Origin of the sequence: Pseudomonas sp. JAI115, assembly GCF_014200835.1 — a bacterium.
Lineage (GTDB): Bacteria > Pseudomonadota > Gammaproteobacteria > Pseudomonadales > Pseudomonadaceae > Aquipseudomonas > Aquipseudomonas putida_A.
On the sequence record NZ_JACHCY010000009.1, the window covers coordinates 115,344 to 171,896 of the forward strand.

Annotated in this window: 54 protein-coding genes (2 of these 54 running past the window's edge); 24 read left to right on the forward strand and 30 right to left on the reverse strand. The window is 60.4% G+C overall.

Features of this window, described 5'->3' with window-relative positions:
* From HDC30_RS19900 to HDC30_RS19930, 7 genes are all read left to right on the forward strand, one after another.
* Positions 1-64 carry the 3' portion of an alpha/beta hydrolase gene (locus HDC30_RS19900; protein WP_003220572.1) on the forward strand. Its footprint begins 518 nt before the window's first position, so only the last 64 of its 582 coding nucleotides appear in the window; its start codon lies beyond the left edge, outside the window; it ends in the stop codon at positions 62-64.
* A gap of 56 nt (positions 65-120) precedes the next feature.
* Complete coding sequence (locus HDC30_RS19905) at positions 121-1,053, forward strand: sigma 54-interacting transcriptional regulator (RefSeq protein ID WP_115988465.1); 933 nt, start codon at positions 121-123, stop codon at positions 1,051-1,053.
* Positions 1,054-1,220: 167 nt separating this feature from the next.
* Positions 1,221-2,018, forward strand: coding sequence for a MetQ/NlpA family ABC transporter substrate-binding protein (locus HDC30_RS19910; RefSeq protein WP_027611172.1), 798 nt, complete (start codon positions 1,221-1,223; stop codon positions 2,016-2,018).
* 653 nt (positions 2,019-2,671) lie between these two features.
* Positions 2,672-3,337, forward strand: coding sequence for an amino acid ABC transporter permease (locus tag HDC30_RS19915; RefSeq protein ID WP_027611173.1), 666 nt, complete (start codon positions 2,672-2,674; stop codon positions 3,335-3,337).
* Positions 3,318-3,977 carry an amino acid ABC transporter permease gene (locus HDC30_RS19920; RefSeq protein ID WP_095137883.1) on the forward strand — a complete coding sequence of 220 codons (660 nt, stop codon included), beginning with the start codon at positions 3,318-3,320 and terminating at the stop codon, positions 3,975-3,977. Before HDC30_RS19915 ends, HDC30_RS19920 begins: the two co-directional genes overlap by 20 nt.
* Positions 3,974-4,756, forward strand: coding sequence for an amino acid ABC transporter ATP-binding protein (locus tag HDC30_RS19925; protein WP_183784539.1), 783 nt, complete (start codon positions 3,974-3,976; stop codon positions 4,754-4,756). Before HDC30_RS19920 ends, HDC30_RS19925 begins: the two co-directional genes overlap by 4 nt.
* Positions 4,753-5,634 carry a transporter substrate-binding domain-containing protein gene (locus HDC30_RS19930; RefSeq protein ID WP_183784541.1) on the forward strand — a complete coding sequence of 294 codons (882 nt, stop codon included), beginning with the start codon at positions 4,753-4,755 and terminating at the stop codon, positions 5,632-5,634. Before HDC30_RS19925 ends, HDC30_RS19930 begins: the two co-directional genes overlap by 4 nt.
* 120 nt (positions 5,635-5,754) lie before the next feature.
* Here HDC30_RS19930 and HDC30_RS19935 read toward each other — a convergent pair whose 3' ends face one another.
* Positions 5,755-6,951 carry an AAA family ATPase gene (locus tag HDC30_RS19935; protein ID WP_139053620.1) on the reverse strand — a complete coding sequence of 399 codons (1,197 nt, stop codon included), beginning with the start codon at positions 6,949-6,951 and terminating at the stop codon, positions 5,755-5,757.
* Positions 6,952-7,153: 202 nt separating this feature from the next.
* Here HDC30_RS19935 and HDC30_RS19940 point away from each other — a divergent pair, with 202 nt between their 5' ends.
* The 3 genes from HDC30_RS19940 to HDC30_RS19950 are packed head-to-tail and all read left to right on the forward strand — an operon-like array spanning position 7,154 to position 12,368.
* Entirely contained in the window at positions 7,154-8,257 is a 1,104-nt protein-coding gene (locus HDC30_RS19940) for an efflux RND transporter periplasmic adaptor subunit (RefSeq protein ID WP_027611178.1), read from the forward strand.
* Complete coding sequence (locus HDC30_RS19945; RefSeq protein ID WP_183784543.1) at positions 8,254-9,318, forward strand: efflux RND transporter periplasmic adaptor subunit; 1,065 nt, start codon at positions 8,254-8,256, stop codon at positions 9,316-9,318. Before HDC30_RS19940 ends, HDC30_RS19945 begins: the two co-directional genes overlap by 4 nt.
* Positions 9,315-12,368, forward strand: a complete 3,054-nt coding sequence (locus HDC30_RS19950; RefSeq protein WP_183784545.1) for an efflux RND transporter permease subunit — start codon at positions 9,315-9,317, stop codon at positions 12,366-12,368. The genes HDC30_RS19945 and HDC30_RS19950 overlap by 4 nt, the downstream gene beginning before the upstream one ends.
* Positions 12,369-12,470: 102 nt before the next feature.
* On the opposite strand, the gene HDC30_RS19955 is transcribed toward HDC30_RS19950, so the two are convergent.
* The 12 genes from HDC30_RS19955 to HDC30_RS20010 all read right to left on the reverse strand — a co-directional run bounded on the left by HDC30_RS19955 (position 12,471) and on the right by HDC30_RS20010 (position 24,953).
* Complete coding sequence (locus HDC30_RS19955) at positions 12,471-13,100, reverse strand: bifunctional 2-polyprenyl-6-hydroxyphenol methylase/3-demethylubiquinol 3-O-methyltransferase UbiG (protein WP_183784547.1); 630 nt, start codon at positions 13,098-13,100, stop codon at positions 12,471-12,473.
* Between the two features lie 172 nt (positions 13,101-13,272).
* The gene (locus tag HDC30_RS19960; RefSeq protein ID WP_027611182.1) at positions 13,273-13,917 is read right to left on the reverse strand and encodes a methionine ABC transporter permease; all 645 of its coding nucleotides are present in this window, start codon (positions 13,915-13,917) and stop codon (positions 13,273-13,275) included.
* Complete coding sequence (locus tag HDC30_RS19965; RefSeq protein ID WP_183784549.1) at positions 13,907-15,028, reverse strand: methionine ABC transporter ATP-binding protein; 1,122 nt, start codon at positions 15,026-15,028, stop codon at positions 13,907-13,909. The genes HDC30_RS19960 and HDC30_RS19965 overlap by 11 nt, the downstream gene beginning before the upstream one ends.
* Positions 15,029-15,030: 2 nt before the next feature.
* Complete coding sequence (locus HDC30_RS19970; protein WP_183784551.1) at positions 15,031-15,840, reverse strand: MetQ/NlpA family ABC transporter substrate-binding protein; 810 nt, start codon at positions 15,838-15,840, stop codon at positions 15,031-15,033.
* 119 nt (positions 15,841-15,959) lie between these two features.
* The gene (locus tag HDC30_RS19975) at positions 15,960-17,318 is read right to left on the reverse strand and encodes an LLM class flavin-dependent oxidoreductase (RefSeq protein ID WP_150369407.1); all 1,359 of its coding nucleotides are present in this window, start codon (positions 17,316-17,318) and stop codon (positions 15,960-15,962) included.
* On the reverse strand, positions 17,318-18,511 hold the full coding sequence (locus HDC30_RS19980; protein WP_183784553.1) for an SfnB family sulfur acquisition oxidoreductase: 1,194 nt from the start codon (positions 18,509-18,511) through the stop codon (positions 17,318-17,320). Before HDC30_RS19980 ends, HDC30_RS19975 begins: the two co-directional genes overlap by 1 nt.
* A 23-nt stretch (positions 18,512-18,534) precedes the next feature.
* Positions 18,535-19,776 carry an SfnB family sulfur acquisition oxidoreductase gene (locus HDC30_RS19985; protein ID WP_183784555.1) on the reverse strand — a complete coding sequence of 414 codons (1,242 nt, stop codon included), beginning with the start codon at positions 19,774-19,776 and terminating at the stop codon, positions 18,535-18,537.
* Between the two features lie 396 nt (positions 19,777-20,172).
* Positions 20,173-20,937 carry a hypothetical protein gene (locus HDC30_RS19990; protein ID WP_183784557.1) on the reverse strand — a complete coding sequence of 255 codons (765 nt, stop codon included), beginning with the start codon at positions 20,935-20,937 and terminating at the stop codon, positions 20,173-20,175.
* 465 nt (positions 20,938-21,402) lie between these two features.
* Positions 21,403-22,152 carry an L-cystine ABC transporter ATP-binding protein TcyN gene (tcyN, locus tag HDC30_RS19995; RefSeq protein ID WP_095137897.1) on the reverse strand — a complete coding sequence of 250 codons (750 nt, stop codon included), beginning with the start codon at positions 22,150-22,152 and terminating at the stop codon, positions 21,403-21,405.
* Between the two features lie 4 nt (positions 22,153-22,156).
* Complete coding sequence (gene tcyL / locus HDC30_RS20000; protein WP_003220607.1) at positions 22,157-22,822, reverse strand: cystine ABC transporter permease; 666 nt, start codon at positions 22,820-22,822, stop codon at positions 22,157-22,159.
* Positions 22,822-23,622, reverse strand: coding sequence for a cystine ABC transporter substrate-binding protein (gene tcyJ, locus HDC30_RS20005; protein ID WP_086794003.1), 801 nt, complete (start codon positions 23,620-23,622; stop codon positions 22,822-22,824). The genes tcyL and tcyJ overlap by 1 nt, the downstream gene beginning before the upstream one ends.
* Positions 23,623-23,954: 332 nt before the next feature.
* A complete protein-coding gene (locus HDC30_RS20010; RefSeq protein ID WP_183784559.1) occupies positions 23,955-24,953 on the reverse strand; it encodes a D-cysteine desulfhydrase in 999 nt (332 codons plus the stop codon).
* Between the two features lie 190 nt (positions 24,954-25,143).
* Here HDC30_RS20010 and epsC point away from each other — a divergent pair, with 190 nt between their 5' ends.
* Both epsC and betT read left to right on the forward strand, forming a co-directional pair.
* On the forward strand, positions 25,144-26,070 hold the full coding sequence (gene epsC / locus HDC30_RS20015; protein WP_095137901.1) for a serine O-acetyltransferase EpsC: 927 nt from the start codon (positions 25,144-25,146) through the stop codon (positions 26,068-26,070).
* Between the two features lie 402 nt (positions 26,071-26,472).
* Complete coding sequence (gene betT / locus HDC30_RS20020) at positions 26,473-28,434, forward strand: choline transporter BetT (RefSeq protein ID WP_166496387.1); 1,962 nt, start codon at positions 26,473-26,475, stop codon at positions 28,432-28,434.
* A 24-nt stretch (positions 28,435-28,458) separates the two neighbouring features.
* Here the strand turns inward: betT and HDC30_RS20025 are convergent, their stop codons facing one another.
* Positions 28,459-28,719 (reverse strand): hypothetical protein, encoded by a 261-nt coding sequence (locus HDC30_RS20025; protein WP_025110994.1) that lies wholly within the window; start codon positions 28,717-28,719, stop codon positions 28,459-28,461.
* Between the two features lie 395 nt (positions 28,720-29,114).
* On the opposite strand from HDC30_RS20025, the gene HDC30_RS20030 reads away from it, so the two are divergent.
* A complete protein-coding gene (locus HDC30_RS20030) occupies positions 29,115-29,297 on the forward strand; it encodes a type II toxin-antitoxin system HicA family toxin (protein WP_027611194.1) in 183 nt (60 codons plus the stop codon).
* A gap of 59 nt (positions 29,298-29,356) precedes the next feature.
* Positions 29,357-29,758: a type II toxin-antitoxin system HicB family antitoxin gene (locus HDC30_RS20035; RefSeq protein WP_003220616.1), complete on the forward strand. Its 402-nt coding sequence runs from the start codon at positions 29,357-29,359 to the stop codon at positions 29,756-29,758.
* 35 nt (positions 29,759-29,793) lie between these two features.
* Here HDC30_RS20035 and HDC30_RS20040 read toward each other — a convergent pair whose 3' ends face one another.
* Complete coding sequence (locus HDC30_RS20040) at positions 29,794-30,831, reverse strand: LacI family DNA-binding transcriptional regulator (protein WP_183784561.1); 1,038 nt, start codon at positions 30,829-30,831, stop codon at positions 29,794-29,796.
* 205 nt (positions 30,832-31,036) lie between these two features.
* On the opposite strand from HDC30_RS20040, the gene HDC30_RS20045 reads away from it, so the two are divergent.
* The 3 genes from HDC30_RS20045 to mgrA all read left to right on the forward strand — a co-directional run bounded on the left by HDC30_RS20045 (position 31,037) and on the right by mgrA (position 35,795).
* Positions 31,037-33,262: a TonB-dependent receptor gene (locus HDC30_RS20045; RefSeq protein ID WP_183784563.1), complete on the forward strand. Its 2,226-nt coding sequence runs from the start codon at positions 31,037-31,039 to the stop codon at positions 33,260-33,262.
* Between the two features lies 1 nt (position 33,263).
* Entirely contained in the window at positions 33,264-34,583 is a 1,320-nt protein-coding gene (locus tag HDC30_RS20050) for an LLM class flavin-dependent oxidoreductase (protein WP_183784565.1), read from the forward strand.
* 174 nt (positions 34,584-34,757) lie between these two features.
* Complete coding sequence (gene mgrA, locus HDC30_RS20055) at positions 34,758-35,795, forward strand: L-glyceraldehyde 3-phosphate reductase (RefSeq protein WP_115988448.1); 1,038 nt, start codon at positions 34,758-34,760, stop codon at positions 35,793-35,795.
* Positions 35,796-35,959: 164 nt separating this feature from the next.
* On the opposite strand, the gene tauD is transcribed toward mgrA, so the two are convergent.
* The 5 genes from tauD to gshA all read right to left on the reverse strand — a co-directional run bounded on the left by tauD (position 35,960) and on the right by gshA (position 41,475).
* Positions 35,960-36,802, reverse strand: coding sequence for a taurine dioxygenase (tauD, locus tag HDC30_RS20060; protein WP_115988447.1), 843 nt, complete (start codon positions 36,800-36,802; stop codon positions 35,960-35,962).
* Between the two features lie 141 nt (positions 36,803-36,943).
* Positions 36,944-37,777 (reverse strand): taurine ABC transporter permease TauC, encoded by an 834-nt coding sequence (gene tauC, locus HDC30_RS20065; RefSeq protein WP_183784567.1) that lies wholly within the window; start codon positions 37,775-37,777, stop codon positions 36,944-36,946.
* Positions 37,774-38,568 carry a taurine ABC transporter ATP-binding subunit gene (tauB, locus tag HDC30_RS20070; RefSeq protein ID WP_027611202.1) on the reverse strand — a complete coding sequence of 265 codons (795 nt, stop codon included), beginning with the start codon at positions 38,566-38,568 and terminating at the stop codon, positions 37,774-37,776. Before tauB ends, tauC begins: the two co-directional genes overlap by 4 nt.
* A gap of 16 nt (positions 38,569-38,584) precedes the next feature.
* Complete coding sequence (gene tauA, locus HDC30_RS20075; protein ID WP_098966681.1) at positions 38,585-39,562, reverse strand: taurine ABC transporter substrate-binding protein; 978 nt, start codon at positions 39,560-39,562, stop codon at positions 38,585-38,587.
* A 329-nt stretch (positions 39,563-39,891) separates the two neighbouring features.
* On the reverse strand, positions 39,892-41,475 hold the full coding sequence (gene gshA / locus HDC30_RS20080) for a glutamate--cysteine ligase (protein ID WP_183784569.1): 1,584 nt from the start codon (positions 41,473-41,475) through the stop codon (positions 39,892-39,894).
* 60 nt (positions 41,476-41,535) lie between these two features.
* Between gshA and HDC30_RS29215 the strand changes: the two genes are divergently transcribed.
* Positions 41,536-41,670, forward strand: coding sequence for a hypothetical protein (locus tag HDC30_RS29215; RefSeq protein ID WP_260319945.1), 135 nt, complete (start codon positions 41,536-41,538; stop codon positions 41,668-41,670).
* 75 nt (positions 41,671-41,745) lie between these two features.
* On the opposite strand, the gene HDC30_RS20085 is transcribed toward HDC30_RS29215, so the two are convergent.
* Both HDC30_RS20085 and HDC30_RS20090 read right to left on the reverse strand, forming a co-directional pair.
* A complete protein-coding gene (locus tag HDC30_RS20085) occupies positions 41,746-42,129 on the reverse strand; it encodes a PaaI family thioesterase (RefSeq protein WP_086793980.1) in 384 nt (127 codons plus the stop codon).
* A complete protein-coding gene (locus tag HDC30_RS20090; RefSeq protein ID WP_098966684.1) occupies positions 42,129-44,453 on the reverse strand; it encodes a Tex family protein in 2,325 nt (774 codons plus the stop codon). The genes HDC30_RS20085 and HDC30_RS20090 overlap by 1 nt, the downstream gene beginning before the upstream one ends.
* Positions 44,454-44,811: 358 nt before the next feature.
* On the opposite strand from HDC30_RS20090, the gene ompR reads away from it, so the two are divergent.
* Together ompR and HDC30_RS20100 are read left to right on the forward strand one after the other, a co-directional pair.
* Positions 44,812-45,552 (forward strand): two-component system response regulator OmpR, encoded by a 741-nt coding sequence (gene ompR, locus HDC30_RS20095; RefSeq protein WP_003220637.1) that lies wholly within the window; start codon positions 44,812-44,814, stop codon positions 45,550-45,552.
* 112 nt (positions 45,553-45,664) lie between these two features.
* On the forward strand, positions 45,665-46,978 hold the full coding sequence (locus HDC30_RS20100) for an ATP-binding protein (protein ID WP_027611205.1): 1,314 nt from the start codon (positions 45,665-45,667) through the stop codon (positions 46,976-46,978).
* 130 nt (positions 46,979-47,108) lie between these two features.
* Here the strand turns inward: HDC30_RS20100 and rimK are convergent, their stop codons facing one another.
* Positions 47,109-48,014, reverse strand: coding sequence for a 30S ribosomal protein S6--L-glutamate ligase (gene rimK / locus HDC30_RS20105; protein WP_007949201.1), 906 nt, complete (start codon positions 48,012-48,014; stop codon positions 47,109-47,111).
* A complete protein-coding gene (locus tag HDC30_RS20110; protein ID WP_007964698.1) occupies positions 48,011-48,472 on the reverse strand; it encodes an ATP-dependent zinc protease in 462 nt (153 codons plus the stop codon). Before HDC30_RS20110 ends, rimK begins: the two co-directional genes overlap by 4 nt.
* 234 nt (positions 48,473-48,706) lie before the next feature.
* Here HDC30_RS20110 and HDC30_RS20115 point away from each other — a divergent pair, with 234 nt between their 5' ends.
* Positions 48,707-49,111 (forward strand): RNA-binding S4 domain-containing protein, encoded by a 405-nt coding sequence (locus tag HDC30_RS20115; protein ID WP_003220645.1) that lies wholly within the window; start codon positions 48,707-48,709, stop codon positions 49,109-49,111.
* Between the two features lie 166 nt (positions 49,112-49,277).
* Here the strand turns inward: HDC30_RS20115 and HDC30_RS20120 are convergent, their stop codons facing one another.
* Positions 49,278-50,081, reverse strand: coding sequence for a phosphatase PAP2 family protein (locus HDC30_RS20120; RefSeq protein WP_183784571.1), 804 nt, complete (start codon positions 50,079-50,081; stop codon positions 49,278-49,280).
* A 104-nt stretch (positions 50,082-50,185) separates the two neighbouring features.
* On the opposite strand from HDC30_RS20120, the gene hslO reads away from it, so the two are divergent.
* Positions 50,186-51,088 (forward strand): Hsp33 family molecular chaperone HslO, encoded by a 903-nt coding sequence (hslO, locus tag HDC30_RS20125; protein ID WP_098966688.1) that lies wholly within the window; start codon positions 50,186-50,188, stop codon positions 51,086-51,088.
* Between the two features lie 181 nt (positions 51,089-51,269).
* A complete protein-coding gene (locus HDC30_RS20130) occupies positions 51,270-52,811 on the forward strand; it encodes a phosphoenolpyruvate carboxykinase (protein WP_027611209.1) in 1,542 nt (513 codons plus the stop codon).
* Positions 52,812-52,940: 129 nt separating this feature from the next.
* Here the strand turns inward: HDC30_RS20130 and HDC30_RS20135 are convergent, their stop codons facing one another.
* From HDC30_RS20135 to HDC30_RS20155, 5 genes are all read right to left on the reverse strand, one after another.
* The gene (locus HDC30_RS20135) at positions 52,941-53,540 is read right to left on the reverse strand and encodes a putative adenosine monophosphate-protein transferase Fic (RefSeq protein WP_115988443.1); all 600 of its coding nucleotides are present in this window, start codon (positions 53,538-53,540) and stop codon (positions 52,941-52,943) included.
* On the reverse strand, positions 53,540-53,710 hold the full coding sequence (locus HDC30_RS20140) for a YhfG family protein (RefSeq protein ID WP_096796727.1): 171 nt from the start codon (positions 53,708-53,710) through the stop codon (positions 53,540-53,542). The genes HDC30_RS20135 and HDC30_RS20140 overlap by 1 nt, the downstream gene beginning before the upstream one ends.
* 134 nt (positions 53,711-53,844) lie before the next feature.
* Positions 53,845-54,144 carry a hypothetical protein gene (locus tag HDC30_RS20145; RefSeq protein ID WP_097086905.1) on the reverse strand — a complete coding sequence of 100 codons (300 nt, stop codon included), beginning with the start codon at positions 54,142-54,144 and terminating at the stop codon, positions 53,845-53,847.
* A 342-nt stretch (positions 54,145-54,486) separates the two neighbouring features.
* Positions 54,487-55,629, reverse strand: a complete 1,143-nt coding sequence (locus HDC30_RS20150) for a hypothetical protein (protein ID WP_183784573.1) — start codon at positions 55,627-55,629, stop codon at positions 54,487-54,489.
* A gap of 92 nt (positions 55,630-55,721) precedes the next feature.
* Positions 55,722-55,997: a hypothetical protein gene (locus tag HDC30_RS20155; RefSeq protein ID WP_183784575.1), complete on the reverse strand. Its 276-nt coding sequence runs from the start codon at positions 55,995-55,997 to the stop codon at positions 55,722-55,724.
* A 302-nt stretch (positions 55,998-56,299) separates the two neighbouring features.
* Here HDC30_RS20155 and HDC30_RS20160 point away from each other — a divergent pair, with 302 nt between their 5' ends.
* Positions 56,300-56,553, forward strand: partial view of a polysaccharide deacetylase gene (locus HDC30_RS20160; protein WP_183784577.1) — the 5' portion only. It continues 250 nt past the right edge of the window; only the first 254 of its 504 coding nucleotides appear in the window; its start codon is at positions 56,300-56,302; its stop codon lies beyond the right edge, outside the window.

Sequence of the window (56,553 nt, forward strand, 5' to 3'; positions counted from 1 at the left end):
GGGTTTCGCTTATCTGTATCGCCTCCAAAACCGTATGGAACACCACGCCCGGCGTCGCGCTTGAACCTTTTTCTTTTCTGAACGCCCCCGTCTGCCGGCGGTTCTGGGCGGGAGTCTGCCATGAGTTTCGAAACGTTCGGTCAGCCGTTGCTGACCTTTCCCGATGCGGAAAAAAGTCCCCTGAGCATTCGCGCCAAGGCGCTGGTGTTCGTCGATCCCCGCTCCCGCCAGTTGCGCGAGCAGCTGGAGCACCTCGCGCCGCGTGCCATTTCGGTGTTGATTCGTGGCGAGACCGGCACCGGTAAAGAGCTGCTCGCGCGCCACATCCACCGTGCCAGTGATCGCAGCGGTCTGTTCGTCTCGGTCAATTGCGGCGCGATCAGTCCGACCTACGCCGATGCCGAACTGTTCGGCTATGCCGCCGGCAGTTACACCGGTTCGGCGAGCAGTCGCGCCGGCTGGTTCGGTTCGGCCAACGGCGGCACCTTGTATCTGGACGAAATCGGCGATCTGCCGTTGCCGATCCAGATCAAACTGCTCGCCGCCCTGGAAAACCACGAAGTCACCCGCGTCGGCGCACATCAGCCAAGCCCGGTGGATGTGCGGCTGGTGGCGGCAACCAGCATTGATCTGGCGCAAGCGGTGGACGCGGGGAAATTTCACGAACGGCTCTATCACTACCTCAGCGAAGGTCAGCTGGAATTGCCGGCCCTGCGTGAGCGAATCGGCGACATCCTGTCGCTGGCGGAGTATTTCCTCGGCATTTACAGCCAGCGCCTGGATCTGCCGGTGCCGTTGATCAGCGAAGCGGCGCAACACCTGTTGGAGCGCCACAGCTGGCCGGGCAACACCCGCGAGCTGGAAAACGTCATTCACTTTGCGCTGTTGGTCAGCACTGGCGACGAAATCCTGCCGGAGCACCTGAACCTGCCCGAGGTGTCTGGGCCGCAGCTTCAGATCGAACGACTGGTAGCACAAATCAATATTGGCGGTAGCGTTGACGAACGTAAGGCTTTGAAAGATCTGCTGATTGGTTTGAGCCAGCAGTTGTAGCCGTTCGGTTCTGTATGAACGAAATGGAATATCAAAGTGAATAAACGTTATTGTGCGGGAATAAAAAATCCCGGTATTGTCCGCTTCACGCCAGAGATAGCACTTCACCGGCACTCGTATTAATAGCCGTCGCCATTCGCGACCGTGATTCTCGATAAGGACACTGCATGAAAAAGGTTCTGTTGTTTACCGCATTGGCGGCTGCTCTGACTGCTTCCCTGGCCCAGGCCGGCGAGAAACTGGTGGTGGCGGCGACTCCGGTGCCGCACGCGGAAATTCTCGAGCTGATCAAACCGACCCTGGCCAAAGAAGGCGTGGATCTGGAAATCAAGGTCTTCACCGACTACGTGCAGCCGAACGTGCAGGTTGGCGAGAAGCGTCTGGATGCCAACTACTTCCAGACCAAGCCTTACCTGGACAGCTTCAACGCCGGCAAATACAAGGACGACAAGTCCAAGTACCTGGTGACCGTGCAAGGCGTCCACGTTGAACCCTTCGGTGGCTACTCGAGCAAGTACAAGAAACTGGCTGATCTGCCAGACGGCGCGACCATCGCCATCCCGAACGAAGGCAGCAACAGCGGCCGTGCGCTGATCCTGCTGCAGAAGGCTGGCCTGATCGAACTGAAAGATCCGAAAAACGCCCTGGCGACCCCGAAAGACATCGCCAAGAACCCGCACAACTTCAAGTTCAAGGAACTGGAATCGGCCCTGCTGCCACGCGTCCTGAAGGAAGTTGATCTGGACATGATCAACACCAACTACGCGCTGGAAGCCAAGTTGAACCCGACCAAGGATGCGCTGGTGATCGAAGGCGCTGATTCGCCTTACGTGAACTTCCTGGTAGCCCGTGAGGACAACAAGAACAGTGACGCCATCAAGAAACTCGCCGCTGCCCTGACCAGCCCGGAAGTCAAAGCGTTCATCGAGAAGAAGTACAACGGCGCGGTATTGCCGGCGTTCTGATCCGACGCGTGAACCACCCCTTCAAGGTATGAAAACGCCGATGGCCAGCGATGGTCATCGGCGTTTTTGTGCGTGCGTTGAAAAGCCCCTCACCCTAGCCCTCTCCCAAAGGCAGAGGGGACTGATTGGGGGATGCTGTAGAAGTACACCGACGTGAAAGTTTTCTGCCGAATCCATAATCGACTCGATCTTTCAGGTCGATGTTAATCGCCAGACACTGCGGTCGGCCCCCTCTCCCTCGGGGAGAGGGCTGGGGTGAGGGTGCTGTTGATCCTGACCTCAGGTTACCTGAGCCTTCAACGCCCGGCGCAACGCCACGAGCAATTTCACGATGTCCTGCGGATCCAGTCGCTGCGGCACTTTTACGTCCATGTTGTCTTCCTTGTAATGGTTTGGCCGGGGGAGTCTGGCCAAAAGCTGTTCGTCCTTGGAGGGCTTTCATGCAAAAAAGATCCTTCCTACAGCGCAAGGGAAAATAGCCTTCTTATTCCTTCCCGGCAAACCCACAGGATAGTTTTTTGCGTAATATCAATATGCTTTAACGGTATTTAAATTCTTGTTTTTATACCTATAAAGTCAGCGCCTGCCGGACAGTTACCCGCTGTCCATGGACTGCATGACCGTCGCTTACCTAGCGACGTCCAGGATGCTTCATGACTTTCGATTACGCATTTATCCTCAGTACCCTGCCGGCCTTTCTCAAGGCCGTGGGCGTGACGCTGCAAGTCGGGTTCATCGCCATCGGCACGTCGCTGCTGGTGGCGCTGCTCAACGCGACGATTCTGGTGTTTCGCACACCGTACCTGCAAAAACTGGTGGGCCTGTATGTGGAACTGGCGCGCAACACGCCGTTGCTGATTCAACTGTTCTTCGTCTACTTCGCCTTGCCGGCCATCGGCATCCAGGTTTCCGGATTTACCGCGGCAATCATCACCATGACTTTTCTCGGCGGCGCCTACCTCACCGAAGTGCTGCGCGCCGGCGTCGATGCGGTACCGCAGGCGCAACTGGAATCGGGGCGCTCCATCGGCCTGTCCCACGGCCAGTTGCTGCGCTACGTGATCCTGCCGCAGGCGGGGATTCTCAGCCTGCCGTCGCTGTTCGCCAATTTCATTTTCCTGCTCAAGGAAACCACCGTGGTCTCGGCGGTGGCGGTGCCGGAAATCCTCTACACCACCAAAAGCTACATCGCGCTCTACTACAAAACCTACGAAATGCTCGCCGTGCTGACGCTGATCTGCGTGCTGTTGTTCTTGCCGCTGTCGCTGTTGCTCAGCCGTCTGGAAAGGAGGCTCCAGCATGGCCAGTTCGGGTCTTGAGCTGCTCTGGGTGTCGTTGCCGCAACTGGCAAAAGGCGCCGGGCAAACCTTGTCGATTTCGTTCCTGAGCATCGCCATCAGCACCGTTGGCGGCGTGCTCTACGGCGTATTGCGCACGCTCAATGTGGCGTGGCTGAACGCGATCCTGCGGATCTATCTGGAACTGTTCCGGGCGATCCCGGTGCTGGTCTGGCTATACCTGCTGTTTTTCGGCCTGCCGATTTTCTTCGGCCTGAGCCTGCCGAGCTTCTGGTGCGCGGTGCTGGTGCTGTCGCTGTGGGGTGCCAGCGAGGTTGGCGAAGTAGCGCGCGGTGCGTTGCATTCTTTGCCGCGCGGGCAGCGTGAAGCAGGGTTGTCGATCGGTCTCAATGCGGCGCAACTCTATGGCTACGTGCTGCTGCCGCAGGCGCTGAAACGCATGACGCCGCCGACCATCAACGTCTACACGCGAATCATCAAGACCAGCTCGCTGGCGGTGCTGATTGGCGTGGTCGATGTGATCAAGGTCGGCCAGCAGATCATCGAGCGCACTTACGAATCGGTGCTGATCTACGGCGCGCTGTTTCTGTTTTTCTTTTTCATCTGCTACCCGCTCTCGGCCGCTTCGCGCGTGCTGGAGCGGCGCTGGACGCAAGCATGAGCGCATTGGTCGAGTTTCAGGGTTTCAACAAATTCTACGGCGAGCAGCAGGTGCTCAAGGGCATCGACCTGCAAGTGCGCAGCGGCGAAGTGATCGTCATCCTCGGCCCCAGCGGTTGTGGCAAAAGCACGCTGCTGCGTTGCCTCAATGGTCTGGAAGAAGCCCACAGCGGCAGCCTGAAGTTTGTCGGCCGCGAGCTGCTGGACAAGGCCACCGACTGGCGCGAAGTGCGTCAGCAGATCGGCATGGTGTTCCAGAGTTATCACCTGTTCCCGCACATGAGCGTGCTCGACAATTTGCTGCTCGGCCCGCTCAAGGTGCAAAAGCGCCAGCGCCGTGAAGCGCAGCAGCAAGCCGAAGCCTTGCTCGAACGGGTGGGCCTGGCGGACAAGCGCGATGCGTTTCCACGCCAGCTCTCCGGCGGCCAGCAGCAACGCATCGCCATCGTCCGCTCGTTGTGCATGAACCCGCGGGTCATGCTCTTTGATGAAGTCACTGCCGCGCTTGATCCAGAGATGGTCAAGGAAGTGCTGCAAGTGATTCAGGGCTTGGCCCGCGAGGGCATGACCCTGCTGATCGTCACCCACGAAATGGCCTTCGCCCGCGCGGTGGCCGACCGCATCGTGTTCATGGATGCCGGGCGCATCCTTGAGCAGAACCCGCCCGAGATTTTCTTTACGAACCCGCAAACCGCACGCGCGCAGCAGTTTCTGGAGAAGTTCTCCTTCGTTGCAACACTGCCTGAAACGAATCCGACAAAGGAACTGGAACCGCTATGAAAACTGCCAAGTCATCCCTGTTTTTACTGCCGCTGCTGGGGCTCGCGCTGCTCGCTGGCTGCAACAAATCCGAAGAACCGGCCAAGCCGAAAGTCGCCAGCGAAAGCACCGCGCCGGCCAGCTATCTGGACAAGATCAAGGCCCGCGACAAACTGATCGTCGGCGTATTCACCGACAAGCCACCGTTCGGCTTCGTCGATGAGGCCGGGCGCTACGTCGGCTTCGACACCGACATCGGTCGGCGCTTCGCCAAGGATCTGTTGGGCGATGAGAACAAGGTCGAGTTCGTGGCCGTGGAACCGGCGAGCCGCATTCCGTTCCTGCAGAGCGACAAGGTCGACCTGATCCTCGCCAACATGACCGTGACCCCGGAGCGCAAGGAGGCGGTGGAATTCACCAACCCGAACCTCAAGGTCGCGGTGCAGGCACTGGTACCGCAAGGCAGCGCGGTAAAAAATCTGGATGACCTGGCCACTCGCACCACCATCGTTACCACCGGTACCACCGCCGACATCTGGCTGACCAAGAATCATCCGGACTGGAAACTGCTGAAGTTCGAGAAAAATTCCGAGTCGTTGCAAGCCTTGGCCAACGGTCGCGGCGATGCCTACGCGCAGGACAATCTGGTGCTGTTCAGCTGGGCCAAGCAGAACCCGGGCTACCGCGTGCTGGACGAAAAACTCGGCGCCGAAGCACCGATTGCCCCGGCAGTGAAGAAGGGCAACGTCGAGCTGCGTGACTGGGTGAATACCGAGCTGGCCAAGTTGGGTGAGGAGAAATATCTGCTCAAGCTGTATGACCAATATGTGCGTAAAGAACTGAGCGATGACACCCAGCCTGAGAGTGTGATTGTCGAGGGTGGCAAGTGGCAGGGGTGATTGGCCGTTAAATCTGCGCTGACCTGAAGGTCCTCTTCGCGAGCAGGCTCGCTCCCACAGGGGTACGCATTCCAACTGTGGGAGCGAGCCTGCTCGCGAAAGCGCTCGCTCAGGTGCCGCTCAATCCGGCCAGTTCCACGCCGGCTCATCGAGCACCCGCTGGCCAACAATTCCGGTCTGCCCCAGCGTCTTCTCCAGCACGATGCAATTGCACTCCGAGTCTTGCTGCAACGCCGAAATCAACCGTCGCGCATGCGAAACCACCCACACCTGACAAGCCTGCGACGCGCGAATGATCAAGCGCGCCAGCGCCGGCAACAGATCCGGATGCAGACTGGTTTCCGGTTCGTTGAGCACCATCAATGACGGCGGGCGTGGCGTCAGCAGCGCGGCGATCAGCAACAGATAACGCAGGGTGCCGTCCGACAGCTCCGCCGCCGACAGTGGCCGCAGCAACCCCTCCTGAAAGAACTCGATGGCAAAGCGTCCGCCGGCCAGCGGTGCGATGTTCAGTCTTGCGCCGGGAAACGCGTCGCTGATCGCCGCCTGCAACGCCTCGGGGTCGCCGATTTCATTGATGGTCTGCAGGGCTGCGGCGAGGTCGCGACCGTCGTGGTGCAGCACCGGCGTGCGCGTACCCAGTTGCGGTTGGCGCACCGGGGCGTCGGCGTCGCTGCGAAAGTGATCGTAGAAGCGCCAGCGGCGAATGAACTCGCGCATCTGGAACACTTCCGGCGAACTGCGCAGGCTGCCGATCTGATCGAACAGACTGTCGAAATTCGGCGTGTGCTGTGCCAGCACGTCCCAGCTGCGGCCTTCGCGGGCGCGAATCATCGGGCCGTTGCGATCCACCAGCAGGCTGGCCGGGCGATAGAGCGGCCCGGCCCAGATGCATTCGCGCTTGATCTGCGGATCGAGACTGAAGCGCGAGGGGCTGGGATGAGTATCCCCCGGCAGCATGAAATGTCCGTTGGAGTCGGGCAATCCGAGGCTGATGGAGTAGCTGAAATCCTCGCCGGCAAACCCCAGGCGCAGACGTTTGACGCCCTGACGCACCGTCGGCTCGATCGCCACTTCGCCGTTGCGCATGCGCCGACTGATGGTTTCCGGCCCGGCCCAGAACGTCGAATCCAGCCCGCCCTCGCGGGCCAGCGCATTGACCACGCCGCCCTGGGCGGTCTCCGCCAGCAGGCGCAAGGCCCGATAGAGATTGGACTTGCCGCTGCCGTTGGGGCCGGTGATCAGGTTCAGCCGGCCCAGCGGAATCACCAGTTTGTTGATCGAGCGGTAATTGGCCACCGCGAGGGTCTTGAGCATGAAAATCCTTCTCTTGAGGCGACCATTGTAGGAGCTGCCGAAGGCTGCGATCTTTTGATCTTGCTTTTGTAAAGTCAAAAGATCGCAGCCTGCGGCAGCTCCTACAGGGGAAATATGGAGATCACGCAGGCGAACGTTGAACCCTGTTCTAAGCTCACAGTCGTATCGTCACTTGCACGTTCGTACACAGGAAGGAGTCTGCATGGCGAGTCCCGGATTGAAAACAGTTGTCGTGCTGAGCCTGCTCACGTTGCTGACCGCTTGCGGCAAGAAAGAAGCCCCGGCGGAGTACTTGCCACGGGTCTTCGTGCAAGAGGTCAAACCGGCGGACTATGCCGCTGCCGTGACCCTCACCGGTGATGTGCAGGCGCGGGTGCAGACCGAACTGTCGTTCCGGGTCGGTGGCAAGATCATTCAGCGCATGGTCGATGTCGGCGACCGGGTCAGCGCCAAACAGGTACTGGCCAAGCTCGATCCCAAGGATTTGCAGACCAACGTCGATTCCGCGCAAGCCCAGGTCATCGCCGAACAGGCGCGGGTCAAGCAGAGTGCGGCGGCGTTCGTGCGTCAGCAGAAGCTGCTGCCCAAGGGCTACACCAGCCAGAGCGAATTCGATTCCGCACAAGCCGCCTTGCGCAGCAGCCAGAGCGCCCTGAGCGCGGCGCAGGCGCAACTGGCCAATGCCAAGGATCAACTCAGTTACACCTCGCTGATCGCTGACGCCCCCGGCATCATCACTGAGCGCCAGGCTGAAGTCGGCCAGGTGGTCCAGGCCACCGCGCCGATTTTCAAACTGGCCCGCGATGGCGATCGTGACGCGGTGTTCAACGTTTATGAGTCGTTGCTGGCTGAGCGCCCGGCGGAGCGTTCGATTGTCGTCAGCCTGCTCGACAACCCCGCGATCAAGACCACCGGCACGGTGCGTGAAATCACCCCGGCGGTGTCGGCGCAGTCCGGCACGGTGCAAGTCAAGGTCACCCTCGACAGCCTGCCGCAGGGCATGCAGCTCGGCTCGGTGGTCAGCGCCACGGCCAAGGGCAGCGGCAAGTCGGCGGTGGAATTGCCGTGGTCGGCGCTGACCAAAAACATCAGCGATCCGGCGGTGTGGATGGTTGACGACAAGGGCGAAGCGCAGCTGCACAACGTCACCGTCAGCCGCTACCTGATCGGCAAGGTCATCATCAGCGACGGCCTCAAGGGCGGTGAGAAAGTGATTGTCGCGGGTGGGCAACTGCTGCACCCGGGCATGAAAGTCGAAATCGCCGAAAACACTTACGAAGGTCTGCAACCGGGAGCGCAGCCATGAAGCGTCTGGGGCTGTTGTCCATTGGTGTGCTGCTGGCCGCCTGCTCGAAAAGCGAGCCACCGCCGGAGCCGGTTCGGCCGGTATTGTCGATCAAGGTACAGGCGCTGAACGAGGAAACCCTCGGGCGTTTCGCCGGCAGCATTCAGGCGCGTTACGAGAGCAACACCGGGTTCCGCGTCGGCGGGCGCATTGCCAGTCGCAACGTCGATGTCGGCGCCGAGGTGCAAAAGGGTACGCTGCTGGCGACCCTCGATCCGTCCGATCAGCAGAACCAGTTGCGTTCGGCCCAAGGCGACCTGGCCAAGGTCCAGGCGCAACTGATCAACGCCCAGGCCAATGCCCGTCGGCAGCAGGCGCTGTTCGATCGCGGGGTTGGCGCGCAGGCGCAACTGGACATCGCCACCACCGACCTGAAAACCACTCAGGCCTCGCTCGATCAGGCGCGGGCGGCGGTCAACCAGAGCCAGGATCAACTCGCTTACACCGAATTGCGCGCCGACCACAAAGCTGTGGTCACCGCGTGGAATGCCGAGGCCGGTCAAGTGGTGACAGCAGGTCAGCAAGTGGTGACCCTGGCGCAACCGGACATCAAGGAAGCGGTGATCGATCTGCCGGACACGCTGGTCGATGAAATTCCTTCCGACGTGGTGTTTCTGGTGGCCGGGCAACTCGACCCGAGCATCAACACCACCGCAACCATTCGCGAAATCGAACCGCAGGCCCAAAGCGCCACGCGCACCCGCCGCGCGCGGCTGACCCTGGCCAACACGCCGGAGGGTTTCCGCCTCGGCACGGCGATCAGCGTGACCCTCAGTTCGGCGATCAAGCCGCGCATCGAATTGCCTGCCACCGCCCTGCAGGAAGCCGACGGCAAGACCCGCATCTGGGTGATCGACACCCAAAGCAAAACCGTCGCGCCCCGTGACGTCAGCGTGATCAGCCGTACCGACGGCACGGTGGTGCTGGCCGGCGGGGTCAAGTCCGGCGAGCAGGTGGTCACCGCAGGCGTTAACAGTCTCAAACCCGGACAAGCCGTGAAACTCGACGAGGACAGTCAATGAAAGGCTCTTTCAATCTCTCCGAATGGGCCCTCAAGCATCAGTCATTTGTCTGGTACCTGATGTTCGTCGCGCTGCTGATGGGGGTGTTTTCGTACTTTAATCTGGGGCGCGAAGAAGACCCCTCGTTCACCATCAAGACCATGGTCATCCAGACCAAATGGCCGGGCGCGACCCAGGAGGAAACCCTCAAGCAGGTCACCGACCGCATCGAGAAAAAACTCGAAGAGCTCGACTCCCTCGACTACGTGAAAAGCTATACGCGCCCGGGCGAATCAACGGTTTACGTGTACCTGCGCGACACCACCAGCGCCAAGGACATTCCAGAGATCTGGTATCAGGTGCGCAAGAAGATCGATGACATTCGCGGCCAGTTTCCCCAGGGCATTCAAGGCCCCGGGTTCAACGACGAGTTTGGCGATGTGTACGGCTCGGTCTACGCGTTTACCGCCGACGGCCTGACCATGCGCCAGTTGCGCGACTACGTGGAGCAGGCCCGCGCCGAGATCCGCAACGTCCCGGGGCTGGGCAAGATCGAAATGATCGGCCAGCAGGACGAAGTGATTTACCTGAACTTCTCCACCCGCAAACTCGCCGCGTTGGGCATCGACCAGCGTCAGGTGGTGCAGAGCCTGCAATCGCAGAACGCGGTGACCCCGGCGGGGGTGATCGAGGCCGGCCCGGAGCGCATTTCGGTGCGCACCTCGGGGCAGTTCGCTTCGGAGAAGGATCTGGCCGAGGTCAATCTCAAGCTCAATGACCGCTTCTATCGTCTGGCCGATGTCGCCGACATCAGTCGCGGTTACGTCGACCCGGCCACGCCGGAATTCCGTTTCGACGGCAAGCCGGCAATCGGTCTGGCGATTGCCATGCAGAAGGGCGGTAACGTCCAGGAATTCGGCAAGGCGCTGCACCAGCGGATCGACCAGATCACCGCTGATTTGCCGGTTGGCGTCGGCGTCCATACGGTGTCCGATCAGGCCGTGGTGGTGGAAGAGGCGGTCGGCGGTTTCACCAGTGCGCTGTTCGAAGCGGTGGTGATCGTGCTGGTGGTCAGCTTCATCAGCCTCGGCGTGCGCGCCGGGCTGGTGGTGGCGTGCTCGATTCCGCTGGTGCTGGCGATGGTCTTCGTGTTCATGGAATACAGCGGCATCACCATGCAGCGGATTTCCCTCGGTGCGCTGATCATCGCCCTCGGCCTGCTGGTGGACGACGCGATGATCACTGTGGAGATGATGGTTACACGCCTGGAAATGGGTGAGACCAAGGAACAGGCGGCGACGTTCGCCTACACCTCGACGGCATTCCCGATGCTCACCGGTACGCTGGTGACCGTCGCCGGTTTCGTGCCCATCGGCCTCAACGCCAGCTCCGCCGGCGAGTACACCTTCACCCTGTTTGCGGTGATCGCGGTGGCGATGCTGGTGTCGTGGGTGGTGGCGGTATTCTTTGCGCCGGTGATCGGCGTGCACATCCTCAGCACCAACGTGAAACCCCATGAAGCCGAGCCGGGCCGCATCGGTCGGGCGTTCAACGGTGGTTTGCTGTGGTGCATGCGCAACCGCTGGTGGGCGATCGGCATCACCGTGCTGCTGTTTGTGCTGGCGGTGTTCTGCATGCGCTTTGTGCAGAATCAGTTCTTCCCTTCGTCGGATCGCCCGGAAATTCTCGTCGACCTGAACCTGCCGCAAAACGCCTCGATCGACGAAACCCGCAAGGCCGTGGACAAGCTCGAAGCCACGCTCAAGGGCGATCCGGACATCGTGCGCTGGAGCACCTACATCGGTCAGGGTGCGATCCGTTTCTATCTGCCGCTCGACCAGCAATTGCAGAACCCGTACTACGCGCAACTGGTGATCGTCAGCAAGGATTTCGAGGCCCGTGAGGCGTTGAGCCAACGCCTGCGCGAGCGCTTGCACAAAGACTTCGTCGGCATCGGCAGTTACGTGCAGGCGCTGGAAATGGGCCCGCCGGTGGGACGTCCGATCCAGTACCGGGTCAGCGGCAAGGACATCGATCAGGTGCGCAAGCACGCCATCGATCTGGCGACCGAGCTGGACAAGAACGAACACATCGGCGAGATCATTTACGACTGGAACGAGCCGGGCAAAGTCCTGCGCATCGACATCGCCCAGGACAAGGCGCGTCAGCTCGGGCTGTCCTCGGAAGATGTGGCGAAGTTGATGAACAGCATCGTCAGCGGCTCGCCGTTGACCCAGGTCAACGACGACATTTACCTGATCAACGTGGTCGGCCGGGCGGTGAACTCGGAACGCGGCACGCCGGAAACCCTGCAGAACCTGCAGATCGTCACACCCAACGGCACGTCGATTCCGCTGCTGGCCTTCGCCACCGTGCGGTATGAGCTCGAGCAGCCGCTGGTGTGGCGTCGCGACCGTTTGCCGACCATCACCATCAAGGCTTCGGTGCGTGACGAGATCCAGCCGACCGACCTGGTGAAATTGCTCAAGCCGTCGATCGATGCCTTCGCGGAAAAACTGCCGGTCGGCTACAAGGTCGCCACCGGCGGTACGGTCGAGGAAAGCGGCAAGGCCCAAGGGCCGATCGCCAAGGTCTTGCCGTTGATGCTGTTCCTGATGGAGACCTTCCTGATGATCCAGCTGCACAGCGTGCAGAAGATGTTCCTGGTGGCCAGTGTCGCGCCGCTGGGGCTGATCGGCGTGGTGCTGGCGCTGGTGCCGACCGGTACGCCGATGGGCTTCGTGGCGATCCTCGGGATTCTGGCGCTGATCGGCATCATCATTCGCAACTCGGTGATTCTGGTGACGCAGATCGATGAGTTCGAGCGCAACGGCTCCGCGCCGTGGGATGCAGTGGTGGAAGCGACTGAGCACCGCCGCCGACCAATCCTGCTGACCGCGGCGGCGGCGAGCATGGGCATGATTCCGATTGCCCGGGAAGTGTTCTGGGGGCCGATGGCCTACGCGATGATTGGCGGGATCGTGGTGGCGACGTTGCTGACCCTGCTGTTTTTGCCGGCGCTGTATGTGGCCTGGTACAAGATTCGCGAGCCGCAGAAAGAGACCCGCTAAAGAGCGAGCGCTACGCACTCTATTCGCGAGCAAGCCCGCTCCCACAGGGGGTACGCATTCCAACTGTGGGAGCGGGCTTGCTCGCGAAGGCGTCAGAACTGACTACGCAGATTTACGCCAGACGCTGGCCAGCCAAGGCTGTTGCTCGCGCGGCAATCCCGCCGGCCGGTAGTAATGCTCAAGCTCGACAAACCCCGCTGCCGTGAGCAACCCGCGCCACGCTTCCAGATCGTGGTACGAACCATAGCGCGGCCCGTTCCAGCCCTCACGGTTATCCCCGCGAGGATTGGAACTGAACAACACCCCGCCCGGCTTCAGCGTGCCATGCAACTGCTTGAGCACTCTCGGCAATTCCTGCAACGGCACATGAAACAGCACCGCATTGGCGAAGATCCCGTCGAAGCGCTCGGCCGGCAGATCGAGTTTCAGAAAGTCCTGCTGCCAGACCTCGCAACCGCTGTCCTCGCGGGCCATGCGCGCAAATTCCGGCGTGCCATCGAGGCCGACCGCGACGTGGCCCATGCGGGTGAACGTCTGCAGGTCGCGTCCCGGACCGCAGCCGAAATCGAGAAGAGTGAACGGCGCCTGACCCTGGATGTGGCGAAGCAAGGCGTCGATGTTCTGACTGACATCGTGGTCGCGGGTGCCTTCGCGGAAGTCTTCGGCCACCGAGTTGTAGTGGCCGAGGGTGGTGGCGGTGATCTGTTCCAGATCGGAGGGCGTTTGCTTCATGGTCGAGGGCTGCGCGGGCAATGAGGATTTGCCGAATATACGCCATCAGGTCTAGGGCTGCTGCGCAGCCATTCGCGAGCAGGCTCGCTCCCACAGGGGAACGCATTCCAAATGTGGGAGCGAGCCTGCTCGCGAAAGCGGTTTCAAAAGCGTCGAATGAGCCCTGCTGAAATCAGCGCTTGTTCAGGCCCCGTGCCAGACGATCTCCACCCAACTGAATCACCGCCACCAACGCCACCAGCAACACAATCACCGTCAGCATGATCTGGCTGTCAAAGCGCTGATAACCGTAGCGGTAAGCGATGTCGCCGAGGCCGCCGGCACCAATCGCCCCGGCCATGGCTGACGAGTTGATCATCGTCACCAGCGTAATCGTGAACCCGCCAACAATCCCCGGCAGCGCTTCAGGCAACAGCACGTGCCAGACGATATGCCAGCGTCGGCAGCCCATGGCCTGTGCCGCCTCGATCAAGCCGTGATCGACCTCACGCAGACTCACTTCGGCAATCCGCGCAAAGAACGGCGTCGCGGCGATGGTCAGCGGCACCACCGCCGCCCACACACCGTACGTGGTGCCGACAATCAGCCGGGTGAACGGAATCAGCGCGACCATCAGAATCAGAAACGGGATCGAGCGGAACAGGTTGACGAACGCGCCCAGCGCCCGGTTGAGCAGCGGCGCCTGATAGATCCCGCCCTTGTCGCTGGTGACCAGAATCACCGCCATTGGGATCCCCACCAGCAACGCGATCAGCGACGACACGCCGACCATCAGGAAGGTGTCGATGAATCCCTGCAGCAAACGATCAAACCACATAACCCGATACCTCCACTCGTTGCGCCCACTGCCCGGCGCGCTCGCGCAATTGTTCGGCGCTCAGGGCCGAGCCGCTGACCGCCAGTAACAGTTGTCCCAGCGCATGCCCCTGAATCCGTTCGACGCCGCCCTGCAGCAACTTCACGCGTCCGCCGAGAGCGGCGAACAGCGCCGCCAGATCCGGCTCGTCGGCGGCGCCACCGGTGAACTGCAAACGCAATACCACCGCCGCGCCCGGGGAGGGCGGCTGGGCATGCAGACGGCTTTGCAGTTCTGCCGGCAAGGCGTGTTGCAGCGGCGCGAGCAAGGTCTGGCTGACCTCGTGCTGCGGATTGCCGAACACTTCCCAGACCGGGCCTTGCTCAACGATCCGCCCGTGTTCCAGGACCACCACGCGGTCGCAGATTTCGCGGATCACCGCCATTTCGTGAGTGATCAGCACAATGGTCAGGCCCAGGCGCTGATTGATCTCGCGCAGCAGGCCGAGGATCGACTGAGTGGTCTCGGGATCGAGCGCCGAAGTGGCTTCGTCGCACAGCAGAATGTCCGGGTCATGCACCAATGCGCGGGCGATGCCGACACGCTGTTTCTGCCCGCCGGAGAGCTGCGCCGGGTAAGCCTTGTGCTTGGCTTGCAGGCCGACCAGTTCGAGCAGTTCACGCACCTTCTGCTCGCGTTGCGCCTTCGGTACGCCCGCGACTTTCAGCGGCAGTTCGACGTTCTGCCACACGGTCTTGGCTGACATCAGGTTGAAGTGCTGGAAGATCATGCCGATCCTTCGGCGCAGGGCGACCAGCCGGTCTTCATCGAACTCGCCGATGTCGACCTGATCGATCAGCACCCGCCCCGCAGTCGGTTGTTCCAGACGATTGATCGTGCGGATCAGCGACGACTTGCCGGCGCCGCTGCGCCCGATGATGCCGAACACCTCGCCGCGCTGGATCGCCAGATCGATGCCTTGCAGGGCCGCGACCGGGCCTTGCCGACCCGCGTAGGTTTTACCCAGGCCGATGAAGCGCACATGGGCGCGATTCAGCTCGGGATGCAGTTCGGTTTTTTCAGCATTTTCTGGCTCTGGAATCTCCAGTCGCCGTTGGATCGCGGCCGTCATGTTCAGCTTTCCCAACCGGCCTGATACAGCTTGCCGTGAGCCTTATCCAGCGCGGCGCGAACGGCCGGCGAGTGCTGGTAGATGTCGACGAATTTGATCAGGCGCGGGTCGTTCTTGCTCTTGGGCTGGATGACGAACTGGATCACGTATTCCTTGTGGTCGAGACCGTCGAACAGCAGCGCCGAACCGGCGTCAAAAGTCTTCGCCAGACGGATGTAGGCCGGGTAGCCCTGCACCAGATCGGCGTCATCGTAGGCGCGCACCAGTTGCACGGCTTCGACTTGCAGGATCTTGATCTTCTTCGGGTTGGCGACGATGTCGTCTTCGGTGGCCTTGTAGCCGACCCCCGGTTTCAGGGTGATCAGGCCAGCCTTGGCCAGCAGTTGCAGACCGCGACCGCTGTTGATCGGGTCGTTGGCGATGGCGACGCTGGCGCCTTCCGGCAACTCGTCGAAGCTTTTGTATTTTTTCGAATAGAGGCCGACGTTGTTGATGATCCCCGGGGCGAACGGCACCAGGTCAAAACCGGAGGCAGCCTTGGCGTTTTCGAGGAACGGGATGTGCTGGAAGTAGTTCACGTCGATGTCGCCAGCGGCGAGGCTGACGTTCGGTGCGATCCAGTCGGTGAACTCCACCAGTTCGACTTTCAGGCCTTGTTTAGAGGCCTCTTCGGCGGCGGCTTCCAGTGGAATGGCGAAGGCGGCGGTGGTGCCGATTTTAAGGGGTGCATCGGCGGCGAACACCGCCGAGCTGAACAGGCCGAAGGCCAGGGCCAGTGCTTTGACTGGGTGGGACAGGAATTTCTGGGTCATGGTGGTTTTTCCAGTCAGTGCATAAGTTTGTGGTGTCTGGTCGGGCCTCTTCGCGAGCAGGCTCGCTCCCACAGGGGAAATGCATTTCAAATGTGGGAGCGAGCCTGCTCGCGAAGCTGTTAATGCCGGTACGAAGAGCCGGTGTGTTGCTGAGGCAAATGCGCCACCCCGTGAAACAGTTTTTCGCGCAAACTGCCGCTGTCATACGCAGTCTTGTACGACCCACGCCGTTGCAGCTCCGGAATCACCAGCTCAATGAAATCGACATAGCTTTCCGGGGTAACGATGCGCGTGAGGTTGAAGCCGTCCAGCCCGGTTTCGGCGATCCACGATTCCAGTTCATCCGCCACCTGCTCAGGCGAGCCGACCACGGTGATGTAGCGGCCACCGAGGGCGTGCTGCTCGAGCAATTTGCGTCGGGTCCAGTCGTTGTTCTGCAGGTTTTTGGTCGCGGACTGGATGGCATTGCTCTTGACGTACTGGATCGGTTCGTCGATTTCGTACTGGGAAAAGTCGATGCCGGTGGAGGCCGAGAAATGCGCGACGCCGGCCTCGGCGCTGGCATAACTCAGGTACTCGGCGTGCTTGGCCCACGCGGCCTCTTCGGTCGCGCCGACGATCACGTTGAGGCCCATGAACACCTTGATGTCCTCGGGATTGCGTCCGGCTTCGACGGCGCTGGCGCGGACCTTGTCCACCTGCACTTTGGTCGACGGTTTGTTCTGGCCGCTGATGAACACGCATTCGGCATGACGCCCGGCGAACAGCAAACCGCGGTCCGAACTGCCGGCCTGGAACAGCACCGGTGTGCGCTGCGGCGACGGCTCGCAGAGGTGATAACCCTCGACTTGATAGAACTCGCCGTGGTGCTCGACCTTGTGCACCTTCTCCGGCTGCGCGTAGATGCGCTGCTCACGGTCATTGAGCACCGCGCCGTTTTCCCAACTGCCCTCCCAGAGTTTGTAGAGCACTTCGAGGTACTCGTCGGCCTGATCGTAGCGACGGTCATGCTCGACCTGTTCGCGCAGGCCCATGGCCTTGGCGGCGCTGTCGAGGTAACCGGTGACGATGTTCCAGCCGACCCGACCACGGCTCAGATGATCGAGCGACGACATGCGGCGGGCGAACAGATAGGGCGGCTCGTAAGTGAGGTTGGCGGTGAGGCCGAAGCCGAGGTTTTTCGTCACGGCGGCCATCGCTGACACCAGCAGCAGCGGGTCGTTGACCGGCAACTGGATCGACTCTTTGAGCGTGACGTCCACCGAGTTCTGGTAGACGTCGTACACGCCGACGATGTCGGCGATGAACAGTCCGTCGAACAAACCGCGCTCCAGCAACTGCGCCAGCTCGGTCCAGTACTCGATGGTGTTGTAGCGCGTCGACGTGTCGCGCGGATGCGTCCACAGACCGTGGTTGATGTGGCCGATGCAGTTCATGTTGAACGCGTTGAGCAGGATCTTCTTTTTCGCGGCGCTCATCAGATGGTCCCTCGCAGCGGAGGCTTTTCATCGTTGAGGTAGTAATTGCCCACCGCGTGATACTTCCAGCGCACCGGGTCGTGCAGGGTGTGCACCCGGGCGTTGCGCCAGTGACGGTCGAGGCCGTGCTCGATCAGGGTCGCCTGACTGCCGGCCAGTTCAAACAGAGTGCTGCCGGCGGCCAAGGAGATTTCGGTGCTGATCGCCCGTGCTTCGGCGACGGCAATCGAGGCGGCAGCGACGGTTTCGGCATTGGTCTCGGCCTGGGCCTTGTCGAGGAATTCGCCAGAGCGCTCAAGCAGCGCTTCGGTGGCGTGCAGGCGAATACTCAAGTGGCCGAAGCTCTTCAGGGTCAGCGGGTCTTCGGTGGCCTTGTCGTTACCGGAGTCGATCCATGGCCGGGTCTTGCTGCGCACGAAGTGCAGCGCATCTTCATAAGCGGCGCGAGCGATGCCGGTGTCGATGGCGGCGTGAAGGATCTGCGCCAGCGGGCCGACCGTGGTCGGACGCTCGAAAGCGCTCTGAAACGGTATTACGTCCTCGGCGGCAACGTAGACGTCTTCGAACACCACGGATCCGCTGCCGGTGGTGCGCTGACCGAAACCACTCCAGTCGTCGATGACCGTCAGGCCTTGGCTGTCACGCGGGACGAAGGCCAGTTGCTGCACGCCATTTTCATCGACCACGGAGGTCGGGATACGCTGCGCGTAGATCGCGCCGGTCGCGTAAAACTTGCGCCCGTTGATGCGATAGCCGTCGCCGTCACGCTTGAGGCTGGTGACGCGGTCGTGGGCGGTTTTGGTACCCAGTTCCGCCAGGGCATTGCCGAAACGTTGACCGGCCAGCACCTCGGCGTACAGCCGCTGTTTCTGCTCGTGGCTGCCGTTAACGCGCAGCACTTCGAGGGCGTAGAAATGGTTCTGCGGAATCTGTCCGAGGGAGCCGTCGGCCTGAGCGATCAGGGCGATGACTTTGGCCAGGGTCACGTTGGACACGCCGGCGCCGCCGTATTCCTTGGGCACGCTGATGCCCCACAGGCCAGAGCGGGAAAACACGTCGAGCTCCGGCAGTGGCAGGCGGCGTTCACGGTCGCGCACGGCACTGTCGCGTTTGAAATCTTCGGCCAGGTCGCTGGCGACGATCAGGGCTTGCTCATCGCTGGTGATGACCGCGACGGGGTGAGAATAAGTCATATGCTTCTCCAGATGTCTGGTCGTTAAATCCAGGAATGGCGAGCCGGTAGAGTGCCGTTGAGGCGATAGGCGCCGACCGCGTGATACTTCCAGCGCACCGGGTCGTGCAGGGTGTGCACCCGGGCGTTGCGCCAGTGGCGGTCGAGGTTGAATTCGGCGAGGGTCGCGCGGCTGCCGGCCAGTTCGAAAAGCTTCTCGCTGGCGAGCAAGGAAATCTCGGTAGTCAGCACTTTCGCTTCGGCCACCGCAATTGAAGCGCGGGCGGCGGATTCGGCGGTCAGCGGCGCGGTGTGCACCTGATCCAGCATTTGCCCGGCCTTGCGCAGCAGTGCTTCAGCCGCGTGCAGTTCGATTTTCAGCTTGCCGATGTCGGCGATCACATAGAGGTCATCGCTGGCGCGCTCGACCTTCGCGTCGATCCAGGGCCGCGCGCGAGTTTTGACGAACTCGATGGCATCGTCGATGGCGCCACGGGCGATGCCGGCGTCGATGGCTGCCTGAATCAGCTGCGACACCGCGCCTTGAGTGTTGGGCTTCTCGTTGATCTTCCAGTTATCGACGACCAGGCTCGACTCGACGCGCACGTTGTTCAGCAGAATCGTGCCGCTGGCGGTGGTGCGCTGACCGAAGCCCGACCAGTCATCAACGATGCGCAGGCCCGGGGTGCCACGGCGGACGAAGGCCAGCACTTGTTTGCCGTCGTCATTGAGCGCCTTGACCGCCACCCAGTGCGCGAACAGCGCGCCGGTGGAATAAAACTTCTGGCCGTTGATCACGTAGTCATCGCCGTCGGCGGTGATGCGGGCTTTCAATTCCAGGGTATTTTTGGTTCCGCGCTCAGGACCCGCATTGCCGATGCGCCAGCCTTCCAGAACACTCTGGAACAGCTGTTTTTTCTGCGCTTCGGTGGCGCTGCCGAGTACCAGGTTGATGATGCCGAACTGGTTCTGCGGGATCTGTCCCAGCGCCGGGTCGGCTGCGGAAATGATCGCGAATACCTCGGCCAGGGTCACGAATGAAACTTGTGGGCCACCGTATTCGCGCGGGATGGCAATGCTGCCCAGTCCGCTGCGGGTGAACTGTTCGATTTCCGACCATGGCAGCTTGCGCTGGCGGTCGCGCTTGGCGGCCTGCGCGCGGGCGACTTGCGCCAGTTCGTGGGCAGCCTTGATGGCTTGGGCGTCGTTGCGCAAAACCTGCGCGGGCAACAACAGTGGGGCGATGTCCAGATCAGACTGGAGATTTGCGTCTGCCAGACTGGACATCAGTGCCGCTCCTTGGCTGCACGCAATGCCCTGGCGATCTGCACTGGGGTGATTGTGTTCCGGACCATACTACCTACCTCACATCTCATGAAAAACGCCGCAAAAGTGCGGCGAACGAAAGAATGTCCGGTGGTCCGGTTCATATACCCTAAGCGTGTATAAATATTAAATAAACTAACTTTTAGGAATATGTATAGAAGGGGCGGTGGTCGGGTTGGTTAACAGTCTCTCAGCCGTGGCAATACAACCTGTGGTGAGGGGATTCATCCCCGACAGGCAGCGCAGCGGCCTTTTCTGAGTCATAAAAAACGGGACTGCTTCACAGTCCATCGGGGGCGGCGCGCCGTTTCCCTGAATCCCCTCACTACAAAGCCCCACAAGTACAGGAATGCGGCGTCAATCCTTGGTCGATTCAGCGGCCTTCAGCGTTTGGCGCAGCGGCACCTTCAGATAAGGATTCACGCAACCGATCTTCAGCGTCCGTGGCGGTGCCCAGCGTGAGTTGTTGCCCACCCAGTCGATGACGCAGTAGGTCACGTCCAAGCGCAGATCCTCACCGCCCTCGACGATCACTGCCGGTGGCACCCAGACCTGAATCGGCAGGCCGACATCCGCTGCGGTGATCGGTGCCAGGTCCATACGCACGTCGCCCCAGCGCAAGGTGATGGCGTCGTCCTCGGCCATGTTCAGGTAGGGTTCGATGGTCAGCGGCACGCCGCGTTTGATCTGATTGGGGTTCACGCCCTGGCGGCGGATGGTGTCGGGCAGCGTGACGGGCGCCAGTTGCTGATTCTCGTCACCGCACAGCGGCGAAGGCTGGCCGCCAGGGCAGTCGAGCTTGACCTGAACCCGCGTTGCCGCCGACAGCGCCGGTCCCTGACCGATCTGCATCACTCGATAGTGAATCCGTGCGGTGCCACTGGCGATAAAGCTTTCCGGCACCCGCAGGCTGATCGAGGCGCCGACGTCTTCGCTGGTCAAGACTCGCGAGGCGACGTAGCAGTTGTTCCAGAACAGTTCGATCAGATCACCGGAGTCCATGCCGGGGTAGGGCAGGACATCGATCAGCAAATGCGCGGCAGCGGCCAGATTGATGGCGTTGTTGGATGCGGACGCCAGATTCGGCGCTGCCAGTTCGGGGGCGTGCGAAGTGCGGGTCATCGGGTTCTCTCCTTGAAGTCTTGCGGCGAAGTCCGTTTCTTGAAACAACAAAAGGCGTGATGAATCGGTAATACAACCGTGAACTTTGTTCGGGCTGAGTAAGCGTTGATTCAACTAATGGGTGCCGGTTGGCGACTAGATAAGAGCGTGCCGGAAAGAGTGTCAATAGAGTGCCTTAGTTAATCTGTGAATTACCGATTAATCAGAAGCGTCCTACGCTGATGAGGCATCCTGCCTAGCGGTGATGGCGAATGGAACTACGGTTTTTCGCGAGTTTCGCGATTTTTGTGCCGGTCGATTTAGATCATTTCACAGGCACGAAAGCGCGCCGCAGATTACTTGTATCTGTTGCAGAACATATATGTATTGTTTTGACAGGTTTAAGCTGGAGGGATTTGGAAGTTTTCAGGCGCGGTAAGTAAAACTTCCGTCCATGGAAGTTGATGACTCAAGAGAATAAGTATCTCAGGCGTGATTCAGGAACTTGCTGAGGAACTGTCTGGTGCGTTCTTCTTTCGGGTTGGCAAACAACGCCTTGGCTTCGCCTTGCTCGACGATCACGCCCTTGTCGAAAAACACCACACGGTTAGCCACGTCGCGGGCGAAACCCATTTCGTGGGTGACGATGACCATGGTGCGTTTTTCTTCAGCGAGACCGCGAATGGTCGCCAGTACTTCGCCCACCAGTTCCGGGTCGAGGGCCGAAGTCGGCTCGTCGAACAGGATCACTTCCGGCTCCATCGCCAGCGCCCGGGCAATCGCCACGCGCTGTTGCTGACCACCGGACAGACGACGCGGATACGCATCTTCCTTGCCGGCCAGACCGACCTTGGCCAGCAGCTTCATGCCCAGGGCAACGGCTTGCTCGCGCGGCATCTTCTTGACCACGATCGGCCCTTCGATGACGTTTTCCAGTGCGGTGCGGTGGGGGAACAGGTTGAAGTTCTGGAACACGAAACCCACGTGCTGGCGCAGATTGCGCACCAGACTCTGCTGCTGGCTCAGCGGGCGGCGGGTATCGATCTCGATATCGCCGACCTTGATCCGGCCGCTGGTGGGCTCCTCAAGGAAATTCAGGCAGCGCAGGAACGTGGTCTTGCCCGAACCGCTGGGGCCGATGATGGCCACGACCTCGCCTTCCTTCACCTCAAGGTCGATGCCTTTGAGCACCTCTTGACCCTTGAACTGCTTTGTCAGTTTTTCCACGACAATCATGGGGTCAGGACTCCTGGTCGTGCCGATTGGCCCGCTCTTCCAACTTGTTCTGCAGGTGCGACAGCACCGTGGCCAGAATCCAGTAGATCAGCGCGGCGGCAAGATACATGGTGAAGACTTCGAAAGTCCGGGCGGTAATCAGTTGCGCCTGGCGGAACAGTTCCGGCACCTGAATGGTGGCGGCCAGTGCCGTGTCCTTGACCAGCGAAATGAAGCTGTTACCCAGTGGCGGCAGGGCCGTGCGCATCGCTTGCGGCAGGATGGCCCGGCGCAGGGTCTGCGCACGGGTCATGCCGATGCTTGCGGCGGCTTCCCACTGGCCGCGCTCGATCGAACCGATCGCGGCCCGCAGGATTTCACAGGCGTAGGCAGCCATGTTCAGCGAGAAGCCGATCAGCGCCGCTGGCAGTGGATCCAGTTCCAGACCCAATTGCGGCAAGCCGTAATAGATCACGAACAGTTGCACCAGCAACGGCGTGCCGCGAAAGAACGACACGTAGATGCGGGCGATCCAGCTCACCAGTTTGAAGCGCGACAGGCGCATCAAGGCCAGGCCGAAGCCCAGCAGCAAGCCGAAGAACATGCCGCCCAGACTGAGGATGACCGTGTAATACGCGCCCTTGAGCAGAAAGGGCGCGGAGTCCAGTGCGAGTTGGAAAGCTTCTTCCATTATTTGGTGACGTCAGCGTTGAAGTATTTCTTCGACAGCTTCTCAAGGGTACCGTCGGCACGCAGTTCGTCGAGAGCCTTGTTCACCGCAGCCAGCAGCTCAGGCTCGCCTTTGCGCAGGGCGATACCGGATTCCTGACGGGAGAACGCTTCACCGGCAGCCACGGTTTTCGGGGCTTTCTTGGCGTATTCAAGTGCAGCCAGACGGTCGATCAGGATGGCGTCGGTGCGGCCGTTGTTCAGGTCGGCGAACTTGGTCGGATCATCGTCGTAGGTACGCACGTCAGCGCCCGGCACGTTGGCGCGGACCCACTGTTCGTAGTTGGTGCCCAGGCCGACACCGACTTTCTTGCCGGACAGGTCGGCGGCAGTCTTGATGTTCAACTTGGCTTCCTTGTCCTTCAGCACCAGCGCCTGAATCCCGGAAACGGTGTACGGCTCGGAGAAGTCATACTTCTTCTTGCGCTCGTCGGAGATGGTCACTTGATTGACCACGACGTCCAGACGTTTGGATTCCAGCGCAGCGAGGATACCGTCCCACTTGGTTGGCTGAATCTTGGCTTTGACGCCGAGTTTCTGCGCCAGGGCTTCGGAGAGTTCGACTTCGAAGCCGGACAGCTTGCCGTTCTCATCAACAAAGCTGAACGGTGGGTAAGTGCCTTCCAGGCCGACGTTGATAACGCCTTTGTCCTTGATCTGTTGCAGCTGCTCACCGGCGGTTGCCTGGCCGATCAGGCCGGCGCTCAGTGCAAGGCCCAGCGAACCTACCAGCAGAGTGCGACGTAGTGCGGAAAAATTCATGACAAGCCCCTGTGTTTTCTTATGGAAGACGCTTAAGGAAGGTTGGCGAATCCGGGAATTGAACGACTGCGTTATCGTGCCCTAAAGCAGCTTATGCGTCTTGCCCGAAATTCGCCTGCGGCGAGACTATAAGATGTCTGCTTTAGACTTGAAAATACTTAATGATCTTTCTGTTATTCCAATTTCGAATATATATGATCAATTGTGGCGAGGGGGTTTATCCCCGATGGGGCGCGAAGCGGCCCTCTCTTCTGACTTGAAGAGCAGGGGACTGCTGCGTAGTCCAACGGGGATAAATCCCCTCACCACAGAAATTCTTGCAGCTGGGAGGATCAGTTTGTCAGCGAATCCTTGTAGGCAAACAACGCCGGCGCCCCACCGGTATGCAGGAAGATGATCGGGCCCTCGTCGAAACGCTGGCGGCCGATCCCGTCGAGCAACCCGGCCATGGCCTTGCCGGTGTATACCGGGTCGAGCAGCACCGCGTCCTGACTGGCCAACAGTTTCACCGCCGCCAGTGTCCCGGCATTCGGTTCGCCGTAACGCGGGCCGAAGTATTCGTCCCACAACTCGACCTTGAAGTTCACTGGTAATTTCACGCCCAGCAGCTCCGCCGTGCGCTCGGCCAGACCCTGCACTTTCGGGCGTTGGTCTTCTTCACTGCGCGATACCGTTACGCCGATCACTGGCAATTTCGGCAGTGCTTCGCTCAAGGCCAATGCCAGACCGCTGTGGGTCCCGGCGCTGCCCGAGGCCAGCACCACGGCGGCGAAATTCAGGCCGGTGTCCTTGATCTGCTCCGCCAGTTCGAGACCGGCACGTACGTAGCCCAATGCACCGAGTGCATTCGACCCACCAATCGACACCAGATACGGTTTCTTGCCATTGCTGCGCAGGCGCACGGCGAGTGCGGCCAGTTGTTCGTCGGCATTGTCGAGGTTGTCCACCAGCTCGACCTTGGTGTCGAACAGATCGAGCAACAGGCGGTTGCCGTTGCCGGTGTAATTGCTGTCGTCGGTGCCTAGCGGATTCTCCAGCAGCGCCACGCAACCCAAGCCGAGTTTGGCCGCCAATGCGGCGGTCTGGCGTACGTGATTCGATTGCAAGGCGCCGGCGGTGATCAGCGTGTCGGCGCCCTGAGCGAGGGCATCGGCGGCGAGGTATTCGAGTTTGCGCAGCTTGTTGCCGCCCATGGCCAGCGGCGTCAGGTCATCGCGTTTGATGTACACATCGCGACCCAGCCAGGCGGACAGACGTTCAAGTTTTTCCAGCGGCGTGGGTTGGCCGAGCAGGTCGAGACGGTTAAAGCGATCCAGCTGTTGTTTGATCATGAGTCCGTACTGGCGGAGAAAGATGACAGGACTATAGGCACGCCGTTTTAGCGGGGCAACCGTGAATCGCTTATAGCCAAATGTGCTTAGTCCAGCACTATCGGTTCTTAATTCGCCCTCACGGGCATGCCGTAAAGTAGTCGCCGTTGACGCGGCCAGACCGTCCGGCCGCCCGTGAGGAGTCTTTACCGTGAGCGAGCGTTCCAGCCATTGGCAATTGCAGACCATCGTCAGCCAACTGCGTACCGCGCGGGATCAGTGGCGTACCCAGAATGGCCGGGCCAGCGGCGAGCAGGGTGGCCGCGAGTTACCGTCCCGCGCGGCGATGGCCGAGATTCTCGAAGCGCTGTGTGGTGCGTTGTTCCCAATGCGGCTGGGGCCGGTGGATCTGCGTGAGGAGAGTGAGGACTTCTATGTCGGTCACACCCTCGATACCTCATTGAATGCCTTGCTGGCGCAGGCGCGGCTGGAGTTGCGTTATGTCGCCCGGCACAGCGCTCAAGGCGATGCCGACGTCGAAGCTCAGGCGATCCGTATCATTCAGGATTTCGCCCTGGCCTTGCCGGGCCTGCGCAGCCTGCTCGATACCGACGTGCTGGCCGCCTATCACGGTGATCCGGCGGCGCGCAGCGTCGATGAAGTGTTGCTGTGCTATCCGGGAATTCTGGCGGTGATTCACCATCGTCTGGCGCACCATTTGTACCGCGCCGGGTTGCCGTTACTCGCGCGAATCAGCGCGGAGATTGCGCACTCGGCCACCGGCATCGATATCCATCCGGGCGCGCAGATCGGCCGCAGCTTTTTCATTGATCACGGTACCGGTGTGGTGATCGGCGAGACCGCGATCATCGGCGAGCGTGTGCGGATCTATCAGGCCGTGACTTTGGGCGCCAAGCGCTTCCCGGCGGATGAAGACGGGCAGTTGCAGAAGGGCCATCCACGCCATCCGATTGTCGAGGACGACGTGGTGATTTATGCCGGCGCGACGATTCTGGGACGGATCACTATCGGCCAGGGGTCGACCATCGGCGGTAATGTGTGGCTGACGCGCAGCGTGCCGGCGGGGAGCAACCTGACTCAGGCCAATCTGCAGCATGATGACGGGACGCAGAAGTAAGTTCCTGAATCTGCGTTGCCGCGTCAGGCCTCTTCGCGAGCAGGCTCGCTCCCACACTGGGATGCGTTTCAAATGTGGGAGCGAGCCTGCTCGCGAATGGTTTTTTGGGTCAGATCGAGATAATGGCATTCAGCCAATTCTCCATTGAACGAATCCCCTCAAACCCGCGTCATACCCCTCCTTGGGCTACTGTAGGAAAACTACCGCCTGGCCCTGCGATTAGTCCTTACCACCCTATCCATGTTTAACTTGAACGTTCATTCAAGTTAAACCGGTGGTTCGCTGCCCGCTCACAACAGGAGGCTTGCCTTTGCTGAGTCCGATCATTTCAGCCACGTTTCAACCCCTCGAGGTGCACGTTTCATGAGTGCATCGTCTACCCCCGCCAGCGGTCTGGTGCGCATGAATCCGCCGGTGTTCTACTTCGCCGCGACGGTGATTCTGCTGTTTGGTCTGGTTGTCATCGCCATGCCGGAGCAGGCCGGCGCCTGGTTGCTGGCTGCGCAAAACTGGGCGGCCAACACGGTCGGCTGGTACTACATGCTCGCGATGACCCTGTATCTGGTCTTCGTGGTGGTCACCGCGTTATCGGGCTACGGCAAGATAAAACTCGGTGCCGACCACGACGAACCCGAGTTCAGTTACCTGTCCTGGGCCGGCATGCTGTTCGCCGCCGGGATCAGCATCACGCTGTTTTTCTTTTGCGTATCCGAGCCACTGACGCACCTGGCCCAACCGCCGCAAGGCGAGGCCGGCACCGCCGATGCGGCGCGGCAGGCGATGCAGATTCTGTTTCTGCACTGGGGCCTGCACGGCTGGGGCGTGTTCGCCTTCGTCGGCATGGCGCTGGCCTATTTCGCCTACCGGCATAACCTGCCGCTGGCCTTGCGTTCGGCCCTGTACCCGCTGATCGGCAAGCGCATCAACGGCCCCATCGGCTACGCGGTGGACGGCTTCGGCATCATCGCCACGGTGTTCGGTCTGGGCGCCGACATGGGCTTCGGCGTATTGCACCTCAATTCCGGTCTGGACTACCTGTTCGGCATCGCTCACACCCAGTGGATTCAGGTCGGCCTGATCACGTTGATGATGGGTGCGGCGATCATCGTCGCCGTGTCGGGTGTGGACAAGGGTGTGCGGGTGATGTCCGACATCAACATGCTGCTGGCCTGTGCGCTGCTGCTGTTCGTGTTGTTCGCCGGACCCACCCAGCACCTGCTCAACACCTTGATCCAGAACCTCGGCGATTACCTCGGCGCGTTGCCGATGAAGAGTTTCGACCTCTATGCCTACGACAAACCGAGCGACTGGCTCGGTGGCTGGACCGTGTTCTACTGGGCCTGGTGGATCGCATGGTCGCCGTTCGTGGGCCTGTTCATCGCGCGGATTTCCCGTGGTCGGACCATCCGCGAATTCGTCTTCGGCGTACTGCTGATTCCGCTCGGTTTCACCCTGGCGTGGATGTCGATCTTCGGCAACAGTGCGATCGATCAGGTGCTCAATCACGGCATGTCGGCACTGGGCATGTCGGCCCTCGACAATCCGTCGATGAGCCTTTACCTGCTGCTGGAAACCTACCCGTGGAGCAAGACTGTCATCGCGGTGACGGTGTTCATCAGCTTCGTGTTTTTCGTCACTTCCGCCGACTCCGGCACCGTGGTGCTCTCGACCCTGTCGGCCAAGGGCGGCAACCCGGACGAAGACGGGCCGAAATGGCTGCGAGTGTTCTGGGGCGCGATGACCGCGTTGATCACCAGTGCGCTGCTGTTCTCCGGCAGCATCGATGCGCTGAAATCGGCGGTGGTGCTGACCTCGCTGCCGTTCTCGATGATTTTGCTGCTGATGATGTGGGGCCTGCACAAGGCGTTCTATCTGGAGTCGCAGAAGCAGATCGCGCAGTTGCATTCGCTGGCACCGGTCTCCGGTTCGCGGCGTGGCACGGGCGGCTGGCGCCAGCGCCTGAGTCAGGCGGTGCACTTCCCGTCACGCGACGAGGTGTACCGCTTCATGGACACCACGGTGCGCCCGGCGATTGAAGAAGTGACGGCGGTATTTGTCGAGAAGGGTCTGAACGTGGTCACCCAGCCGGACCCGGCGCACGACAACATCAGCCTGGAAATAGGCCACGGTGAGCAGCATCCGTTCATCTACCAGGTGCAGATGCGCGGCTACTTCACGCCGTCGTTCGCCCGTGGCGGCATGGGTTCCAAGCAACTCAACAACCGCCGCTACTACCGCGCTGAAGTGCACTTGAGCGAGGGCAGTCAGGACTACGATCTGGTCGGCTACACCAAGGAACAGATCATCAACGACATCCTCGACCAGTACGAACGCCACATGCAGTTCCTGCATCTGGTGCGTTGATCGGCAACTGAGCGCCGGGACGTTTCACGACTCGGCGCTCAGCACCATAAACAACACCATCGCCGCCATCGGCACCCCGAACACCGCACTGCCCACCGCGATCTCCGAACCCAGCGGCTGCCCGGCATGCACCACCCCCACCGCACCATTGATCACCGTCAACGCCAGCCACAGCGCGGCGAAGCTGTAGGCCAGAGTCTGCCGGCTGAAGCCAATGCGCTCGCCGATGTAGAGCATCAGGGCGAGCAGGACCAGGCCGAAGAAGATGATGATGGCGGTGTGCATAGGCGTGCCTGCGGGTCATGCGGTGCCTGATCGGACGCCTTCGCGGGTAAGCCCGCTCCCACAGTGATCTCGGTCATTCACAGATTCTGCGTACAACCAAGATCCTGTGGGAGCGGGCTTGCTCGCGAAAGGGCCACCTCGGTGTCATTTAGAGCATAGACAAGTCAGCCCACAACCATACGAGCCAACCCTTCTCGATCGACATATTTCGCGACTCATTCAAATGTATCTGGACGAGAAGGCCCTTTCTCGCTGGCCCGCGTCTGCCGTTGGTCGAACCAATAATCGGGTGTTTGTTCACTCAGCTAATATTTATCCGAGTGTGTATCGTGTGTATAAAGCGGTTGTCCACGCCCTAGAGTGACCAGCTCTTGCTGTCGAACAGGGCGAAGGAAATGCGTAGTCGGGAAATGATCAGGATGATCGAGGAGGATGGTTGGTATCTGGTTGCAGTGAAGGGTAGTCACCATCAGTACAAGCATCCGCGCAAGCCGGGTCGGGTGACGATCAAGCATCCGGATTCAGACCTTCCCAAAGGGACGATCAACAGCATTTTGAAACAGGCGGGGTTGAAATGAATCCCGTTATTGGAAGTGAAAGTCCTTTTATGGACACGTCAGAGGAAGGATTCACGTTTATGAAATTCCCGGTCGTTTTGCACAAGGATGCCGACTCGGACTACGGAGTGATTGTCCCGGATGTACCGGGGTGCTTCTCCGCAGGGAGCACGGTAGCCGAAGCTTTTGAAAACACTCAGGAGGCTCTGGCCCTGCACTATGAGGGGCTGGTGGCTGATGGTGCACCGTTGCCTCGAGTTCAGGATATTGATGCACATCTCGACAACCCGGATTACGCGGGTGGAATCTGGGGTGTTGTCGACTTTGATATCACGCCCTATTTCGGCAAGTCGGTACGCTTCAACGCCACGCTGCCCGAGCAACTGCTGGAGCGTATTGATCAAACAGTCCGGCGTGATCAACGCTACAGTTCCCGCTCCGGATTTCTGGCCGCAGCTGCGTTACGCGAATTGTCGGCATGACGAACAACCTGTAGGGGCTGCCGCAGGCATGTATGTCAGGTGCTCTCGCGCTCGATCACGTTGCACTGCAACAGATTCAGGCGCTGCACATCATCGCTCGGCAACACCCCAAGGCTTTCCAATACCCGCGTTGCCGCCAGTACGCCAATCTCCAGTGCCGGGGGTTTGATCGTGCTCAGGCTCGGCAACAGCATCTCGGCGAACGGGTAATCGCCGAAGCCGAGCACGGCGCAGTCTTCGGGGATCTTGATGCCGGCGCGTTGCCCGGCGAGCAAGCCGCCGGCGGCGAGGTTGTCGTTGGCGAAGATGATCGCGTCGGGGCGCGGGGAGGCGTTCATCAGCGCTTCCATCGCTTGCTTGCCGGCTTCGAACGGCGCGCGGTCGGCGTCCGGGGCGAACACCCACGGCTGCAGTCCGAACTCGCGCACGGTGGCAGCGTAACCGTCGCGACGTTCGAGGGCACTGAGGTCACCGGGGGCGCTGTTCTGTACGAAGGCGATGCGGCGATAGCCTTTGTCATACAGATAACGCGCAGCAGTCACGCCGACTTCATAGTGCGAAAAGCCGATCTGCATCGGCTCGCGATCCGGCTGGTAATCCCAGGTTTCGATCACCGGAATATCCGCTTCGGCGATCATCTTTTCCGTGCCCGAACTGTGAAAGTGGCTGGTCAGCACCAGCGCCGCCGGCGACCAGCCGAGAAACGCGCGCACGGCGTTTTCTTCCTGTTCGGTACTGAAGTAACTCGACGCCAGCAGCAGTTGATAACCGTGGCGGCTGAGGGTGTCGCTGAAGCCCTGAATGGTGTTGGCAAAGATCGGCCCGGAGATATTCGGAATTACCATGCCGACGATTTTTCCTCGCGCCGAGGCCAGGCCACCGGCCACCAGATTCGGCACATAACCCATCTCGGCCACTACCGTTGCAATGCGCTCGCGACGTTCCGGCGAGACGGTTTCCGGCTGATTGAAATAGCGCGACACGGTGATTGCCGAAACTCCCGCTTCGCGCGCCACCGCATTCAGGGTCACGCGTCCGGCGCCACGGCGTTTGCGGGTTTTTTCCTGGCTCAAGGCTCGATCCTTCTTAAAAACCAAAACGCATATAAAAGTAATTTTTCAGTATTGGACGCTCTATGTCGAGCTTGCCAATACTGGCGATGTTAGCGCTAACAATGCGCATTGTCTGCTACTCGCTCGAGCGAATGCCCAAGACACCGATTCAGGCGCTGTCGTCGCAGAACGGCAGCGATTCAGGGCCAATTTCGAGCGGGCAATCATGCACAACATTCCTGGGGCGACACACAAACTGGCGCAGTCGATTCGCGCCGCTGGCTGGATCTTTACCGGGCTGGCGGCGTTGCCGCTGCCCACGGCTTTCGCCGCCGACAGCAGCGAACAAGAGCCGACCCTCAAGTCCGTCACGGTCACCGCCACCCGCCGTGAAGAGTCGCTGCAGAAGGTGCCGGTGGCAGTGTCGGTGATCGACGGCGAACAACTGGAGCGCGACAACCGCAACGGCGTGGCGAGCATCGTCCAGCAAGTGCCGTCGCTGAATTTCCGTACCGGTGCGTCGAACAAGGACACCTCGTTGTTTGTGCGAGGCGTCGGCACGATTTCCACCTCGCCTGGCGTCGAGCCAACAGTGGCCACGGTGATCGATGGCGTGGTCTATGCGCGTCCCGGTCAATCGACCCTAGACCTGCTGGATCTGGAGCGCGTCGAAGTGCTGCGCGGCCCGCAGGGCACGCTGTTCGGCAAGAATGCCTCGGCCGGTGTGCTCAACATCACCAGCAAGGCGCCGACCAACGAGACCCACGGTTACATCGACCAGTCGTACTACAGCGGCAATGAAAGCCGCACCCGCTTCGGCATTGGCGGTAGCCTGATTCCGGATACGTTGAAGGGCTCGATCAGCACCCTGGTCAGCAGCTACGACGGCAACGTCGACAACAAATACAACGGCCAGGAGGTCAACGGCTATAACCATCGCGGCGTGCGCGGCAAGCTTGAATTCACCCCGAATGACGACGTCACCTTCACCCTGATCGCCGACTACATGCAGTCCCACGACGACGGCCCCAACGGTGTCGTCAGCAAGTCGCTGACCCCGGCCTTCGCCAACGCGCTGAGCCCGGTCTACGCCAGCGGCCACAACCGCGACATCAACACCGACACTCGCAGCCATGTCGAGGACACCAACAAAGGCCTGTCCGGCCAGCTCGACTGGCAACTGGGCGATTACACTTTGACCTCGATCACCGCGTGGCGCGGCTGGGACAACACCCAGTATCAGGACGGCGATCGGCTGAGCACGATCACTGCAGCGTTCCCCGGCACCGCCGACAAAGGCGATCTGGCCTTCGACCAGTACTCGCAAGAGCTGCGCCTGGCCTCGCCGAAAGGTGAGTTCCTTGAATACGTTGGCGGCCTGTTCTACATGCACGGCAAGGATGACGAGACTTATCAGCGCACCTCGACCACCACCACGCGCACCGACCGTGGCGTCGCCGATTACAGCACCACCAGCGACAGCTACGCCGCGTTCGGCGAAGCCACGCTGAACTTCACCTCGGACTTTCGTGGCATCGCTGGCCTGCGCTATACCCACGATGAGCTGGAATACGATCACCGCCGCGTCTCGACATCGGCGACCACAGTCAGCGGCATCCAGCCGGCCACCAGCAGTTCCGGCTCGGTGGACGAGGACGGCTGGTCCGGCCGGCTCGGCGTGCAGTACGACCTCAGTGATGCAGTCACCACGTATCTGACCTATTCGCGTGGCTACAAAGGCCCGGCGTACAACGTGTTCTTCAACATGCAGCCGCGTGACACCGAAGCGCTGAAACCGGAAACCTCCAATACCTGGGAGGCGGGGATCAAGGCCACCAGCTGGAACAACCGGCTGACCACCAACCTCGCGGTGTTCCACAGCGATTACGACAACTACCAGGCGAACTTTTTCGACACCGTCGCCGGGCAAGTGGTGACGCGTCTGATCAACGCCGGCAGCGTCAGCACTGAAGGCGTCGAACTCGATTACGCCTTGCAGGCGACCCAGCAACTCAAGTTCTCCGGGGCGCTGGCTTACACCCGCGCGCGTATCGATCAATTCAGCTGCCCGGCAGGTGCGGCGGCGTCGTGCAACGTCAATGGCAAGCCATTGCCGTTCAGCCCCGACTGGAAAAGCTACGTGCGCGCCGACTACAGCATCCCGCTGGACAACGGCCTCGATATCGAACTCGGCACCGACTACAGCTGGCAGAGCGAAGTGCAGTACGACATCAGCCAGAATGCCGACACCAAACAGGGTGCCTATGGCATCTGGAACGCCAGCGTCGCTCTCGCCGATTACAGCAACGGCTGGCGCGTGGCGCTGCTGGGCAAGAACCTCGCCGACAAGTCCTACTCACCGTTGCTGGCCAGCGGCGGCAGCTACATCTACCGCGCCGTGCCACGGGATGATGAACGCTACTTCGGTGTGCAATTGCGCAAGGATTTCTGAGATGAGCAGACAGTTGAAACTTGGCGCCTTTCTCATGGCCACCGGGCACCACGTCGCCGCGTGGCGGCACCCGCAGGTACCGGCGAATGCCGGTCTGGATTTCGCCCACTACAAGCGTCTGGCGCAGATTGCCGAGGCGGCGAAATTCGACACGCTGTTCGTCGCCGACAGCGTCGCCGCGCCGACCCAGGACATCGCCAGCCGCATGGCGCGCTCCGATCACTTCGAACCGCTGACCTTGCTCTCGGCCCTGAGCGCGGTGACCGAGCGCATCGGCCTGATCGCCACGGCGACCACCAGCTACAACGAGCCGTATCACGTGGCGCGCAAATTCGCTTCACTCGATCACCTGTCGGGCGGCCGCGCCGGGTGGAACCTGGTGACCTCGGACAACGCCGCCGAAGCGCTGAATTTCGGTCGCGACGAACACATCGGCCACGCCGAACGCTACAGCCGTGCCCGCGAGTTTCATCAGGTGGTCACCGGGCTTTGGGACAGTTGGGAGGACGATGCTTTTGTCCGCGACAAAGCCAGCGGCGCCTATTACGACCCTGCGAAGTTGCACGTGCTGGATCACGTCGGCGAGCATTTTCGGGTGAAAGGCCCGCTGAACGTGGCGCGCTCGCCGCAGGGACAACCGGTGATCGTGCAGGCCGGTTCATCGGAGACCGGGCGTGAACTGGCGGCACAGACCGCTGAGGTGGTGTTCACCGCGCAGACTTCACTGGCCGGCGCGCAGGCGTTCTACGCCGACCTCAAGGGGCGCCTGGCCAAGTACGGGCGCAGTGCCGACTCGCTGAAAATCATGCCCGGGGTGTTTGTCGTCGTCGGCCAGACAGAAGCCGAAGCGCAGGAAAAATGTGAAACGTTTCAGCAATTGGTCGAACCGGAGGTTGGCGTCGCCTTGCTTGGGCGTATGCTGGGCAACTTCGACTTGTCGAAGTACCCGCTGGACGGCCCGTTACCGGAGTTGCCGCTGACCGACAGCGGCCAGCAGAGCCGGCAGAGATTGCTGACTGAACTGGCGGGCCGGGAAAATCTGACCCTCGCCGAATTGGGCCGCAAGATTGCCGGCGGACGAGGGCATTACAGTCTGGTCGGCAAACCGGCGCAGATCGCCGATCGCTTGCAGGAGTGGTTCGAACAGGGCGCGGCGGATGGCTTCAACGTGCTGGTGCCGCACCTGCCGGGCGGGCTCGAAGACTTCGCTAATGGCGTGGTGCCGGAACTGCAGCGACGTGGGCTGTTCAGAACCGAGTATGAGGGCCGGACCTTGCGCGAAAACCTGGGGCTTGCCCGACCGCAAAACAGATTTGTGTAAACACCCTGTGGTGAGGGGATTTATCCCCGATGGGTGGCGAAAGCCACCCCCAAATCTGTATTCAAATTCGCGATTTTTTTTGGGACGGCTACGCCGTCCATCGGGGATAAATCCCCTCACCACAAAGTTGAAATTCACCCTCAATTTGCTGTTAATCAAACAAGAGAGGATTCGATGACTTACACCGCTGCCGAAAATCGCTACGACTCCATCCCTTACCGCCGCGTCGGCCGCAGCGGTCTGGTGCTGCCGGCGCTGTCGCTGGGCCTGTGGCACAACTTCGGCGACAGCACGCCGATCGACACCCAGCGCGCCCTGCTGCGCACCGCGTTCGACCTGGGCATCAACCACTTCGACCTGGCCAACAACTACGGCCCGCCGTATGGCAGCGCCGAGATCAACTTCGGTCGTTTGCTGCGTGAAGACTTCAAGCAGTACCGCGATGAACTGATTATCTCGAGCAAGGCCGGTTGGGACATGTGGCCCGGCCCGTACGGTCAGGGCGGCGGCTCGCGCAAATACGTGCTGGCTAGCCTCGACCAGAGCCTGCAGCGTCTCGGTCTGGACTATGTGGATATCTTCTACTCGCACCGCTTCGACCCGGACACCCCGCTGGAAGAAACCGCCAGCGCCCTCGCCACCGCCGTGCAACAGGGCAAGGCGCTGTACATCGGCATCTCGTCGTACTCCGGGGTGAAAACCCGCGAGATCGCCGCGCTGCTCAAGGAATGGAAAGTGCCGCTGCTGATTCATCAGCCGGCGTACAACCTGCTCAATCGCTGGGTCGAAAAAGACCTGCTCGACACCACCGAAGAACTCGGCACTGGCGTGATCGCCTTCACCCCGCTGGCGCAAGGTCTGCTGACCGACAAGTACCTCAACGGCGTGCCGGCGGATGCGCGGGTCAATCGTCCGGGTGGTGGTTCGCTGCAGGCTTCGCACTTGTCCGAGGCCAACATTGCCCACGTGCGCGCGTTGAACGAGATCGCCAAACGTCGCGGCCAGAGCCTGGCGCAACTTGCGCTGGCCTGGACCCTGCGTGATCCGCGAGTGACCTCAGCGCTGATCGGCGCGAGCCGGCCGGAGCAGATCATCGAGAACGTCGGGGCGTTGAAGAATCTGAGTTTCAGTGCTGAGGAACTGGCGGAGATCGACCGGTTTGCCCAGGAGGGCGGGATCAATCTGTGGGAGAAGCCGTCGACCGCTGAATAAGCGTTCCGCGCCGGATCACCCGGCGCCGGTACTGACGCCTTCGCGAGCAAGCCCGCTCCCACATTGGATCGATGGTGAACACTGGTTTCGTGTGCACCACAATCCCACTGTGGGAGCGGGCTTGCTCGCGAAGGGGCCTTTAAACACAACACCTAAATCAGGCTTTATTTAAAAAACGGCACATCCCCCAACACCGTTGCTCGCTGCATCACCCGCCGCGCCGGACGGTAATCATCCACCGCATAATGCTGGGTCACACGGTTGTCCCAAAACGCAATATCGTCCTGCTGCCAGCGCCAGCGAATGGTGAATTCCGGCCGCGTTGCATGAGCGAACAGGAATTTCAGAATCGCTTCGCTCTCGGTTTCCGACAGCTCGTTAATCTTCGAGGTAAAGCCTTCGTTGACGAACAACGAGCGCCGTCCACTGACCGGATGGGTGCGGATTACCGGGTGTGACAACGGTGGATTCTTGCGTCGCGCCTCTTCCCACTGGGCCAGTGCTTGCGGCGTATTGCCGTAGCGTTCCAACGGGAAAGAGCGGGTGAAATCGTGAGTCGCGGTCAGTCCTTCGAGCAGCTTTTTCATCGGTGCCGACAGTGCTTCATACGCGGCAATCCCGCTGGCCCACAGGGTGTCGCCGCCGAACTCTGGCAGCAGCTTGGCGCTGAGCACCGCCCCCATCGCCGGGGTCGGCAGGAAGGTCACGTCGGTGTGCCAGATCGCGTTGTCGCGCACGTCGGTGACGGCGGTGTCGAGGATCAGCACTTCGGGCTGCTCGGGCACGTTCGGGTAGATCGGGTGAATGTGCAGGTCGCCGAAGTACGCGGCGAAACGTGCCTGTTGCGAAGGCTCGATCGGCTGGTTGCGGAAGAACAGCACCTGATACTTGAGCAACGCCTGCTCGATGGCGTCGCGCTGTTCCAGGTTCAACGGCTGGCTGACGTCGACGCCGCTGATCTGCGCGCCGAGAGCCGAGCTTAATGGGGTGATGGTCAGGCTGCTCATGGTCTTTCTCTTCGAATTCGGGGTGTGATGCTTTTGTGGGAGCGAGCCTGCTCGCGAATGCTGAGTGTCAGGCGACAGTGCGGTGACTGATCCGACGCTTTCGCGAGCAGGCTCGCTCCCACAGGGGGCACATGAAATTTGTCAGTGGGTTTGGCCGTGCCACGGCACCAGTTTGCGCTGCAGGGCACGCAGGCCCATTTCCATGGCGAAGGCGATCAGGGCGATCACCAGAATCCCCAGCACCACCACATCGGTGACCAGAAATTGCGCAGCCGACTGCACCATGAACCCCAAACCGCTGGTGGCGGCGATCAGTTCGGCGGCGACCAGGGTCGACCAGCCAACGCCCAGACCAATGCGCACACCGGTGAGGATGTCCGGCAGGGCGCTGGGCAAAATCACATGGCGGATCAGTTGTGCGCGAGTGGCACCGAGCGACTGCGCAGCGCGCAATTTTGCCGGGTCTACAGTGCGCACACCGGTGGCTGTCGCGATGGCGATCGGCGCAAAAATCGCCAGGTAGATCAGCAGCACTTTCGACAACTCGCCGATGCCGCACCAGATCACGATCAGCGGCAGATAAGCCAATGGCGGAATCGGCCGGTAGAACTCGATCAACGGATCAAGCACACCACGGGCAATACGGTTGGCGCCGATGGCAATGCCCACCGGCACCGCGGTCAGAATCGCGAAACCGAGACCCAGACCGATGCGGCTCAGACTCGCGCCCAGGTGCTGCCACAGGGTCGAATCCATGTAACCGATGGTCGCCAGCAACCAGCCTTTTTGCAGCACGGCGGACGGTGGCGGCAGGAACAGCGGTTCGATCAAACCGCTGGCGGTCACCGTCCACCAGATCACCAGCAAGGCGAACAGGGTCAGCAGGCTGATCCACCGCGTACTGAGGCTGCGGCGCTGCGGAATCGCCACCGATGGGGTTTTCACTGCCGGGGCGGAAACGTCGTAACTGCTCATGCGCGCTCCTGCCGTTGTACGGCGCTGCGTTGCGAGAACACTTTGCTCAGCACGTGCTCGCGGGTTTCGATAAAACGCGGGTCGGATTTGATCGCCCGCGCCGACTCACCGGCAGCGTAGCGCTGACCGAAATCCAGCTGCAGACGCTCGACGATCTGCCCCGGATTCGGCGCCAGCAGAATCAGGTCAGTGGCGAGGAATACCGCTTCTTCGATGTCGTGGGTAATCAGGAACACCGGTTTTGCAGTGCGCTGCCAGACTTGCAGCAACAGCTCCTGCATCTGCTCGCGGGTGAATGCGTCGAGGGCGCCGAAAGGTTCGTCCATCAGCAGCACGCGCGGGTCGGCGGCGAGGGCGCGGGCCAGGCCGACGCGCTGTTTCTGGCCGCCGGAGAGTTGCCAGATGCGGCGATTTTCGAAACCGGAAAGGTCGACCAGCGCGAGCATTTCCCGGGCGATCTTTTCGCGTTTGTCCTTGGCGACACCGGCCAGTTCCAGACCGAAAGCCACGTTAGCCAACACATCCTGCCAGGGCAGCAAAGCGTCATCCTGGAACACCACGCCGCGCTCGGCGCTCGGGCCTTTGACCGGCACGCCGTCGAGGGTGATGCGCCCGGCGCTGGGTTCGACGAAGCCGGCAATCAGGTTCAACAGCGAAGTCTTGCCACTGCCGGACGGGCCGAGGGCGACCAGCAATTGCTGAGGCCCGAGGGTCAGGGAAATGTCCGCCAGCACCGGTTCCGGGCTGCCGGGATACTGTGCGCTGATGCGCTCCAGCTGTAGCAAGGCCATCGCAGTGAACTCCCGATCAGTTGGTGATGTATTTGGCGCTGACGTACGGCGCGTAGTCCGGCAGTACGGCTTCGACCTTGCCTTGCTCCTTGAGGAACGCGGCGGTGTCGGTGATGGCTTTGGTGGTCGGCGCGCCGAGTGTGATCACCTGATCAGCCGCCAGCGGGTAGACGTTGCCCTGCAGCAGCAATGGAATGTCGCTGGCCTTGGCACCGGAGAGCTTCACCAGCTTGTCGACGTGTGACTGGTCGGCGAGCCAGGCTTGTGGATCCTTGCGGTAATCGGCGTAGGCGTCGAGGGTGACCTTGGCGAACGCGGTGACGATTTCCGGGTGTTTCTCGGCGAAGTCTTTGCGCACGATCCAGGCATCGAAGGTCGGCGCGCCGAACTTGGCCAGTTCGCCGGAAGTGATCAGCACTTTACCGTTTTCCTTGGCCACGCCAAGTGCCGGATCCCACACGTAAGTGGCGTCGATATCACCGCGTTTCCACGCGGCGATGATCGCTGGCGGGGCGAGGTTGAGCACGGTGACTTTCGACGGGTCGATGTTCCAGTGCTTCAACGCCGCGAGCAGGCTGTAGTGACCGGTGGACACGAACGGCACGGCGATTTTCTTGCCGACCAGATCCTGCGGGGTCTTGATCCCGGAACCGTCGCGAGCGACCAGTGCTTCGGCGGCGCCGATTTGGGTGGCGATGAGGAAGGTTTCCACCGGAACCTTGCGGGTGATGGCGGCGGTCAACGGGCTGGAACCGAGGTAGCCAATCTGCACGTCACCGGAAGCGATGGCAGCGATGATGTCGGCGCCGTTGTCGAACTTGCGCCAGCTGATGTCGGCCTTGGTGGCTTTTTCGTAGGCGCCATCGGCCTGAGCGACTTTCGCCGGATCGACGGTGGTCTGGTAGGCGACGGTGAGGTCGGCGGCCTGCGCCAGAAAGCTCGCAGCAGCCAACGAGGCCACGGCCAGCAGGCGAAGCGGGAAATTCAGTTTCATGGGGAGTGCTCCAAATCAGGCGACCGACGATCGGCGTGAAAGGAGACTAAATGATCTAAGAATCTAAAAATAAATAACTTTTTAGACTTAGCTTATGAGCGGAAAAATCTAAGGCGTGAGGGATTGTGGATACTTCGGATCTTGTGTCAGACGTTAGGTCTTTGCCCCCTCACCCCAACCCTCTCCCCCAAGGGGGCGAGGGGGAAAGGGAGCCGATCTTTATACTTTTCAAGGCCTGAGTTCGGCTGGATATTTCAGGTCGGCGTCAATCTCAAGAGCACCTGAATCAGTCCCCTCTCCCTCCGGGAGAGGGTTAGGGTGAGGGGCTTTTAATTACTGATCGCCAGAATACTCGCCTGATACGACCCGACAAACACGTCGAAATCACCGACCTCGTTCTGCTCCAGCTCCGCCTGTTGCGCCAGCGAAGAACGCGCCAGCTCCTCAAACTTCGCCTGTTCATCAGCAGCCAACGGCTCGCTGCGGAAGAACTCGGCATGCGCCTGACTCTGGCGCAGGGAGAATTGCGCGAAGCTTTCCTTGTGCTCGGCCATGGTCGCCAGCACTTGGGCCGATGGGGTCAGGGACGAATCCTTGACCTTGGCCAGTTGCGCGTCGAGCGCCTTGCTGTGTGCGTCGCCGCCATGGCTCTGATCAAGCAATGCCGCCAGCGGTGCGATTTTTTCCAGCAGCTCGGCTGCCCAGACCTTCAGCTCGACCGCTTCGCCGTCACGCTGCAATTGCAGGCCCGGACGGCGACCTTCCTTGACCACGCTGAGGAAGTTCGAGGTGGCGTTGCCGCAACTGTTGTTGGTCAGCAACGGGCTGTCGTTCAGCGCGCAATACAGCAGGAACGCGTCGAGGAAGCGCGATTCGGTGACGTCGATGCCCATCGGCAGGAACGGGTTGATATCCAGGCAACGCACTTCGACGTACTGAATGCCCCGGGCCATCAGCGCCTGGATCGGCCGCTCGCCGGTGTAGGTCACGCGTTTCGGGCGGATGTTGGAGTAGTACTCGTTTTCGATCTGCAGGATGTTGGTGTTGAGCTGTACCCACTCGCCATCCTGGTGCGTGCCGACTTCCACGTACGGCGGGTATGGCGTGGCCACGGCCTTGCGCAGGCTGTCGGTGTAGCTCGCCAGATCGTTGTAGCACGGCGTCAGGCCGGCCTGGGCGTTGCTCTGGTAACCGAGGTCGCTCATGCGCAGGCTGGTGGCGTACGGCAGGTACAGGGTGTCCGGGTCCAGTTGTTCCAACTGGTGCGAACGACCGCGCAGGAAGCCTGCGTCCAGCGCCGGCGAAGCACCGAACAGGTACATCAGCAGCCAGCTGTAGCGGCGGAAGTTACGGATCAGCGCGATGTACGACGACGACTGAAAATCGCGGTCGGTGCCGACGAAACCCTCGGCTTCGCGCAGCAGCGGCCAGAGCTTTTCCGGCAGGGAAAAGTTGTAGTGAATCCCGGCGATGCACTGCATGGTCTTGCCGTACCGCAGGGCCAGGCCCTTGCGGTAAACGTACTTGAGCCGACCGATGTTGGAGGTGCCGTAATAGGCGATCGGGATGTCTTCCTCGGCCGGCAACGGGCACGGCATCGATGGACTCCACAGGTACTCGTTGCCGAGCTTGCTGTAGGCAAAGCGATGAATCTTGTCCAGGCTCGCCAGCGTATCGGCCGGATCGGGCAGGGCGGGGGTGATGAATTCCAGCAGCGACTCGGAATAGTCGGTGGTGATCTGTTCATTGGTCAGCGCGGAACCCAAGGCTTCCGGGTGCGGCGTTTGCGCCAGACGACCTTCACTGGTCACGCGCAGGCATTCACGTTCGATACCGTGGAGGCACTGTTCGAGCAGAGAGAGGTTGGCGCGCTCGCCGAGCAGAGCCAGGCGGCGGTTGAGAAGTTCGCTCAATTTGGATTCCTTCACGCGTCAGTCGCCCCAATATGGGGGTGGGCAGGACGGTCTACAAGGGTGAAGTTGAAACTGGCGTTTTCGCCTGGTTTTGTAGCGGCAGGCCATTTGCCGGTCAGTCAAGAACTGCACAATCCCTGTGAGAGCGAGCCTGCTCGCGAAGAGGGTATTGCAGCCAACATCACCGTCGACTGACACACCGTCTTCGCGAGCAGGCTCGCTCCCACAGGATTCGTTGCGCCGAAATTAACTCAAAATGATGAACAACATCTACAGGACAGCGAACGTGCCTTGCGCTTTTGCGACCAGTTTGTCGCCCTGCATCACGTCGGCCTCGACCACCAAAGTGCGGCGGCCTGGGTGGATCACCCGCGCCGTGCACAGCACCTCACCGTCGGATACGGCGCGGATATAGTTGATCTTGCACTCGATGGTCGCGCTCTGCTGATCGAAGCCGTGGGTGCTGGAACAGGCCAGCCCCATGGCGATATCGACCAGACTGAACAGCGCGCCACCGTGCAATTTGCCGCCGCGATTGCGCAGTTGCGGTTCCAGCACCAGGGCGACTTGCGCCACCCCGGTTTCCAGGCTATGCAGGCGGCAGCCCAACAGCTTGAAAAACGCGCTCTCGACGAGCCCGGCCGGAATCTCCATCAGCGTTTCTTCAACTGCTTGGCGTTGGCGAACAGCGAAGCCATGGCGTTGTTCACCGGTGCGGCTGTGGCCGTTTCCTTGCGTGGCGCGTTGTTCGACGACTGGCGCGGTGCCGAGCCCGGACGCGAGCCACGGGCACCGTCGATTTTCTCGCCCGGAGTGTCGCTCATGCGCATCGACAGGCCGACGCGTTTGCGCGGGATGTCGACTTCCATGACCTTCACTTTCACCACGTCACCGGCCTTCACCGCTTCGCGTGGGTCCTTGATGAACTTCTCCGACAACGCCGAGATGTGCACCAGACCGTCCTGATGCACGCCGATGTCGACGAACGCGCCGAACGCGGTCACGTTGGTGACGACGCCTTCGAGGATCATCCCCAGTTGCAGGTCTTTCAGGTCTTCGACGCCTTCCTGGAACTCGGCGGTCTTGAACTCCGGACGCGGGTCGCGACCCGGTTTTTCCAGTTCTTGCAGAATGTCGGTGACGGTGGGCAGACCGAAGGTCTCGTCGGTGAACTTCTTCGGGTCCAGACGCTTGAGGAACGCGGCGTCGCCGATCAGCGAGCGAATGTCGCGGTCGGTTTCGGCGGCGATGCGCTGTACCAGCGGATAGGCTTCCGGGTGAACGGCCGAGGAATCGAGCGGGTTGTCGCCGTTCATCACGCGCAGGAAGCCTGCGGCCTGTTCGAAGGTTTTCTCGCCCAGACGCGCGACTTTCTTCAGCGCTGCACGGGTCTTGAATGCGCCGTGCTCGTCACGGTGAGCGACGATGTTCTGCGCCAGGGTCGCGTTGAGACCGGAAATCCGCGCCAGCAAGGCCACCGAGGCGGTGTTCACATCGACGCCGACGGCGTTTACGCAGTCCTCGACCACCGCATCCAGACCACGCGCCAGTTTCAGCTGCGACACGTCGTGCTGGTACTGGCCGACACCGATGGATTTCGGATCGATCTTCACCAGTTCGGCCAGTGGATCCTGCAGACGACGGGCGATGGAAACGGCGCCACGGATCGACACGTCCAGATCCGGGAATTCCTTGGCCGCCAGTTCCGATGCCGAGTACACCGAGGCGCCGGCCTCGGACACCATGACCTTGGTCATCTTCATCGCTGGATACTTTTTGATCAGCTCGATTGCCAGTTTGTCGGTTTCGCGGCTGGCGGTGCCGTTGCCGATGGCGATCAGGTCAACCGAGTGCTTGGCGCACAGGGCGGCCAGAATCGCGATGGTCTGATCCCATTTGTTGTGCGGCACGTGCGGGTAAACCGTGGCGTGATCGAGCAGCTTGCCGGTGGAGTCGACCACCGCGACTTTGCAGCCGGTACGCAGGCCCGGGTCGAGGCCCAGAGTTGCACGCGGGCCGGCCGGCGCGGCCAGCAGCAGGTCGTGCAGGTTGTGGGCGAAGACGTTGATCGCCTCGGTTTCGGCGCCGTCGCGCAGCTCGCCGAGCAGGTCGGTTTCCAGGTGCGTGTAGAGCTTGACCTTCCAGGTCCAGCGCACCACTTCACCGAGCCATTTGTCGGCCGGGCGGTTCTGATTCTGGATGCCGAATTGCTGGCCGATCATGCCTTCGCAGGGGTGCATGGTGCCCGGCAGTTCGTCGCCGACTTTTAGCGCGGAGCTGAGGATGCCTTCGTTGCGGCCCCGGAAAATCGCGAGTGCGCGGTGCGACGGCATGCTTTTCAGCGGCTCGTCGTGTTCAAAGTAATCGCGGAACTTCGCGCCTTCTTCTTCCTTGCCGGCGATCACGCGGGCGCTGATGGTCGCTTCCTGCTTGAGGAAGTTGCGCAGCTTTTCCAGCAGGCTGGCGTCTTCGGCGAAACGCTCCATCAGGATGTACTTGGCGCCTTCCAGCGCAGCTTTCACGTCGGCTACGCCTTTCTCGGCGTCGACGAAGCGTGCGGCTTCGGTTTCTGGCGTCAGGCTCGGGTCGTTGAACAGGCCATCGGCCAACTCGCCGAGGCCGGCTTCCAGGGCAATCTGGCCCTTGGTGCGGCGCTTCTGCTTGTACGGCAGGTACAAGTCTTCGAGGCGGGTCTTGGTGTCGGCGAGCTTGATGTCGCGTTCGAGGGCAGGGGTGAGTTTGCCCTGCTCCTGGATGCTGGCGAGGATACTGATGCGCCGTTCGTCGAGTTCTCGCAGGTAGCGCAGACGCTCTTCCAGATGACGCAACTGGGTGTCATCGAGGCTGCCGGTGACTTCTTTCCGGTAACGGGCGATGAAGGGAACGGTAGAGCCTTCATCGAGTAGCGCGACGGCCGCTTCGACCTGTTGCGGGCGTACGCCGAGTTCCTCGGCGATGCGGCTGTTGATGCTGTCCATAAAACCACCTGACATATTGTGAAAGCAGGCTCGCAGGCACGGAAATAAAGGCCCGGAGTCTGGTTGAGCGGCTAGAAAATTGCCGCTGCCTGGGTCAAAAGGCACCCCATTGACCCGTGAAATCGAATAATTACTGCGCAGGCCCGGAAAATATCGCGGCCACCTGCGGTAACGATTCAGACGTTGCCTGGCACAAAACGCCGCGCATTATAACCAGCGTTCTGTCATTCGGGGGTGTAGCAGTCTGTAGGTAGAAACCCCGGTTTTCTGGCAGTGAAGGAAAAATCTGCTAACAATGCACACGGTGCGTATAACGGCAGCTACGCCATAATGCGCGCCGAGCTAAAAGGAGCATCCAATGAGCAGCACTGCAAACAATGCTGAAGGCGAAAAAATTCTAATTGTTGACGACGATCCGGGGCTGAGCAGCCTGCTGGAACGTTTCTTCGTCAGCAAGGGCTACCGTGCCCGTGCCGTACCGAACACCGAGCAAATGGACCGTCTGCTGTCGCGTGAAGTGTTCAATCTGGTCGTCCTCGACCTGATGCTGCCGGGCGAAGACGGCCTGACCGCATGCCGTCGCCTGCGGGCGGCGAACAATCAGATTCCGATCATCATGCTCACCGCCAAGGGCGATGAGATGAGCCGCATCAAGGGCCTGGAGCTGGGCGCCGATGACTACCTGGCCAAGCCGTTCAACCCGGACGAGCTGATGGCACGGGTCAAAGCGGTTCTGCGGCGTCAGGCCGCACCGGTGCCGGGCGCGCCGGGCAGCGAAGACGAAAACGTCACCTTCGGTGATTACGTGCTGTCGCTGGCGACCCGCGAGCTGAAACGTGGCGAAGAAGTGCACATGCTCACCACCGGTGAGTTTGCGGTACTCAAGGCGCTGGTAATGAACGCGCGTCAGCCGCTGACCCGCGACAAACTGATGAACCTGGCCCGTGGCCGCGAGTGGGATGCCCTGGAGCGTTCCATCGACGTGCAGATTTCCCGCCTGCGCCGGATGATCGAGCCGGATCCGTCGAAACCACGCTATATCCAGACGGTCTGGGGTGTGGGCTACGTGTTCGTACCGGACGGCGCCGCCACCAAGTGATCGGCGATTTGTAGGAGCGGGTCTGCGCATCGGGTTGATCGACCCTCTACGCAGACTCGCAATCCGCAATATGCGAGCATGGCTCGCTCCTGCAAGTGTGTAACGGTTATCGATGAAAACCCCCGTCTGGTTCCCCCAAAGTTTTTTCTCCCGCACCCTTTGGCTGGTGCTCATCGTCGTGCTGTTTTCCAAGGCGCTGACCCTGGTTTATCTGTTGATGAACGAGGACGTGCTGGTGGATCGCCAATACAGCCACGGCGTCGCCCTGACGCTGCGCGCCTATTGGGCGGCCGATGAAGAAAATCGCGCGAAGATCGCCGATGCCGCGACCCTGATCAGGGTGGTCGGCGCCGGAGTGCCGGAGGGCGAGCAGCACTGGCCGTACAGTGAAATCTATCAGCGGCAGATGCAGGCGGAGCTGGGCGCCGACACCGAAGTGCGTTTGCGCATGCACTCGCCGCCGGCGCTGTGGGTGCGTGCGCCAAGCCTCGGCGACGGTTGGCTGAAAGTGCCGCTGTACCCGCATCCGCTGCGCGGGCAGAAAATCTGGAACGTACTCGGCTGGTTCCTCGCCATCGGTTTGCTGTCCACCGCCTCTGCATGGATTTTCGTCAGTCAGCTCAACCAGCCGTTGAAACGTCTGGTATATGCCGCGCGGCAACTCGGTCAGGGTCGCAGCGTGCGCCTGCCGATCAGCGACACACCGAGCGAGATGACCGAGGTGTATCGCGCCTTCAACCAGATGGCCGAAGACGTCGAACAGGCCGGTCGCGAGCGTGAGCTGATGCTGGCGGGGGTCTCCCATGACTTGCGCACACCGTTGACCCGCTTGCGTCTGTCGCTGGAACTGATGGGCGATCGCAACGATTTGACCGACGACATGGTGCGCGACATCGAAGACATGGACGCGATTCTCGATCAGTTCCTCGCGTTCATTCGCGACGGTCGTGACGAGTCGGTGGAGGAAGTCGATCTGAGCGATCTGGTGCGTGAAGTGGCCGCGCCGTACAACCAGAGCGAAGAGAAAGTGCGTCTGCGTCTGGAACCGATCCAGCCGTTTCCGCTGCGCCGGGTGTCGATGAAACGCCTGCTGAACAACCTGATCGGCAACGCCCTGAACCATGCCGGCAGCGGCGTCGAGGTCGCGGCTTATGTGTCCGGTGATACCAGCGCGCCGTATGTGGTGCTGAGCGTGATGGACCGTGGCGCGGGGATCGATCCGTCGGAGCTTGAGGCGATCTTCAACCCGTTCACCCGTGGCGATCGTGCCCGGGGCGGGAAAGGTACCGGGCTGGGGTTGGCGATCGTGAAGCGGATTGCTTCGATGCATGGCGGCAATGTCGAGCTGCGCAACCGCTCCGGGGGCGGATTGGAAGCGCGGGTGCGATTGCCGTTGGGGTTGATGTTGCCGCGCGATGCGGTCTGACAGTCGGGATATTCAGCGGGGCTGATGGCCCCTTCGCGAGCAAGCCCGCTCCCACAGGGGAACGCATTCCAAAATGTGGGAGCGGGCTTGTTCGCGAAGGCGGCCTGTCAGCTGCCACATTTCAAACGGATCAGCCTTTGCCTTTGGTCCGGGTCATGTTCGGCCCGCCATTCTTCTCAAGGTGTTCGATGATGATCCCCGCCACGTTCTTGCCGGTGGTGGTCTCGATCCCTTCCAGGCCCGGCGACGAGTTCACCTCCATCACCAGCGGCCCGTGGTTCGAACGCAGGATATCCACACCCGCCACGGCCAGCCCCATGACCTTGGCCGCGCGCAACGCGGTCATGCGTTCTTCCGGGGTGATCTTGATCAGGCTGGCGCTGCCGCCTCGGTGCAGGTTGGAGCGGAATTCCCCAGGCTTGGCCTGACGCTTCATCGCTGCGATCACCTTGTCGCCGACCACGAAGCAGCGGATGTCGGCACCGCCGGCTTCCTTGATGTATTCCTGGACCATGATGTTCTGCTTCAGGCCCATGAACGCTTCGATCACCGACTCGGCAGCCGTGGCGGTTTCGCACAGCACCACGCCGATGCCCTGGGTGCCTTCCAGCACCTTGATTACCAGCGGCGCGCCGTTGACCATGTCGATCAGGTCGGGAATGTCATCCGGCGAGTGAGCGAAACCGGTGACCGGCAGGCCGATGCCACGACGCGACAGCAGTTGCAGCGAACGCAATTTGTCCCGCGAGCGGGCGATGGCCACCGATTCGTTGAGCGGAAACACCCCCATCATTTCGAACTGGCGCAACACGGCGCAACCGTAGAACGTCACCGACGCACCGATCCGCGGGATTACCGCATCGAAGCCTTCCAGCGGCTTGCCGCGATAGTGGATCTGCGGCTTGTGGCTGGCGATGTTCATGTAGGCGCGCAGGGTGTCGATCACCACCATTTCATGCCCGCGCTCGGTGCCGGCCTCGACCAGACGACGGGTGGAATACAGACGCGGGTTCCGCGACAGCACAGCGATCTTCATGCAACACCTGTGGAGGAGGTAGATACCGGGAACACCGGCTTGTCTTGTACATATTTGATGCCCGGATTGACCACCAGTTGGCCATCGATCAGGGCTTTGGAACCGAGCAACAGGCGATAGCGCATGGACTTGCGGCAGGCGAGGGTGAACTCGACTGCCCAGACCCGATCACCGAGGGCCAGGGTGGTGCTGATCACATAGCGCACCTGCGCCTGGCCGTTGGAGCTTTTAATGGTTTTGCGCGTCACCAGCGGCGCTTCGCAGCGCCGGTGACGTAACTGCACCACCGTGCCCAGGTGCGCGGTGAAACGCACCCACTTCTCGCCGTCGCGTTCGAACGGCTCGATGTCGGTGGCATGCAGGCTGGAGGTGCTGGCGCCGGTATCGATTTTCGCCCGCAGGCCGGCGACTCCCAGATCAGGGAGCGCCACCCACTCGCGCAGACCGACAACGGTCAAATGGTCAAATGTCTTCAAAGGTGCTCAACCGGCAGAAACCGCTCGGGCCGCGTGCGGCCGAATTCGCGGTATTCACGCAGAATAAGGGTTAAAAGGCGACAGATATCTACGGCCCGGATCGCCGACCCCTCAAGCAGGTGTCGGCTGGTGTGCATTGTAATCCGGGACGGGGTCATTCATGGCACGACAGAAACGGTAGTACAGTTCATCAATATTTCAGAATGAGGAAATTCCATGGCACAAAAAAGCGAAGAGGACGACAAGGTCCGTCTCGACAAGTGGTTGTGGGCGGCGCGCTTTTATAAAACCCGGGCCCTGGCCAAAGCGGCCATCGAGAGTGGCAAGGTGCATTGCCGAGGCGACCGCTGCAAGCCTGGCAAAGAGCCACGCATTGGCGATGAATTCGAGATTCGTACCGGCTTTGAAGAGCGCACGGTGAGGGTTGAAGCCTTGTCGATCGTGCGTCGCGGCGCGCCCGAAGCGCAGACGCTGTATACCGAGACCGAGGCGAGTATTGCCAAACGTGAAGCGGCTGCAGCGATGCGCAAGGCTGGGGCGTTAGGTGTGAGTACCGACGGCAAACCGAGCAAGAAGCAGCGGCGGGATCTGTTTAAATTTCGTGGCAGCAGCAACGAGTAGTGTGCGACGAACACACTTGTGGCGAGGGAGCTTGCTCCCGCTGGAGGCCGAAGGACTCCCTATCCAGTCGATCATGTATTTCAAAGTACAACCGAGTCGACTGGTTCAGTGCCTGCTACGCAGCCAAGCGGGAGCAAGCTCCCTCACCACAGGTGTGTGCAAACTGTCAGTTCGCGGCAGACACCACACTCATCCGCGAAACCAGCGGCAGCTTGCCCAGTAAAGCGAAAACCGGCGCAGTCACCTTCAGCCAGAAGTTGGCGGCGTGATAGGCAAACGGCGTGTAGTAACCCCAGCCCAACGCCCACACTGCCAGCAGCATGCCGCCGATGTAATCGTCCTGGCCCCAATGCGCGCCGGCTACCAGACGTGGCAGCATGAACAGCAACGCCAGGCCCCAGATCGTCAGGAACTGGCCGACTGAGCGACTGAACACGCCCATGAACAGCGCCCAGATCAGCAACACCGAAGCGTGGTCACCGGGGAAGCTCTGGCTCGAGCGATCCTTCAGCTCCCAGGCTTTTTCCAGATGCGGGAAATAGTCGCTCAGGTGCACCGCGCCTTCCAGCACCATCGATGGGCTGCTGTGCTGCCAGTCCATGTGGTCGGCGAATTTGGAAAACAGCGCGCGAATCACCACCATCAGCAGCAGAATCGAGAAAAAACCGAAGAAGGCGCGACGTACATCAATTGCCTTGAACACCCAGTCGCCCTTGATCAGCAGCGTCAGCAGAATCAGTCCGACGACAATGTCGAACGGACGCAGACTTGCAATTGCCCAGATGTGGAGCCATATGGGGTTGCTGGCCAGTGGTGCATTGAGTGAGCGGAACAGCCACTCGTCGAAAATCACACACAGCATCTGGCCCGTAGGCCATAACCAGAAAGCCAGTAGCGCTAATGGCACTACGTTGCACAGAACCAGCCGGCCGAGGTTCCACCTTGATTGGAACAAACCCGGATTGTTCATAAAATGCCTCCCGTGGCTGAACATTTCGCACCAAACGGGTGCGGAGAAGCGCGGGATTTTCATCTTTTGTAACCTTTTTGTCATCAATTCAGATACCCAGACCTATGACCGACCTACCGGATACCGACTACACCCAACGCTTCATCTTCGATGACAGCGACACTCGCGGCGAACTGGTGGCGCTGGAACGCAGCTACGCCGAAGTCCTCGCCAAGCACCCGTACCCGGAGCCGGTCGCGCAGTTGCTGGGCGAACTGATGGCGGCCGCTTCGTTGCTGGTGGGCACCCTGAAGTTCGACGGCTTGCTGATTTTGCAGGCACGCTCCGAAGGGCCGATTCCGCTGCTGATGATCGAATGCTCCAGCGAGCGCGAGATCCGTGGCCTGGCGCGTTATAACGCCGAGCAGATCGCCGCGGACGCGACCCTTGCCGACCTGATGCCGGGCGGTGACCTGACCCTGACCGTCGACCCGACGATCGGCCAGCGTTACCAGGGTATCGTCGACCTCGATGGTGAAACCCTGTCCGAGTGCTTCACCAATTATTTCGTCATGTCGCAACAGGTCGGCACCCGCTTCAAGCTGTTCGCCGACGGCCGCCGTGCTCGCGGAATGCTACTGCAGCAACTGCCGGCCGACCGCCTGAAAGACGAAGAAGAGCGCGCCGAAAGCTGGCAGCACATCACCGCCCTGGCCAGCACCCTGACCGCCGATGAATTGCTCAGCCTGGACAACGAAACTGTCCTGCATCGCCTCTACCACGAAGAGCAGGTGCGCCTGTTCGATGTACAGAACCTGCGCTTCCGTTGCAGCTGCTCGCGGGAACGCTCGGGCAATGCACTGGTCAGTCTGGGTCTGGAAGATGCGCAGGCACTGGTGGCTGAACGCGGTGGCGAAGTCGAGATCGATTGCCAGTTCTGCAACCAGCGTTACCTGTTCGATGCGGCCGATATTGCTCAATTGTTTGCTGGCGCAGGCGTCGACACGCCGTCAGATACCCGGCACTAAAACGGTTCAGCGCAGGTAAATTCACTGCGTAACGACGGAATTTCGCCGTTACGACGGGAGGACCCTACTCTTTTTGGGCTTTTCTGGCATAATCCGGCCCACTTTTTTCGCGGTAGTAGTGCACGACTTTCTACTACAAAACGTTTGGAGCACACTCGGCCACTGGCCGACGGGGAACCTCATGACGCAAGCCAATAACGCCGTGTACACCGATCTGAGTGTTGATGATCTGGTTAAAGAAGCCCTGCAACGCGGTGAGGGCGAGCTTGCCGATACCGGCGCTCTGGTAGTCCGCACCGGTCATCGCACCGGCCGTTCGCCAGTCGATCGTTTCATCGTTGAAGAGCCTTCCACCCAGGCCGCTATCGCCTGGGGCCCGATCAACCGTAAGTTCCCGGCCGACAAGTTCGACGCGCTGTGGGCTCGTGTCGAGGCGTTCAACAACGCGCAAGAGCACTTTGTTTCCCACGTGCATGTAGGTGCGGCTGAAGATCACTACCTGGCCGTGAAAATGACCACCCAGACTGCCTGGCAGAACCTGTTCGGTCGTTGCCTGTTCATCAACCCGGCCCAGTACAACCCGGCCGGTCGTGACGAGTGGCAAGTGCTCAACGTGGCCAACTTCGAGTGCGTGCCTGAGCGTGACGGCACCAACTCCGACGGTTGCGTGATCATCAACTTCGCGCAGAAGAAAGTGCTGATCGCCGGTATGCGTTACGCCGGTGAAATGAAGAAAGCCATGTTCTCCGTGCAGAACTTCCTGCTGCCGGCCGCTGACGTGCTGCCAATGCACTGCGCTGCCAACATCGGCGAAGAAGGCGACGTGACCCTGTTCTTCGGTCTGTCGGGCACCGGTAAAACCACCCTGTCCGCCGACGAGAGCCGTTACCTGATCGGTGACGACGAACACGGCTGGGGCGAAGGCGTTGTCTTCAACATCGAAGGCGGCTGCTATGCCAAGTGCATCGACCTGTCCGAGAAGAACGAGCCGGTCATCTGGAAAGCCATCAAGCACGGCGCAGTCCTGGAAAACGTGGTCATCGACGACGCCAAGCACGCTGACTACGCCGATGTCAGCCTGACCCAGAACAGCCGCGCGGCCTACCCGCTGGAGCACGTTGCCAAGCGTTCCGAGAAGAACCTGGGCGGCGAGCCAAACGCGGTGATCTTCCTGACCTGCGACCTGACCGGCGTGTTGCCGCCAGTGTCGATCCTCAACGAAGAACAAGCGGCCTATCACTTCCTGTCCGGCTACACCGCGTTGGTGGGCTCGACTGAAATGGGTTCGGGCAGCGGCATCAAGTCGACCTTCTCCACCTGCTTCGGCGCACCGTTCTTCCCGCGTCCGGCTGGCGAATACGCAGAACTGCTGATCAAGCGCATCCGCGGCTTCGGCTCCAAGGTCTACCTGGTCAACACCGGCTGGACCGGCGGCGGCTACGGCGTCGGCAAACGCTTCAACATCCCGACCACCCGTGCGGTGATCGCAGCGATCCAGAGCGGCGCGCTGATCGGTGCCGCCACCGAGCACCTGGACACCATCAACCTCGACGTGCCACTGGCCGTACCGGGCGTTGAAACCAACCTGCTCAACCCACGCAACACCTGGGCTGACAAGGCTGCCTACGACGAAGCGGCCAAGGCGCTGGCCGGTCTGTTCATCGAGAACTTCAAGAAGTTCGAAGTGAGCGACGCGATCAAGGCTGCGGGTCCCAAGTTGTAAAATTGGTTGCAGTAATGAGAAAGCCGCCTCTAGGGGCGGCTTTTTTGTGGGTGACGGTTTAGCTGTCGTTATCGGCTTGACTGCCATTATTCCCGCAGAATTTGGGGTAAACGGCCAGAATAATGCCACTTAAGGGAGGAGTGGCCCGCCAATACAGTTCTCGAAGATATCTTCAAGTCCACGATAGTCACATGCAACCGCATCAACATTTGCCGAAATCCAAGCGTCTTCCTTGATCAGCCACCAATCAACCGTAAAGCCCGCATTGATGATGATCTGCTCAAAAAGGATGCGCTGAGCACGCCCGTTACCTTCGCGAAAAGGATGAATGACATTCAAGTCGCCATAGGTTTCGGCGATAGCCACGACGAGCTCTTCTTTGTTCAGCCCCACGAACCATGCATTACGTTCCATGGCGCGAAATATTTTCTCTGCCTCTGGGAGAATTCTTTCTGCGGTGCAGAAAAAGGTATCCCCCTTCTGAATGTTGACTGTTCGCGGCTGCCCGGCCCAGTCGTAGACATCGCAAAACAGAGTTCTATGGATATGTTGAAAAAGGGTTAGATCATATGGAGGGGGAAGAAGACGAAATCGACTGATAGCGATCTCTGATAGTTCTCGCTCTGCTTTCTGCAGTTCTTCTTCACAGCGAATATTGAGCAAGTTACGCAGGACATCACTTCCAGGATAGCAGTAGGGGTCTTGCCCGACCCCGTACTTGTCCACCATTAGCGTGTGTTCTGACGGTATTTTTCGATGACTGATTCCCGTGATGGAAGCGGTCTTTCAGCATCGCTACGATTGGTATCGAACCCTTCTAGACGCAGGCTCGCCAAGTAGTTAGACCGACGTACTTTTTCGTAATAAGCCTGCTTTTGCTGGAACGTCAATTTGCTCATGGCATGGGCCTCTTGGTGCAGGATTACAGTGTAGCGCAATCGTGTGGACGGATTGGTTGGGATTTTCGATGCTTGCACGAGTGTTGCTCATCTGTCTCAGGTTAAGCGTGAGAGCGACCGGAAGACTGTCAGCCTCAGAGCGGTGCTTTCCAGCCGAGCATCTGCTGCTGCGCGACCTGCAGCAGGTCACAGCCATCCTGCGTCAGCAGATAGAGGGCGTGGGTGATGTGTGGGATGTCTTCGACGTCGGCTTGTTTGAAGCTGAGGCAGTAGAGGGTTTTCAGCAGGTCGCTGGAGGCGCACAGGCGCTGGACGGCGCATTCGAGGATGTCCTGCGGGTTGGCCGTTGTGTCGATGATCAGGGGCTTGGTGTCGGTGAGGTTGGATTCGAGTGAGCGGTAGCGATCGAGGGGAAGCGGGGTCCATGCTTTCATAGTGTGTATTCCAAATGTCGTGAGGATTCATCCCACCGTGACCAAGCGATGGGAGGCGAACTGTGTTCGGGTTGGTCAACCGAAGGAACACACAAGTCCGGCACGCTCAAAGGCGTCCCAAACACAGCCACCATTAAGCGTGCCGACATTTGAATTGCCGGCAGCATACAACGGACGCATTTATGTGTCCCACCGGGTGACCAAGCCCGAGCCGCTGATTTGCCAGCGACATTCACGACTATAGATTTGTGCCCTCAAGCCGCGATAGGCGACAAAGAGTCTTGGCGTGTAGGAACGGGATGAAGATCTCATCGGACGTTCCTACCGATCTTTCTTCGTTTTTCAACGTAAATGCTGATACGCCGAAATATCCAGCAAGCTGGTTGCCAGGCCGGTCGCCGGGTTGTAGATCTCGCCCTTCACGCTGGTGAACGGTACACCTTTGCTGCCCAGCGAAACGTAGCGCTCGCCTTGGTCCAGCTCGGTGAAGTAGGTGTAGGAATGTTTGTGCATCAGTGTGTATTTGGCTTCGTCGCGTGCAATGCCGTTGGTGAGGTTTTCCAGATCGGCCTGGGTCAGATTCAACGTTTTTTGCAGTTGCACGCCCCAGCGTTTGAGGCAGGTTTCGGCGAGGTGGCGCACGATGCGTCCGGGCTCGGACAGCGCTTTCAGATCACTGGCGCCGGTCGGGACGCCGCCGCTGCTGGTGGCATTGCCGGCCATGGTGGCGTGGCGGCCAGCCATAGGATAGATGTAGGTTTTAGTGCCGGTAGCGGTCTGTGGGATGACGCAGCTGAAACCTTTGGAGCGTTCGTCACGAGCATAGAACGCTACATACTCTTTGACATTGCCCGCGAGTTTGACGCGCTCTTCCTGAAAGTTACCAATGCCTGGCACGGGATCAAGCGCAAAGATATTGACCGGGATGTTTTTCAGCAGACTGTCCTTGAACATTGCATTGGCCAACATATGGCAACTGATGCCGCCCCGGCTCCAACCGACGAGATTGACTTGAGTCGGAATAACACCATCCTTGCGGTGGGTTTTGATGATTCCTTCCTGTAATTGCTGCTGGGTAATGCTGCGATTACCGTAATTATATTTGCGCCAGAACCAGGAGCCCTCGACTTTTACATCTTCGATCGGAATGCCGGCAGCTTTCAGGCGATTGTATTCGGCTTCAGTCAGTTGCTCGCGTTGCCAGTCGCACTTGCCCTTGATGATATTGAGCGCATGCAACACGTTTTCTTCCCAGCCCTTGCCGAACAAGGTGCCGCTCATGCCGTATTCCTTGGTCTTGGTAAATAGATCGTCGGCCTGCAGGTTGCCGCTGCCGGGGCCGTCCACCACGATCCACTCGGCAAACTCGTGGCCCAAATGATTGGAAGCCAAGGTGGAAATCAGTTCGCCGTTCCAGAAGTTTTCGTGGGTGACGTCGAATTTATTGGAACCAGTTCCGCAAAAAAATATAGTTAAAACAGTCATTGTGTTGCTCTCGGTTAAAGTAAGAGCCAACAACTTAGGTCTTTTCTAGCCGTTTATTAAAGCATTCTGTTGTTTCTGGATTTTAGTTGTTTTCAGTGTCGGTCTGGTTGTTGGGGTTTATGTTTTGCTACTTCGAGCAAGTCACAGCCATCCTGCACTAGTAAATAAAGAGCATTGACGATGTTAGGTATATCTTTCACGTCGGCCTGCTTGAAACATAAACAGTAAAGAGTTTCCAGCAGATCGCTGGCGGCACGCAGTCGCTGGTCAGCGGCATCAAGCAAATCGCGATGGCTGGACTGAGTGTCGATGACCAATACGGGATTTTCGTTGTAGCAAGTCTTCAAGGGGCGATAGCGGGTAATCATGGTGAGGCTTGTCCTTTACAAAGGCACTCGGGCGGGGCTGATTCAGTGGTCAGTCGCGCCGGCCACTATAGAAGTGCGTGGCGAGCACTCACAAGAGCGCCGCAATGGACGCCGTTCGTAGGGGATTTTCCGAGGGCCGGGCATATGCCCTACAAGGTTTTGCGGTTTTTTCGGGGTGAAACCCCTAGCGCAGAAATTTCCCACAGGATTCACAGGCGTTTCTTGGCAGATCTATGTATGGTGCGCGCCAGAATCTGTAGGACGTTTCCAAACGTCCGATACGCGCTTAAAGGGAATTGAGTATGCAGTGGCTACGTATGGCCTCGATTTTATTGCTGTGGGCCAGTGGTTGCCGTTTGGCCATGGCGTCTGATGCCGGCAACGGCTGGACGTTTGCCGACCTCGAACGCACCGGTTGGCCCGATGCGCTCTCCAGCCAGACTGGCATCGATACCGCCTCGCGCGCCGAGGTGTTGATGTTCGGCAGGGCCTTGCTCGCCAGTGAAGCGCTGGACGAGGCAGGGCTGGAGCAGCGACTGGGTGTGCCGCATGTGCA

Bases quoted from the DNA above. Each gene is read 5' to 3' on its own strand.
- tcyJ (WP_086794003.1), bottom strand. From the start codon at position 23,622: ATGAATTTTTCCGCACTACGTCGCACTCTGCTGGTAGGTTCGCTGGGC.
- HDC30_RS20120 (WP_183784571.1), bottom strand. From the start codon at position 50,081: ATGAACAATCCGGGTTTGTTCCAATCAAGGTGGAACCTCGGCCGGCTG.
- HDC30_RS19965 (WP_183784549.1), bottom strand. From the start codon at position 15,028: ATGACGGCCGCGATCCAACGGCGACTGGAGATTCCAGAGCCAGAAAAT.
- HDC30_RS19945 (WP_183784543.1), top strand. From the start codon at position 8,254: ATGAAGCGTCTGGGGCTGTTGTCCATTGGTGTGCTGCTGGCCGCCTGC.
- ompR (WP_003220637.1), top strand. From the start codon at position 44,812: ATGAGCAGCACTGCAAACAATGCTGAAGGCGAAAAAATTCTAATTGTT.
- tcyL (WP_003220607.1), bottom strand. From the start codon at position 22,822: ATGGAAGAAGCTTTCCAACTCGCACTGGACTCCGCGCCCTTTCTGCTC.
- HDC30_RS19940 (WP_027611178.1), top strand. From the start codon at position 7,154: ATGGCGAGTCCCGGATTGAAAACAGTTGTCGTGCTGAGCCTGCTCACG.
- HDC30_RS20135 (WP_115988443.1), bottom strand. From the start codon at position 53,540: ATGGTGGACAAGTACGGGGTCGGGCAAGACCCCTACTGCTATCCTGGA.
- HDC30_RS19915 (WP_027611173.1), top strand. From the start codon at position 2,672: ATGACTTTCGATTACGCATTTATCCTCAGTACCCTGCCGGCCTTTCTC.
- HDC30_RS19990 (WP_183784557.1), bottom strand. From the start codon at position 20,937: ATGACCCGCACTTCGCACGCCCCCGAACTGGCAGCGCCGAATCTGGCG.
- HDC30_RS19985 (WP_183784555.1), bottom strand. From the start codon at position 19,776: ATGTCCAGTCTGGCAGACGCAAATCTCCAGTCTGATCTGGACATCGCC.
- mgrA (WP_115988448.1), top strand. From the start codon at position 34,758: ATGACTTACACCGCTGCCGAAAATCGCTACGACTCCATCCCTTACCGC.
- HDC30_RS19960 (WP_027611182.1), bottom strand. From the start codon at position 13,917: ATGTGGTTTGATCGTTTGCTGCAGGGATTCATCGACACCTTCCTGATG.
- HDC30_RS20130 (WP_027611209.1), top strand. From the start codon at position 51,270: ATGACGCAAGCCAATAACGCCGTGTACACCGATCTGAGTGTTGATGAT.
- tauA (WP_098966681.1), bottom strand. From the start codon at position 39,562: ATGAAACTGAATTTCCCGCTTCGCCTGCTGGCCGTGGCCTCGTTGGCT.
- tcyN (WP_095137897.1), bottom strand. From the start codon at position 22,152: ATGATTGTCGTGGAAAAACTGACAAAGCAGTTCAAGGGTCAAGAGGTG.
- HDC30_RS19910 (WP_027611172.1), top strand. From the start codon at position 1,221: ATGAAAAAGGTTCTGTTGTTTACCGCATTGGCGGCTGCTCTGACTGCT.
- HDC30_RS20030 (WP_027611194.1), top strand. From the start codon at position 29,115: ATGCGTAGTCGGGAAATGATCAGGATGATCGAGGAGGATGGTTGGTAT.
- betT (WP_166496387.1), top strand. From the start codon at position 26,473: ATGAATCCGCCGGTGTTCTACTTCGCCGCGACGGTGATTCTGCTGTTT.
- HDC30_RS19980 (WP_183784553.1), bottom strand. From the start codon at position 18,511: ATGACTTATTCTCACCCCGTCGCGGTCATCACCAGCGATGAGCAAGCC.
- HDC30_RS19975 (WP_150369407.1), bottom strand. From the start codon at position 17,318: ATGAGCGCCGCGAAAAAGAAGATCCTGCTCAACGCGTTCAACATGAAC.
- HDC30_RS19935 (WP_139053620.1), bottom strand. From the start codon at position 6,951: ATGCTCAAGACCCTCGCGGTGGCCAATTACCGCTCGATCAACAAACTG.
- HDC30_RS19905 (WP_115988465.1), top strand. From the start codon at position 121: ATGAGTTTCGAAACGTTCGGTCAGCCGTTGCTGACCTTTCCCGATGCG.
- HDC30_RS20085 (WP_086793980.1), bottom strand. From the start codon at position 42,129: ATGGAGATTCCGGCCGGGCTCGTCGAGAGCGCGTTTTTCAAGCTGTTG.
- HDC30_RS19955 (WP_183784547.1), bottom strand. From the start codon at position 13,100: ATGAAGCAAACGCCCTCCGATCTGGAACAGATCACCGCCACCACCCTC.
- HDC30_RS20045 (WP_183784563.1), top strand. From the start codon at position 31,037: ATGCACAACATTCCTGGGGCGACACACAAACTGGCGCAGTCGATTCGC.
- HDC30_RS20100 (WP_027611205.1), top strand. From the start codon at position 45,665: ATGAAAACCCCCGTCTGGTTCCCCCAAAGTTTTTTCTCCCGCACCCTT.
- HDC30_RS20145 (WP_097086905.1), bottom strand. From the start codon at position 54,144: ATGAAAGCATGGACCCCGCTTCCCCTCGATCGCTACCGCTCACTCGAA.
- HDC30_RS20050 (WP_183784565.1), top strand. From the start codon at position 33,264: ATGAGCAGACAGTTGAAACTTGGCGCCTTTCTCATGGCCACCGGGCAC.
- HDC30_RS20115 (WP_003220645.1), top strand. From the start codon at position 48,707: ATGGCACAAAAAAGCGAAGAGGACGACAAGGTCCGTCTCGACAAGTGG.
- HDC30_RS20010 (WP_183784559.1), bottom strand. From the start codon at position 24,953: ATGATCAAACAACAGCTGGATCGCTTTAACCGTCTCGACCTGCTCGGC.
- HDC30_RS20150 (WP_183784573.1), bottom strand. From the start codon at position 55,629: ATGACTGTTTTAACTATATTTTTTTGCGGAACTGGTTCCAATAAATTC.
- HDC30_RS20140 (WP_096796727.1), bottom strand. From the start codon at position 53,710: ATGAGCAAATTGACGTTCCAGCAAAAGCAGGCTTATTACGAAAAAGTA.
- tauC (WP_183784567.1), bottom strand. From the start codon at position 37,777: ATGAGCAGTTACGACGTTTCCGCCCCGGCAGTGAAAACCCCATCGGTG.
- hslO (WP_098966688.1), top strand. From the start codon at position 50,186: ATGACCGACCTACCGGATACCGACTACACCCAACGCTTCATCTTCGAT.
- HDC30_RS20090 (WP_098966684.1), bottom strand. From the start codon at position 44,453: ATGGACAGCATCAACAGCCGCATCGCCGAGGAACTCGGCGTACGCCCG.
- HDC30_RS19930 (WP_183784541.1), top strand. From the start codon at position 4,753: ATGAAAACTGCCAAGTCATCCCTGTTTTTACTGCCGCTGCTGGGGCTC.
- rimK (WP_007949201.1), bottom strand. From the start codon at position 48,014: ATGAAGATCGCTGTGCTGTCGCGGAACCCGCGTCTGTATTCCACCCGT.
- HDC30_RS19950 (WP_183784545.1), top strand. From the start codon at position 9,315: ATGAAAGGCTCTTTCAATCTCTCCGAATGGGCCCTCAAGCATCAGTCA.
- HDC30_RS19920 (WP_095137883.1), top strand. From the start codon at position 3,318: ATGGCCAGTTCGGGTCTTGAGCTGCTCTGGGTGTCGTTGCCGCAACTG.
- tauB (WP_027611202.1), bottom strand. From the start codon at position 38,568: ATGGCCTTGCTACAGCTGGAGCGCATCAGCGCACAGTATCCCGGCAGC.
- HDC30_RS19970 (WP_183784551.1), bottom strand. From the start codon at position 15,840: ATGACCCAGAAATTCCTGTCCCACCCAGTCAAAGCACTGGCCCTGGCC.
- HDC30_RS19925 (WP_183784539.1), top strand. From the start codon at position 3,974: ATGAGCGCATTGGTCGAGTTTCAGGGTTTCAACAAATTCTACGGCGAG.
- tauD (WP_115988447.1), bottom strand. From the start codon at position 36,802: ATGAGCAGCCTGACCATCACCCCATTAAGCTCGGCTCTCGGCGCGCAG.
- HDC30_RS20025 (WP_025110994.1), bottom strand. From the start codon at position 28,719: ATGCACACCGCCATCATCATCTTCTTCGGCCTGGTCCTGCTCGCCCTG.
- HDC30_RS20035 (WP_003220616.1), top strand. From the start codon at position 29,357: ATGAAATTCCCGGTCGTTTTGCACAAGGATGCCGACTCGGACTACGGA.
- HDC30_RS20155 (WP_183784575.1), bottom strand. From the start codon at position 55,997: ATGATTACCCGCTATCGCCCCTTGAAGACTTGCTACAACGAAAATCCC.